At 33.3% G+C, this 57671-nt stretch carries 45 protein-coding genes (2 of these 45 running past the window's edge); 39 read left to right on the top strand and 6 right to left on the bottom strand.

What is annotated here, in order from left to right:
• The 13 genes from KHA90_RS03325 to KHA90_RS03385 form a co-directional block, all read left to right on the top strand.
• Window positions 1-512 carry the end of a TAT-variant-translocated molybdopterin oxidoreductase gene (locus tag KHA90_RS03325; RefSeq protein WP_213295308.1) on the top strand. 2554 nt of this gene lie to the left of the window's left edge, so 512 of the gene's 3066 nt are visible here — the last part of the coding sequence; its start codon lies beyond the left edge, outside the window; it ends in the stop codon at window positions 510-512.
• A gap of 34 nt (window positions 513-546) precedes the next feature.
• Window positions 547-1947, top strand: coding sequence for an NrfD/PsrC family molybdoenzyme membrane anchor subunit (nrfD, locus tag KHA90_RS03330; protein WP_089048078.1), 1401 nt, complete (start codon window positions 547-549; stop codon window positions 1945-1947).
• The gene (locus tag KHA90_RS03335; protein WP_213295311.1) at window positions 1940-2464 is read left to right on the top strand and encodes a DUF3341 domain-containing protein; all 525 of its coding nucleotides are present in this window, start codon (window positions 1940-1942) and stop codon (window positions 2462-2464) included. The genes nrfD and KHA90_RS03335 overlap by 8 nt, the downstream gene beginning before the upstream one ends.
• A gap of 8 nt (window positions 2465-2472) precedes the next feature.
• Window positions 2473-3018 (top strand): c-type cytochrome, encoded by a 546-nt coding sequence (locus tag KHA90_RS03340; protein WP_213295312.1) that lies wholly within the window; start codon window positions 2473-2475, stop codon window positions 3016-3018.
• Window positions 3019-3045: 27 nt separating this feature from the next.
• Window positions 3046-4440, top strand: a complete 1395-nt coding sequence (locus KHA90_RS03345; protein ID WP_213295315.1) for a quinol:cytochrome C oxidoreductase — start codon at window positions 3046-3048, stop codon at window positions 4438-4440.
• A 19-nt stretch (window positions 4441-4459) separates the two neighbouring features.
• Window positions 4460-5644, top strand: a complete 1185-nt coding sequence (locus tag KHA90_RS03350; RefSeq protein WP_213295319.1) for a cytochrome c oxidase subunit II — start codon at window positions 4460-4462, stop codon at window positions 5642-5644.
• 31 nt (window positions 5645-5675) lie between these two features.
• On the top strand, window positions 5676-7478 hold the full coding sequence (locus KHA90_RS03355) for a cytochrome c oxidase subunit I (RefSeq protein ID WP_055096842.1): 1803 nt from the start codon (window positions 5676-5678) through the stop codon (window positions 7476-7478).
• Window positions 7479-7676: 198 nt separating this feature from the next.
• Complete coding sequence (gene ruvB / locus KHA90_RS03360; RefSeq protein ID WP_213295322.1) at window positions 7677-8699, top strand: Holliday junction branch migration DNA helicase RuvB; 1023 nt, start codon at window positions 7677-7679, stop codon at window positions 8697-8699.
• Window positions 8700-8709: 10 nt separating this feature from the next.
• Window positions 8710-10062, top strand: a complete 1353-nt coding sequence (locus tag KHA90_RS03365; RefSeq protein WP_213295325.1) for a cytochrome P450 — start codon at window positions 8710-8712, stop codon at window positions 10060-10062.
• Window positions 10053-10979, top strand: coding sequence for a tRNA epoxyqueuosine(34) reductase QueG (queG, locus tag KHA90_RS03370; protein ID WP_213295329.1), 927 nt, complete (start codon window positions 10053-10055; stop codon window positions 10977-10979). The genes KHA90_RS03365 and queG overlap by 10 nt, the downstream gene beginning before the upstream one ends.
• 488 nt (window positions 10980-11467) lie before the next feature.
• Entirely contained in the window at window positions 11468-17725 is a 6258-nt protein-coding gene (locus tag KHA90_RS03375) for a T9SS type B sorting domain-containing protein (protein ID WP_213295332.1), read from the top strand.
• A gap of 50 nt (window positions 17726-17775) precedes the next feature.
• The gene (locus tag KHA90_RS03380; protein ID WP_213295334.1) at window positions 17776-18681 is read left to right on the top strand and encodes a PorP/SprF family type IX secretion system membrane protein; all 906 of its coding nucleotides are present in this window, start codon (window positions 17776-17778) and stop codon (window positions 18679-18681) included.
• Window positions 18682-18693: 12 nt separating this feature from the next.
• A complete protein-coding gene (locus tag KHA90_RS03385) occupies window positions 18694-20694 on the top strand; it encodes an OmpA family protein (RefSeq protein WP_213295336.1) in 2001 nt (666 codons plus the stop codon).
• An 85-nt stretch (window positions 20695-20779) separates the two neighbouring features.
• Here the strand turns inward: KHA90_RS03385 and KHA90_RS03390 are convergent, their stop codons facing one another.
• Entirely contained in the window at window positions 20780-21100 is a 321-nt protein-coding gene (locus tag KHA90_RS03390; protein WP_213295339.1) for a hypothetical protein, read from the bottom strand.
• Between the two features lie 816 nt (window positions 21101-21916).
• Between KHA90_RS03390 and KHA90_RS03395 the strand changes: the two genes are divergently transcribed.
• From KHA90_RS03395 to KHA90_RS03475, 17 genes are all read left to right on the top strand, one after another.
• Window positions 21917-22342, top strand: coding sequence for a CBS domain-containing protein (locus KHA90_RS03395; RefSeq protein WP_213295341.1), 426 nt, complete (start codon window positions 21917-21919; stop codon window positions 22340-22342).
• Between the two features lie 160 nt (window positions 22343-22502).
• The gene (locus tag KHA90_RS03400; protein WP_213295344.1) at window positions 22503-24794 is read left to right on the top strand and encodes an NADP-dependent malic enzyme; all 2292 of its coding nucleotides are present in this window, start codon (window positions 22503-22505) and stop codon (window positions 24792-24794) included.
• 77 nt (window positions 24795-24871) lie between these two features.
• The gene (gene ruvA, locus KHA90_RS03405; protein WP_213295353.1) at window positions 24872-25453 is read left to right on the top strand and encodes a Holliday junction branch migration protein RuvA; all 582 of its coding nucleotides are present in this window, start codon (window positions 24872-24874) and stop codon (window positions 25451-25453) included.
• Window positions 25454-25478: 25 nt separating this feature from the next.
• A complete protein-coding gene (gene sov / locus KHA90_RS03410; protein WP_213295357.1) occupies window positions 25479-32693 on the top strand; it encodes a T9SS outer membrane translocon Sov/SprA in 7215 nt (2404 codons plus the stop codon).
• An 87-nt stretch (window positions 32694-32780) separates the two neighbouring features.
• On the top strand, window positions 32781-33161 hold the full coding sequence (gene gcvH / locus KHA90_RS03415) for a glycine cleavage system protein GcvH (RefSeq protein ID WP_213295361.1): 381 nt from the start codon (window positions 32781-32783) through the stop codon (window positions 33159-33161).
• Window positions 33154-33537, top strand: a complete 384-nt coding sequence (locus tag KHA90_RS03420; RefSeq protein WP_213295365.1) for a VanZ family protein — start codon at window positions 33154-33156, stop codon at window positions 33535-33537. Before gcvH ends, KHA90_RS03420 begins: the two co-directional genes overlap by 8 nt.
• A gap of 109 nt (window positions 33538-33646) precedes the next feature.
• Entirely contained in the window at window positions 33647-34390 is a 744-nt protein-coding gene (gene deoC / locus KHA90_RS03425; protein WP_213295369.1) for a deoxyribose-phosphate aldolase, read from the top strand.
• An 18-nt stretch (window positions 34391-34408) separates the two neighbouring features.
• Window positions 34409-36532 (top strand): energy transducer TonB, encoded by a 2124-nt coding sequence (locus tag KHA90_RS03430; protein WP_213295649.1) that lies wholly within the window; start codon window positions 34409-34411, stop codon window positions 36530-36532.
• Between the two features lie 159 nt (window positions 36533-36691).
• Window positions 36692-37594 (top strand): heme o synthase, encoded by a 903-nt coding sequence (gene cyoE, locus KHA90_RS03435; RefSeq protein WP_213295372.1) that lies wholly within the window; start codon window positions 36692-36694, stop codon window positions 37592-37594.
• Window positions 37595-37596: 2 nt separating this feature from the next.
• The gene (locus KHA90_RS03440; RefSeq protein WP_213295375.1) at window positions 37597-38196 is read left to right on the top strand and encodes a cytochrome c oxidase subunit 3; all 600 of its coding nucleotides are present in this window, start codon (window positions 37597-37599) and stop codon (window positions 38194-38196) included.
• 42 nt (window positions 38197-38238) lie between these two features.
• On the top strand, window positions 38239-39222 hold the full coding sequence (locus KHA90_RS03445) for a cytochrome c oxidase subunit 3 (RefSeq protein ID WP_213295379.1): 984 nt from the start codon (window positions 38239-38241) through the stop codon (window positions 39220-39222).
• Between the two features lie 18 nt (window positions 39223-39240).
• Window positions 39241-39591: a cytochrome C oxidase subunit IV family protein gene (locus KHA90_RS03450; RefSeq protein ID WP_154340739.1), complete on the top strand. Its 351-nt coding sequence runs from the start codon at window positions 39241-39243 to the stop codon at window positions 39589-39591.
• Between the two features lie 78 nt (window positions 39592-39669).
• On the top strand, window positions 39670-40311 hold the full coding sequence (locus tag KHA90_RS03455) for a hypothetical protein (RefSeq protein WP_213295382.1): 642 nt from the start codon (window positions 39670-39672) through the stop codon (window positions 40309-40311).
• A 10-nt stretch (window positions 40312-40321) separates the two neighbouring features.
• Window positions 40322-41011, top strand: a complete 690-nt coding sequence (locus KHA90_RS03460; protein ID WP_213295386.1) for an SCO family protein — start codon at window positions 40322-40324, stop codon at window positions 41009-41011.
• A 1-nt stretch (window position 41012) separates the two neighbouring features.
• Complete coding sequence (locus KHA90_RS03465; protein ID WP_213295389.1) at window positions 41013-41594, top strand: DUF420 domain-containing protein; 582 nt, start codon at window positions 41013-41015, stop codon at window positions 41592-41594.
• A gap of 55 nt (window positions 41595-41649) precedes the next feature.
• On the top strand, window positions 41650-41910 hold the full coding sequence (locus KHA90_RS03470) for a hypothetical protein (RefSeq protein WP_244860236.1): 261 nt from the start codon (window positions 41650-41652) through the stop codon (window positions 41908-41910).
• Between the two features lie 168 nt (window positions 41911-42078).
• Window positions 42079-43776 carry a tetratricopeptide repeat protein gene (locus KHA90_RS03475; RefSeq protein ID WP_213295395.1) on the top strand — a complete coding sequence of 566 codons (1698 nt, stop codon included), beginning with the start codon at window positions 42079-42081 and terminating at the stop codon, window positions 43774-43776.
• An 83-nt stretch (window positions 43777-43859) separates the two neighbouring features.
• Here the strand turns inward: KHA90_RS03475 and KHA90_RS03480 are convergent, their stop codons facing one another.
• Window positions 43860-45266: a DUF4403 family protein gene (locus KHA90_RS03480; protein WP_213295399.1), complete on the bottom strand. Its 1407-nt coding sequence runs from the start codon at window positions 45264-45266 to the stop codon at window positions 43860-43862.
• Between the two features lie 176 nt (window positions 45267-45442).
• Between KHA90_RS03480 and KHA90_RS03485 the strand changes: the two genes are divergently transcribed.
• From KHA90_RS03485 to tsaB, 7 genes are all read left to right on the top strand, one after another.
• Window positions 45443-46144 (top strand): ABC transporter ATP-binding protein, encoded by a 702-nt coding sequence (locus tag KHA90_RS03485; RefSeq protein WP_213295402.1) that lies wholly within the window; start codon window positions 45443-45445, stop codon window positions 46142-46144.
• Window positions 46137-47381: an ABC transporter permease gene (locus KHA90_RS03490; protein ID WP_213295405.1), complete on the top strand. Its 1245-nt coding sequence runs from the start codon at window positions 46137-46139 to the stop codon at window positions 47379-47381. The genes KHA90_RS03485 and KHA90_RS03490 overlap by 8 nt, the downstream gene beginning before the upstream one ends.
• A gap of 2 nt (window positions 47382-47383) precedes the next feature.
• Entirely contained in the window at window positions 47384-48649 is a 1266-nt protein-coding gene (locus KHA90_RS03495; RefSeq protein ID WP_213295408.1) for an ABC transporter permease, read from the top strand.
• 39 nt (window positions 48650-48688) lie between these two features.
• Window positions 48689-49804 carry an efflux RND transporter periplasmic adaptor subunit gene (locus KHA90_RS03500; protein ID WP_213295410.1) on the top strand — a complete coding sequence of 372 codons (1116 nt, stop codon included), beginning with the start codon at window positions 48689-48691 and terminating at the stop codon, window positions 49802-49804.
• 81 nt (window positions 49805-49885) lie between these two features.
• Window positions 49886-51349, top strand: a complete 1464-nt coding sequence (locus KHA90_RS03505) for a TolC family protein (RefSeq protein WP_213295413.1) — start codon at window positions 49886-49888, stop codon at window positions 51347-51349.
• 6 nt (window positions 51350-51355) lie between these two features.
• Entirely contained in the window at window positions 51356-52648 is a 1293-nt protein-coding gene (locus tag KHA90_RS03510) for an efflux RND transporter periplasmic adaptor subunit (RefSeq protein ID WP_213295415.1), read from the top strand.
• Between the two features lie 26 nt (window positions 52649-52674).
• Complete coding sequence (gene tsaB, locus KHA90_RS03515) at window positions 52675-53349, top strand: tRNA (adenosine(37)-N6)-threonylcarbamoyltransferase complex dimerization subunit type 1 TsaB (RefSeq protein ID WP_213295417.1); 675 nt, start codon at window positions 52675-52677, stop codon at window positions 53347-53349.
• A 6-nt stretch (window positions 53350-53355) separates the two neighbouring features.
• Here tsaB and KHA90_RS03520 read toward each other — a convergent pair whose 3' ends face one another.
• From KHA90_RS03520 to KHA90_RS03530, 3 genes are all read right to left on the bottom strand, one after another.
• Window positions 53356-54168, bottom strand: coding sequence for a mechanosensitive ion channel family protein (locus KHA90_RS03520; RefSeq protein ID WP_213295437.1), 813 nt, complete (start codon window positions 54166-54168; stop codon window positions 53356-53358).
• 90 nt (window positions 54169-54258) lie between these two features.
• Window positions 54259-54696, bottom strand: coding sequence for a YtxH domain-containing protein (locus KHA90_RS03525; protein ID WP_244860237.1), 438 nt, complete (start codon window positions 54694-54696; stop codon window positions 54259-54261).
• Window positions 54697-54812: 116 nt separating this feature from the next.
• The gene (locus KHA90_RS03530; RefSeq protein ID WP_213295439.1) at window positions 54813-55712 is read right to left on the bottom strand and encodes a NifU family protein; all 900 of its coding nucleotides are present in this window, start codon (window positions 55710-55712) and stop codon (window positions 54813-54815) included.
• 143 nt (window positions 55713-55855) lie between these two features.
• Between KHA90_RS03530 and KHA90_RS03535 the strand changes: the two genes are divergently transcribed.
• Window positions 55856-56845, top strand: coding sequence for a PorP/SprF family type IX secretion system membrane protein (locus KHA90_RS03535; RefSeq protein WP_213295440.1), 990 nt, complete (start codon window positions 55856-55858; stop codon window positions 56843-56845).
• 10 nt (window positions 56846-56855) lie between these two features.
• Window positions 56856-57371 carry a gamma carbonic anhydrase family protein gene (locus KHA90_RS03540; protein WP_213295443.1) on the top strand — a complete coding sequence of 172 codons (516 nt, stop codon included), beginning with the start codon at window positions 56856-56858 and terminating at the stop codon, window positions 57369-57371.
• A 92-nt stretch (window positions 57372-57463) separates the two neighbouring features.
• Here KHA90_RS03540 and KHA90_RS03545 read toward each other — a convergent pair whose 3' ends face one another.
• Window positions 57464-57671, bottom strand: the 3' end of a protein-coding gene (locus KHA90_RS03545; protein WP_213295444.1) for a LytR/AlgR family response regulator transcription factor. It continues 509 nt past the right edge of the window; only the last 208 of its 717 coding nucleotides appear in the window; the start codon falls outside the window, past its right edge; it ends in the stop codon at window positions 57464-57466.

The raw sequence follows: 57671 nt of genomic DNA on the forward strand, positions 1-57671 counted from the left end.
AACACTGTAATCACGCACCATGTGAAACAGTTTGTCCAGTTGCTGCAACTTCTCACGGACGTGAAGGTCAAAATCATATGGCATACAACAGATGTGTTGGTACTCGTTATTGTGCAAACAACTGTCCTTATAAAGTACGTCGTTTCAACTGGTTCTTGTACAACAAAAACAGTGAATTTGATTACCACATGAATGATGATCTAGGGCGTATGGTATTAAATCCAGACGTAAACGTTCGTTCTCGTGGAGTTATGGAAAAATGTTCTATGTGTATTCAAATGACACAGGCGACTAAGCTAAAAGCTAAAAATGAAGGTCGTCCGGTTGCTGATGGTGAATTCCAAACAGCATGTTCAAATGCTTGTTCTTCTGGGGCAATGATATTTGGTGATGTTAATGATGCTGAAAGCAAAGTTGCTAAATTAGCTGCTGATGATAGATCATACCACTTATTGGAGCATGTTGGAACAAAACCTAATGTGGTTTACCATGTTAAAGTTAGAAATACTTAGAATAAATTATTAATTAAGAAACATATAAAGGATTATGTCGTCTCACTACGAAGCACCCATTAGAAAACCTTTAGTTATAGGTGATAAATCTTATCACGATGTAACTGTAGATGTAGCTGCACCTGTTGAAGGTCCGGCAAACAAACATTGGTGGATTGTATTTTCAATCGCATTAATAGCCTTCCTTTGGGGGTTAGGTTGTATAATTTACACCGTATCTACCGGTATTGGAACATGGGGATTAAATAAAACAGTTGGTTGGGCCTGGGATATCACGAACTTCGTTTGGTGGGTTGGTATTGGTCACGCCGGAACATTAATTTCTGCGGTATTATTACTTTTCCGTCAACGTTGGAGAATGGCTATTAACCGTTCTGCAGAAGCAATGACTATCTTCTCGGTAGTTCAGGCAGGTTTATTCCCAATTATTCACATGGGTCGTCCATGGCTAGCGTACTGGGTTTTACCTATTCCAAATCAATTTGGATCATTATGGGTAAACTTTAACTCACCGTTACTTTGGGATGTATTCGCAATTTCTACGTATCTTTCAGTATCATTAGTTTTCTGGTGGACTGGTTTATTGCCTGATTTTGCAATGTTACGTGACAGAGCAATAACACCTTTTAATAAACGAGTATATTCTATCCTGAGTTTTGGATGGAGTGGTAGGGCTAAAGATTGGCAGCGTTTTGAAGAAGTATCATTAGTATTAGCTGGTTTGGCTACTCCTCTTGTACTTTCTGTACACACGATTGTATCGATGGACTTTGCTACTTCTGTGATTCCTGGATGGCATACAACAATTTTCCCTCCGTACTTCGTTGCTGGAGCTGTATTCTCTGGATTTGCAATGGTAAACACCTTGTTGATCGTTATGAGAAAAGTTTCTAACCTTGAAGCTTATATTACATTACAACATATCGAGTTAATGAACATTGTAATCATGATTACTGGTTCTATCGTTGGGGTAGCGTATATTACTGAGTTGTTTGTAGCTTGGTATTCAGGAGTAGAATATGAGCAATATGCTTTCTTGAACAGAGCTACCGGACCTTACTGGTGGGCATATTGGTCAATGATGACTTGTAACGTTTTCTCACCTCAATTTATGTGGTTCAAGAAATTAAGAACAAGTATCATGTTTTCATTTATTATTTCGATTGTTGTAAACATCGGAATGTGGTTTGAAAGATTCGTAATTATTGTTACTTCTTTACATAGAGATTACCTTCCATCTTCTTGGACAATGTTTTCACCAACATTTGTTGATATTGGAATTTTCATCGGAACTATTGGTTTCTTTTTTGTATTGTTTTTATTATACTCTAGAACATTCCCTGTAATTGCTCAGGCGGAGGTAAAAACAATTTTGAAAGGAACAGGAGATAATTACATTAGAGAAAGAGCAAATAAAGATTCACATCATGAGTAATAAAGTTATATACGCCATTTATAATGACGATGATATTTTGATGGATGCAGTAAAGAAAACCAGAGCTGCTCATCATCATATTGAAGAAGTTTTTACTCCATTCCCAGTTCACGGGTTGGATAAAGCTATGGGTCTAGCACCTACAAGATTAGCAATATGTGCATTTTTATACGGATGTGTTGGTATTTCTTTTGCTACATTCATGATGAGTTATATCATGATTCACGATTGGCCACAGGATATTGGAGGTAAACCAAGTTTTAGCTTCATTCAGAATATGCCCTCGTTTGTACCGATTATGTTTGAAATGACAGTATTTTTTGCTGCCCACTTAATGGTTATTACTTTTTATATGAGAAGTAGATTATGGCCATTCAAACAAGCTGAGAATCCTGATGTAAGAACAACAGACGACCATTTTTTAATGGAAGTTGCTGTAAATGATAATGAAGCAGAACTAGTTTCTTTTTTTGAAGGTACAGGAGCTGTTGAAGTTAAAGTAATTGAAAAGAATTAATTGTAGCTATGAAAAGGATATATAAAATAACACTTTTAGTTGGTATAACTATTTTAGTTTCTTCTTGCCACAATAATTCGGCACCAAACTATCAGTATTTCCCTAATATGTATGAATCTGTAGGTTATGAAACCTATTCAGAAGCAAAAGTATTTAAAGGTGGAAAAGAAGGACAGCTTCCTGCAGAAGGGAGTATCAACAGAGGTTTTGAACCTTATGAATATGAAAATTCAACTGCTGGTTATGAATTGGCTAAAGCTAATTTAAAATCGCCTTTGGATTCTATCGAAAGAAATTCCGGAAAAGGAAAAGAACTTTTCGAAATTTACTGTATTAGTTGTCATGGTGCATCTGGAAACGGTAAAGGTAAATTGGTTGAAAGAGAAAAATTTCTTGGGGTGCCTAGCTATAAAGACAGAGAAATCACTGAAGGAAGTATCTTTCATGTTGAAACTTATGGTTTAAATGCAATGGGTTCACATGCAAATCAATTAAGTGCCCACGAACGTTGGTTAGTTGCTGACTATGTTCTAAAACTAAAAAGCCAATTATAATTGTTGAACAAACTGATCGTAATAGATATGTATACATTTTCAAGTAAATTAAAAACTTTTTCTATCATCCTAATGGCTTTTGGAGTATTAGGAATTGGATATGGTTTTTTAACTGCTCCTAAAGATATTCAAGAAGTTGAAAAAATTCTTGCTGCAGATGCACATGGTTCTCATGGTGCTGCACATGAAGCAACAGCGGAGACTTCACATCAGGAAGCCGGACATCACGAAGCTGCTGAAGCTTCACATGAATCGCACAAAGGTGGCGAACATGAAAAAGTTAGTGCTGCTGATGAGCATAAAGAACATTTAACGCATGTATTGCACCAATTGCAAAATAAGCCTTGGTCTGCTTTATATGTTGCTTGTATTTTCTTCTTACTACTTTCTATGGGGGTTTTAGCATTTTATGCTATTCAGCAAGTTGCTCAGGCAGGTTGGTCTCCAGTTTTATTTAGAGTTATGCAGGGAATAACAGCTTACCTACCTACTGGTTCTGTAATTTTCTTTATCATTTTAATTCTTTGCGGATTGCACTTTAATCACATATTTGTGTGGTTAGGAGAAGGTGTTACGGATCCTAATAGTGCAAATTATGATAAAATTATTGCTGGAAAAGCAGGATACTTAAATTTTCCTTTCTGGATAATTAGAGCGGCTATCTTTTTAATAGGATGGAATTTGTACCGTTACTATTCAAGAAAAAACTGTTTAGCTCAGGATGATGCTAATGATGATCTTTACTACAAAAAGAACTTTAAGTTATCTGCTGGATTCTTAGTATTCTTTATCGTTTCTGAGTCTATCATGTCTTGGGATTGGATTATGTCATTTGATCCACACTGGTTTAGTACTTTGTTTGGATGGTATGTTTTTGCTTCTTTCTTTGTAAGCGGAATAACTTCAATTGCATTAGTTACTATATATTTAAAATCTAAAGGATATTTAGAATATGTAAACACAAGTCATATTCATGATTTAGCTAAATTTATGTTCGGTATCAGTATTTTTTGGACATACTTATGGTTCTCTCAATTTATGTTGATCTGGTATGCTAATATTCCTGAAGAGGTTACTTACTTTATAACAAGAATACAATTATATAATTTACCATTCTTTGGTGCTGTAGTTATGAACTTTGTATTTCCATTGTTAATATTAGTTAATACTGATTTTAAACGTCTTAGCTGGGTTATTGTAATGGCTGGTACTGTTATTTTATTAGGTCACTATGTTGATTTCTTTAATATGATTATGCCAGGAACAGTTGGAGATAAATGGTTTATCGGAGTTTCTGAAATTGCATCTATACTTTTCTTCTTAGGTTTATTTATTTTTGTAGTGTTTACTGCATTGACTAAAGCTCCTTTGTTAGCAAAAAGAAATCCTTTCATTGAAGAAAGTAAACATTTTCATTATTAATATTTAAAGAAGTAAACAGATGACAAGTTTGTTGGTTATTATAGTTTTAGTTTTATTAGCAGTTGCATTATGGCAATTGACCAAGATATTTGATCTTACTCAAGTGGGATCTTCTTCGGACGATTCTCAGGTTGCATCAGATAATGATAATAATGTTCAAGGATATGTTATGTTTGGCTTTTTAGCTTTCATCTACATATTTACGATTTACGGTTTACTAAAATGGGGTAATTTAGCACTTCATACTCCTGCTTCAGAGCATGGTCTTTTGGTAGATAATTTAATGAATATTACTTGGGTTTTAATTTTTGTAGTTCAGTTTATTACACAAGGTTTATTATACTGGTTTTCTTTTAAAAATAGAGGACATAAGGATAAAAAAGCTTTATTCTTTGCTGATAGTAACAAATTAGAAGCACTTTGGAGTATTATCCCATCTGTAGTATTGGCTTGTTTAATCCTTTACGGATTGTATGCATGGAACAACATTATGTTCGTTGATAAAGACGAAGATGTAATTGAAATCGAATTATATGCACAACAATTCAAGTGGACTGCAAGATATGCTGGACAAGATAATGTTCTAGGAAAAGCTAACGTACGTTTGATCGAAGGTATTAATACTTTAGGTGTTGATATGTCTGATAAAAACTCGGCTGATGATATTGTAGTTTCTGAATTACATATTCCAAAAGGTAAAAAAATACATTTCAAAATGCGTTCTCAGGACGTATTGCACTCAGCTTATATGCCTCACTTTAGAGCGCAAATGAACTGTGTTCCCGGAATGGTTACTGAGTTTGCTTTTATACCAACTTATACAACTTCTGAATACAGAGAGTTACCTTTTATGGTAGAAAAAGTTGCAAACATCAACAAGCTTAGAGCTGAAAAAAGTGTTGATTTAGTTGCTAAAGGTGGTACAGCTTTAGATCCTTATACATTTGATTATTTATTATTATGTAATAAAATTTGTGGAGCTTCTCACTATAACATGCAAATGAAAGTAGTTGTTGATACACCTGAAGATTATAAAAAATGGTTAAGCGAGAAAACTACTTTAGCGCAGGATATTAAAGCGGCAGCTGCTGCTAAAGAACCAGCTGAAGGAGCAAAAGCAACTACAGATAGTACAGCTAAAGATACTGTTAAAGCGGTAATTGATACTGTTAAAGCAGCTATAGCTAAAGTTGCTATGAAATAATATTTATTAAGAAAATTTAAAGTACACATATATGTCAGCAGAAGCGCACGATCACGATCACGGACACGATCACGAGCACGAACATCATCATAAAGACACGTTCATTACTAAATATATCTTTAGTATTGATCACAAAATGATTGCTAAGCAATACTTGATTACCGGTATTATCATGGGTATTATTGGTATTGCAATGTCCTTGCTTTTTAGAATGCAATTAGCATGGCCAGAAGAGTCTTTTAAAATCTTTAATGTTTTATTAGGAGATAAATTTGCACCAGATGGTGTAATGGCAAATGATATTTATTTAGCTTTAGTAACAATTCATGGTACCATTATGGTATTCTTTGTACTAACGGCTGGTTTAAGTGGTACTTTTAGTAACTTACTTATTCCGCTTCAAATTGGAGCAAGAGATATGGCTTCCGGATTTATGAACATGATTTCATACTGGTTGTTCTTTTTATCTGCTGTAATAATGTTATCTTCTTTATTTGTTGAAGCTGGACCGGCTTCTGCAGGTTGGACAATATATCCTCCATTAAGTGCTTTACCACAGGCAATTCCAGGTTCTGGAACAGGTATGACTTTATGGTTAGTTTCTATGGCTATCTTTATTGCATCTTCTTTAATGGGATCTTTAAATTACATCGTAACGGTTATCAACTTAAGAACTAAAGGAATGTCTATGACAAGACTTCCGCTTACAATCTGGACATTTTTCGTAACAGCTATTATTGGTGTTATTTCATTCCCTGTATTGTTATCTGCTGCATTATTATTGATTTTTGACAGAAGTTTTGGTACTTCGTTCTTCTTATCTGATATTTATATAGCTGGAGAGGTTTTACATTACCAAGGTGGATCTCCGGTATTGTTCGAACACTTATTTTGGTTCTTAGGACACCCTGAAGTTTATATCGTAATTTTACCAGCGATGGGTCTTGTTTCTGAAATTATGGCTACGAACTCTCGTAAACCAATCTTCGGATACAGAGCGATGATTATGTCAGTTCTTGCAATTGCATTTTTATCTACTATTGTTTGGGGTCACCATATGTTTATTTCAGGTATGAATCCTTTCTTAGGATCTGTATTTACCTTTACAACATTATTGATTGCAATTCCATCTGCTGTAAAAGCGTTCAACTGGATTACAACTTTATGGAAAGGTAACTTACAATTTAACCCTGCAATGTTATTCTCTATCGGAATGGTTTCTACTTTCATTACTGGAGGTTTAACAGGAATCATTTTAGGAGATAGTACTTTAGATATTAACGTTCACGATACTTACTTCGTTATTGCTCACTTTCACTTAGTAATGGGTATCTCTGCACTTTACGGAATGTTTGCTGGTATCTACCACTGGTTCCCTAAAATGTACGGAAGAATGTTAAACAAAAACTTAGGTTATATTCACTTTTGGGTAACGGCAGTTTGTGCTTATGGAGTTTTCTTCCCAATGCACTTTATTGGATTAGCTGGTTTGCCAAGACGTTATTATACAAATACAAACTTCCCATTATTTGATGATTTACAAAACGTGAATGTTTTAATTACAACATTTGCTCTTGTAGGAGGTGCGTTCCAATTAGTATTCTTATACAACTTCTTTAGTAGTATTTTCTACGGTAAGAAAGCAGTTCAGAATCCATGGAAATCTACGACATTAGAGTGGACTACTCCTGTAGAACATATTCACGGTAACTGGCCAGGTGAAATTCCTCATGTTTACCGTTGGCCATATGACTACAGTAACCCAAATCACGATGTAGATTTTGTACCGCAAAATGTACCAATGAAAGAAGGTGAAGAAGTTTTACACCACTAAAAATAAAACAAAAAGACTATCTGAGAAGATGGTCTTTTTGTTTTATTTCAGTTAAATATAAATTCCAATATTTTAAATTCCAAATTTCAATACGAGGTTAAACTTGATTGGGATTTGGAATTTAAAATATTGGAATTTCCTTTTTTTATTTGGAATTTATCTATTTTACAAACTGATTACTTTGTCTATCTTTGTAAAATGAATGAGAACCTAGATCCCACTACAAATGGGTACAACCCTGAAGAATTTGATCTTGAAAAAAAATTACGTCCGCTGTCATTTGATGACTTTGCCGGACAAGATCAAGTTTTAGAAAATTTAAAAATTTTTGTTGCTGCCGCTAATCAGCGTGGTGAAGCTCTTGATCATACACTTTTTCATGGTCCTCCCGGATTAGGAAAAACTACTTTGGCAAATATTCTGGCGAATGAACTTGAAGTTGGAATTAAAATTACTTCCGGACCTGTTTTAGACAAACCAGGAGATTTAGCTGGTTTGTTGACTAATCTTGACGAAAGAGATGTTTTATTTATCGATGAAATTCACCGTTTGAGTCCAATTGTTGAAGAGTATTTATATTCGGCAATGGAAGATTTTAAAATTGATATTATGATCGAGTCTGGTCCAAATGCCAGAACAGTCCAAATCAATTTAAATCCATTTACTTTAATAGGTGCGACAACTCGTTCAGGATTATTGACTGCACCAATGCGTGCCCGTTTTGGAATTTCATCACGATTACAATATTATACCACTGAACTTTTGACCAGTATTGTAGAAAGAAGTTCTTCTATTCTTAAAATGCCAATTTCATTAGATGCCGCAATAGAAATCGCAGGAAGAAGTCGTGGTACGCCTCGTATTGCAAATGCATTGTTACGAAGAGTACGTGATTTTGCACAAATAAAAGGGAATGGAACTATTGATCTTGAAATTGCACGGTATGCATTAAAAGCACTTCACGTCGATGCACACGGACTTGATGAAATGGATAATAAAATATTGTTAACCATTATCAATAAGTTCAAAGGTGGACCAGTTGGACTTTCAACTTTGGCTACAGCTGTTTCTGAAAGTAGTGAAACTATTGAGGAAGTATATGAACCATTCTTAATTCAGGAAGGGTTTATTATGCGCACGCCACGTGGAAGAGAAGTTACAGATAAAGCGTATAAACACTTAGGTAAAATAAATACGAACATTCAAGGAGGATTATTTTAATGCTGTTATAATGTCTGAAAATAGAAAGTATAATTATCCAGTCAGGCTTTCAATATTAAGATTCCTTCTTGATGCTGAAGGAGTGCGTAGAAATCCGATTCCATTTCACAAGAGATATTTTGATCAATTTGGTGATTCCTTTTCTCTTAAAATTGGTTCTTCTAAGCATATAATTTTATCAAGGGATAATGAAGTTGCCCAATATATTTTACAAAAGAATCAAAAGAATTATCATAAATCTAAATTTCAGTCAGTATATCTTTCAAAATATTTAGGTAAAGGTCTTTTAACTGTTGATGGCGATTTTTGGCTCAAACAAAGAAGACTTATTCAGCCTGCGTTTCATAAGCAAAAGATGAACCAATTGGTCGAGAACATGAATGCAACTATTACTTCTGAATTAGGGAGTTTAGTGGAAGAAAAACCAATTGATCTTTTTCCTGTAATGAGTCAGTTAGCATTTAATGTTGTCGCTAAATCATTATTTCAGCTTTCAATTTCGGATGAAAAATTAAATCGTATAAAATATATTATTGAAGAAGTTCAGAATTTCTTAATCAAAGAAATTAGACTTCCTCATAAAAGTTGGTGGTTTTCCTTAAGCGGTCAAGTGAAAAAGCATCTTGAATTGGCTGAGGAGAATAATCAAATTATTCAGGAAATAATTGAGGACAGAATGACTTCGAAAGAAGAAATTAATGATCTGCTGAATATGCTTTTGGAAACTCGTTATGAAGATACTGGAGAAGGCATGTCAGTGCGTCAATTAGTTGATGAAATTAAAGTACTTTTTATTGCCGGACATGAAACTACCGCAAATGCATTGACTTTTACTTTACATCTTTTGGGAAGAAATCCTGAGGTGCAGCAGAAAGTTTTTGATGAGATTGTAGAAATTCAAACTCAAACGAATGATATAGTAGAGCAACTTCAAAAGATGACTTATACCAATGCAGTTTTAAATGAATCGATGCGTTTATATCCACCAGCCTGGATTACCGATAGACAAAACGTGACAGATGATACACTTGCTGGTTTTCATATAAAAAAAGAAACTTTAATTGGTGTTTCTTTTTATGAGTTACATCGAAATCCTAAATATTGGGAAAATCCGGAGGAATTTAATCCGGAACGTTTTCTTGGTGAGCAGAAAAAGCAATCCATGCAATATTTTTATCCGTTTGGTGCGGGTCCCAGAATGTGCATTGGATCAGGATTTGCTATTTATGAAATGTGTTTAACAATTTCTCAAATAGTAAAAAAATATGAGATTAAATCTACTGCTGAAACTATTCAGTTTAATCCTTTAATTACCTTAAAACCCGTTGGAGTAGAAGTATTATTTTCTAAAAGATGGCAATAAATTCTAAGGAGACATATTCGACCTTTATAAAATCAGAAGCAAAACGACTTGGTTTTCTTTCTTGCGGAATATCTAAAGCGGGTTTTCTGGAAGAAGAAGCGCCACGACTTGAAAAATGGTTGAATAACAATCATCATGGGCAAATGGCCTATATGGAAAATTATTTTGATAAACGATTAGATCCTACTTTGTTGGTAGATGATGCCAAAAGCGTGGTTTCGCTATTACTCAATTATTATCCGGAGGAAACTCAAACTCAGGAAAGTTTTAAGATCTCGAAATATGCTTATGGTCAGGATTATCATTTTGTAATAAAAGAGAAATTAAAAGAATTTTTACATTCAATACAGGAAAATATCGGAGATGTTTCTGGTCGGGCTTTTGTTGATTCTGCGCCTGTTCTGGATAGAGCTTGGGCTGCTAAAAGTGGATTAGGGTGGATTGGTAAAAGTGGAAATCTATTAACTCAAAAGGTAGGTTCTTTTTATTTTATTGCAGAGCTTATCCTTGATTTAGAACTAGAATACGATCATGCAACTACAGATCATTGTGGTTCTTGTACAGCTTGTATTGATGCTTGTCCTACACAAGCAATTGTTGCTCCCCATGTAGTTGACGGAAGCAAATGCATCTCTTATTACACCATTGAACTAAAAGAGAACATTCCTTATGAAATGAAAGGAAAATTTGATGAGTGGATGTTTGGTTGTGATACTTGCCAGGATGTTTGTCCCTGGAACCGGTTCTCGAAACCTCATTCAGAACCACTATTTAATCCTAATCCGGAATTACTTTCTTTTTCCAAAAAAGACTGGATTGAAATTACAGAAGAAACTTTCCGTGCAGTTTTTAAAAACTCTCCAATTAAAAGAACCAAGTTTGATGGTTTACGACGAAATGTGAAATTTTTAGAATAAAAACTTACACTTCTTTTTATTCTTCAGGGAGTATACATATTATTTTGGATTATTTTAATATTTGTAGGATTTTACTTTTTTGTTTTAAAATTTGATAAATAATGACAATTCTTTAATAAATTAAGAATTTTCTGTGGTTTGGTTATCAAATAGTTATTTTTTTTGTTGTCTTAAGTTAATTTTATTTTCTAAAACGTGTAATTCAACGTTTATCCGTGTAGTTTGACGACTAAAGTAGCTAGTACAGAGGTGTTTGTATATTTTCGCGACTCCAAAACTACTAATCTAACCGAGAGACAATTTTTGTGTCTTGAACCTAATGCTATTTATGGTCCAAACGCTACATTATTTTTTTAAAGATCTAAAAAAGTTTTTTATAAAACTTTTAAAATCCATTTCTCTTATTTTATCGTATCTCCTCTACATGTTGAATGCTAATTTGGGCTATTCAGCCTTTGGTATTTCTATATTTAAAATCATCGTTATTTATGTGTAACTCTATCTTTGGTCAATCTAAATTATTTAGACTAAATTTTCTTGTTTTATTGTTAGTACTGGTTAGCTATAATGCATCAGCGCAGTTTTACACAAAACATTACATTGCACCGGCACCCTGGCAATATTTTAGCAAAGCAAATGAAATTGTTATTGCAACAAATTCGGCTACTACAGTAAATATCACTCTAAAAAAGAGTGACGGTACTCTTGAAGCAAATTTGACAGCCATAAAAGGAGCGCCAGCAATTTATAGATTTAAGTTGCTTTCTAAAAATCTATCTATGAATCCATTAAATACAGTTATCAATGCTGCTGGTTTAATTGTAGAAAGTACTGCACCTACATCAATTAATATGCGAAATATTGCTTCTGATGACTATGTAAACGGAGAAAATGTAGATGCTAATATGAAAGGAAATGCGGCATTAACAAGTTTTGGTGATGCAGGAATTGGAGTTCGATTTAGAGTAGGATATTACAGAGATGGTTCTTTAGGAAATTTTGGTAGTTTAGGTGATCAACGTCCTATTTATAGTATCATGGCAATAACAAATGGGACGTCGGTGACTATAGACGGTGTTGTTAAAGCAACTTTAGATGCCGGTCAAAGTTATTTGTTTAAAGCTCCAATAGGGACTTTGGTACAATCATCAAATTCAAGTGTGATGAATACCTCTGCTGCAATTGATACACCTGGAGGATGTGGAGACGGAGCATTTAATCAGATTCCACCCGAATCAGTTTTAGGTTCAGAATATTTTATTGAAAGAGGAAAAGGAAATGATACAGCGGAGCAAACTACGGTTGTTGCTACAAAAGACAATACTACAGTTACAGTTGATAGCTATTCGGTTACAGGAGCATTAGTAGGAACAAAAACAACAATATTAGCAACGGCAGGTAAATTCTTTACTTTTGTTAATGGGGTTACAGCCGCTAACTTTTCAGCTTCAAGAGTTTCCGCAGATAAAAATGTAGTGGTGTATTCCGGGACAGCACAATCTTGTGAAGTCGATATTTCAACCATTGCACCAGTATCAGAATGTGGAGGATCAAATTTTATTGAAACTGCTAAATTTAGGAATTATGGAACAGGATCTTTACCCTATTTTGGCTATGTTCTTTTGAAAGATGCAACGGCTGTTGTAAATGTAAATGGAACTAATATTGAAACAGTAACAGGTATTAATGCACGTCACCAATTAGGATCAACAGGCTGGTATATAATTAACTTTGAAGATACACAAATAGGAAGTCCAAATGTTCTTTCGATATCAAGTACAGCTAAATTAACAGTTTCGATTGTACAGCAAGGAGGAGGATTTTCTATGGCAGGGTTTTTCTCAAATTTTGCTGCTCAGCCAGAAGATCCAACTATGGCATATGTTTCAGGAGGAGGATGTACGAACAATACAGCGACTCTTACAACCCCTTCAGGTTTTACACCATATCAATGGTATTTTAATGGTACACCGATAACAAATGCAAACTCAAATTCATATATAGCTACAAAAACAGGATCCTACTCGGTTGCGTCAACTTTGGCTTGTGGCGTTCAAACCCAATCCAAACCCGTTAGCGTAACATTATGTACTGATTTAGGAATTACAAAAACAGTTGACAATGCGACTCCTTGCGTAGGTTCTAATGTGGAATTTACTGTGAAGCTAAGTAATTTAGGAGTTAATAATTCTACCGGAGTTTCTGTAAATGATTTACTTCCTACAGGATACACATTTATAAGTTCAACACAAACAGTTGGAAGTTACAATTCAGCAACAGGAGTTTGGAGTATTGGTGATGTAAGCGGAGGAATTACTGAAACATTAAAAGTTATTGCTAAAGTAAATGCTACAGGAGTTTACACTAACACAGCAGCATTACCCGCTACGACCACAGATAGTGATATGACTAATAATTCGGCAAGTGTTTCTACTACGCCAAATCCATTACCGACATTAGTTATTACTAATCCGGCTGCAGTTTGTTCTCCATCAAAAGTTGATATTACTGCTCCGGCAATTACAGCAGGAAGTTCATCAGGTTTAACTTTTACTTATTGGACAAACTCAACGGCGACAACATCATATGCAACTCCAACAGCAGCTACAACAGGTACATATTATATTAAGGGAACAACTGCTTTAGGATGTTCAGATATAAAACCAGTAGTTGTAACGGTAAATGCAACTCCGACCGCACCAACGGCTTCAGCTCAAAGTTTCTGTTCAGCAGATGCTAAAAAGGTCAATGAATTAGTTGCTACAGGAAGTGCTCTAAAATGGTACAATACGAATACAGGCGGAACAGCTTATTTAGGTACAGAATTATTATCAACAGGAACTTATTATGTAAGCCAAACTTCTGCAAGTAATTGTGAGAGTAGCAGAACATCAGTATTGGTAACCGTAAATCCAACTCCGGCAACACCAACAATAGTTTCAACAGCGCCAACATGTTTATCAGCTGGAATTTCGAAAGTATCAAATTACAATTCAAACTTATCTTACATTTTTACTCCAACGGGTCCAAGTGTCGCTTCATCTGGTATTATTTCTGGAATGGCGGTTGGAACAGATTATACTGTCACTGCTAAAAGCATAAGTAATTGTAGTTCTACATCAACATCAGTTTTTAAAAATAATGCGATGTTGATTACGCCAAATGTACCAACGATTGCATCAACTGCTCCAACATGTTCATCTGACGGAATTTCCACAGTATCAAATTACGATTCAGGTTTAACGTATACTTTTAATCCAACAGGACCAAGTATAGCTTCAACAGGGATTATCTCAGGAATGACAATCGGAACGGATTATACGCTTACGGCAGGAAATACAACTTGTACTTCTGTGGCAACATCAGTTTTTACAAATAATATGATGTTGGTAACGCCAGCAATACCAAATGTAGTTTCAACTGCTCCAACATGTTCATCTGATGCAATCTCCACAATATCAAATTACGATTCAGGTTTAACGTATACATTTAATCCAACAGGACCAACAATTGCTTCAACAGGAGTAATTTCGGGAATGATTATCGGAATGGATTATACGATTACGGCTGGAAATGCAACTTGTACTTCTGTGGCAACATCAGCATTTAAAAATAATGCGATGTTGATAACGCCTGCAATTCCAACAATTGTATCGACGGCTTCGACATGTTCATCTGATGGAATCTCCACAATATCAAATTATGATTCAAGTTTAACATATACTTTTAATCCAACAGGACCAACAATAACTTCGACAGGGATTATCTCAGGAATGACAATCGGAACGGATTATACGATTACGGCAGGAAATGCAACTTGTACCTCTGTGGCAACATCAGTTTTTAAAAATAATGCGATGTTGATTACGCCAAATGTTCCAACAATTGTATCGACGGCTTCGACATGTTCATCTGATGGAATCTCCACAATATCAAATTATGATTCAGGTTTAACGTATACTTTTAATCCAACAGGACCAAGTATAGCTTCGACAGGGATTATTTCAGGAATGACAATCGGAGTGGATTATACGATTACGGCTGGAAATGCAACTTGTACTTCTGTGGCAACATCAGTTTTTAAAAATAATGCGATGTTGATTACGCCAAATTTTCCTACGATTGCATCAACTGCTCCGACATGTTCATCTGACGGAATCTCCACAATATCAAATTATGATTCAAGTTTAACTTATATTTTCAATCCAACAGGACCAACAATTACTTCAACAGGGGTTATCTCGGGAATGATCATCGGAACAGATTATACGCTTACGGCTGGAAATACGAATTGTACTTCTGTGTCAACATCGGCTTTTAGAAATAAGGAAATGTTGGTAACGCCCGCAGTTCCTTTATTAAGCGCGATAACTCAGCTGATATGTGGTACAACAATGGGAAGTTTTACAATAACAAATTTTAATGCTACATATAATTACTTGATAACACCTTCGACAGGTGTTACTCAAAACGGAAATATAATTACTGCTCCAGCAGGAACTTACAATATTGTAGCACGGGCTAATGGTTGTGAATCTTTAAATTCAAGTGTTGTTATTGGTTCTAAAATTTGTGCCATTGCTGACGCTACTTATGGAACACAAATAACATCAACAACAGCGATAACGGTAGGAAACGTTACAACAAATGATACTTTAAATGGATTTCCGGTTACATCAACGAATACTAATGTACTGCCAATTACAACAGGTCCACTTAGTATTGATGCAAATGGCGAATTGACTTTGGCTCCAAATACTGCATCAGGAACTTATACTATTGATTATACGATATGTGAAGATGGAGTAAATCCAGCGAATTGTGCAACAACAACAGCAACAGTTGTAGTTGGGAATACTTTAATTGCAAATGTTGATAATAGTTTTAGAGCGCAAACATCATCAGCAACAATAATTACAGTTGGAAATGTTACCACAAACGATACTTTAAACGGGATTCCTGTTACATCTGCCAATACCAATGTAACGCCAATTAAAACTGGTCCGCTAAATATTGATGCAAATGGCGAATTAACTTTGGATACCAATACACCAGCAGGAACTTACACAATTACTTACCAAATTTGTGAAGAAGGAGCAAACCCGGCAAATTGTGCTTCTAACACTGCTACGGTTTTGGTTGAAAAAGGAGTAATTATTGCATTAACCGAAAATACGCAGCCAATAAATGGCAGTATTGGTGGAACTACATTTTCATTAACGGATAATGATAGATTGAACGGAATTCCCGTAGTAATCACAAATAATCCAGGCGGAGTAATCTTAACTGCGATAAATGTTCCAACAGGATTAATCTTAAATGCTGACGGTACAGTCACAGTAAAAGCAGGAACTTCAATAGGAAACTATGAAATTGAATATAGTATTTGTGAATATATAAACCCTACAAATAATTGTGCTTCTGTAAAAAGTTATGTTCCGGTGACAGGAGCAATTTTACAGGCAAATAATGATAATGCAGGAACTGTTGATAGTAATAAAGGGCAAAATTCGGCAACAAATATATTCAATAATGATACTTTAAACGGACTAGTAGTTAATCCTGCAGATTTGATTTTAACAACTGTTATTTCAAATCCTAATTTAATTTTAAATTCAAATGGAACAATTACAGTAAAACAAGGAACGCCATCTGGAAATTATGAATTAAGATATCAAATATGCGAAGCTTTAAACGCATCTAATTGTAGTGAAGCGGTTGTGAAAATTTCCGTAGTGAATGTTGTAGGTGTTACTCCGCCAATAGTACCAATTGTACCGCTAACACAAATTGTTGTAGTTAATGAAACTGCCAGTGTTGACGGAATAAATGGTTCACTTGAATTTATCAACATTTTAGACAATGATTTACTAAAAGGTTTACCCATTAATTCTGCTGATGTTGTAATTACAAATACACCAAATCCTTATTTTGAATTCAATTTAGATGGAACTGTAAATGTAAAACCCAATACGCCCGGAGGAAATTATACATTGCCATACCAAGTTTGTGAAAAAGCAAATTCATCTAATTGCGGCAACGGAATTTTAACGGTTTTTGTTGAAGTTCCTTCTATTGCGATTATTAAAACAGCAATATTTAATGACGAAAATAATAGTGGATTCGCAAATGCAGGTGAAACTATTACTTATAAATTTAAAGTAACAAATACAGGAAACGTTCCATTAACTAGTATTGTGATTTCAGATCCTTTGCCTGGAATTATAATTTCAGGACAAGCAATTGATTTAGAGGTAAACAAATCTGATGACAATAATTTTACAGCGACTTATAAAATCACACAAAGCGACATCAATAAAGGAAGCGTAAGCAATCAGGCAACTGTAAAAGGAACCAGCAAAAAAGGAATTACTGTCGAAGACAAATCAGATGGGGAGGATAATTCTGGTGACAAGCCAACTATAATGCCTTTGAATGGTTGTGTAATAAAAGTCTTTAATGCATTTTCTCCAAACGGAGACGAAAAAAATAAGAGATTTTATATTCAGGGATTAGAATGTTATACTGAAAACACAGTAGAAATTTACAATCGTTGGGGAGTTTTAGTTTACGATACAGATAATTATAATAATGAAGATCGTTCTTTTGTAGGTTTCTCAGCAGGGCGAACCACAATAAAACAAGCTGATGGATTGCCCGTAGGAACTTATTTTTATATTCTGAAATACAAAGACACAGCTTCAAATCCGCATGAACTTTCAGGTTATTTATATATCAACAAATAAAATTATAAATGGTTTAGCTGTTTGCTAATCCGCTTTTTAAAGCTTTTTAAATGAAAAAGATAATATTAATCTCTCTGTTTTTTTCGGTTATATGTTCCGCGCAGCAAGATTCTCAGTTTACACAATATATGTACAATACAATTACTATTAATCCGGCATATGCGGGTTCTCGTGGCGTATTAAGTGTTTTTGGATTATATCGTACGCAATGGGTAGGACTTGATGGCGCGCCGGAAACTAGCACATTCTCGGTAAATACACCTTTAAGTAATAGTAATCTGGGATTAGGAGTTTCATTAGTCAACGATAAAATTGGTCCAACTAATGAGAATACTTTATCGGCTGATTTATCCTATACAGTTCCAACTTCTGATACTTTTAAGCTTTCGTTTGGGATAAAAGCTACAGCGAATCTTTTTAATTTAGATGTAAACAAACTAAGTTTTGAAGATCAGGGAGATCCGCAATTTCAGGATTTAAACAATAAAATTACACCTAATATTGGAGCAGGGGTTTATTGGCATTCAAGTAAAGCTTACTTAGGATTGTCAGTTCCTAATTTTATAGAAACCAATAGATATAATGACAATGATACGGCAATTTTTAAAGATAAAATAAACTATTATTTCATGGCGGGTTATGTTTTTGATCTTGATTACTATATCAAATTTAAGCCGGCATTATTGACTAAAATGGTCGAGGGCGCTCCTTTACAAGTTGATGTTTCGGGTAATTTTATGTTTAACGACAAATTTGTTTTAGGGCTTGCCTATAGATGGAGCGCATCAGTAAGTGCAATGGCAGGATTTCAGGTAACAGATGGTTTGTATATAGGATACGGTTATGATTATGAAACGACTAATTTAAGAAGATATAATTCCGGATCACATGAAATTTTCCTGCGTTTTGAGTTTCTTAATAATTACAACAGAATTACATCACCAAGATTCTTCTAAAAAGTTCAAACCATGGTAATAAAAAATCTAAAATATACCGTTTTATTTTTACTGTTTTGTTTAAATACAAGTGCACAAACACATACTATAGACGATGCAAATAACAAGTATGAAAACTTTGCGTATGTTGATGCCATAAAAGCTTATGAAGTTATAGCAAACAAAGGTTATAAAGACGAAAAAATGTTTCAGCGTCTTGGCAATTCCTATTATTTTAATGGTGAATTGCTTAATGCTTTAAAATGGTATGACGAATTATTCGCAATGAATGAGCAGCAGGAACCGGAATATTTATACAGATATTCCCAATGTTTAAAATCTGCTGGAAATTACACTAAATCAGATGTGATTTTAGAAAAATTCAACCGAAAATTAAAGACAGATAAAAGAGGCGTTTTATTTGAAAACAATAAAAATTACCTGGAAGAAATAAAATTTAATTCCGGAAGATATGAAATTGCAGATGCAGGAATCAATTCAAACTATTCAGATTACGGAAGTACTATTTTAGGCAATAGACTAGTTTTTACTTCTGCCAGAGATACCGGAACAGTAGTTAAGAAAAACTTTAAATGGACAAATGAATCCTTTACCAATTTATATACAGCCGAATTAATGTCTGATGGAAGCGTTGGCATTCCACAGCGTTTTCAGAAAAAAATTAATACAAAATTCAATGAGTCAACACCTATTTTTACAAAAGACGGAAGAACAATGTATTTTACCCGAAACAATTTTTTATACGGGAAAAGAGGCAGAAATGAAAAAAAAATTACTTTACTAAAACTATACAGAGCAAGTTTAATTGAAGGGGAATGGTCAAATATTGAAGAACTTCCGTTTAATAGTAATCAATACAGTACAGCACATCCTGCATTAAGTTCAGATGATAAAACGATGTATTTCGCATCAGATATGCCGGGAACATTAGGGCAATCTGACTTGTTTAAAGTGAGGATAAACGATGACGGAACCTTCGGAAAACCAGAAAATTTAGGCAGCACTATTAATACCGAAGGAAGAGAAACTTTTCCTTTTATATCCGGTGATAATGAACTTTATTTTGCCAGTGATGGAAGACCCGGATTAGGAGGACTTGATGTTTTTGTTTCAAAAATAAATAAAGACAATTCCTATGATGAAATTCAAAATCTTGGAGAACCTATAAATAGTAAACAAGATGATTTTGCCTTTATAATAAATAGCAAAAACAGAAACGGTTTCTTTTCTTCAAATAGAGAAAATGGTCATGGATTCGATGATATTTACCGATTTACCGAAACTAGAAAACTAATTTGCGAACAGGAATTAACAGGCACAGTTACAGACGCAGATACAAATGAAATCCTTTCGAATGTAACGTTGATTTTATTTGATGAAACCAGACAAAATTCAGTACAAGTTGTTTCAGACAAAAAAGGAAATTATGTTTTTCCAAATGTAAAATGTGGTAAAAAATATGCAATAAAAACATCACGAAACGATTATGAAATAAAGGAAATTCCGGTAACGATAAAAAAAGGATCCGGAAAAATGACTTTGCTTATCTCGCTAGAAAAGAAAGTCATACCGTTATTAGCCAAGACCATAATGATCAAAACAGTTTCTGTTAAATCCGTAATAATGAAACCTATTACAGTGGGAACAGATTTGGCAAAAACACTTCATATCCCAATGAACTTTTTTGATTTAGGCAAAGCTACAATTAGAAAATCATCAGAACCTCAATTACAGAAAATTGTTGATGTACTAAAACAATATCCCACATTAAATCTCGATATTCGATCACATACAGATAGCAGACAATCAGCCTCAAATAATATGATTTTATCCGAGAAAAGGGCGCAATCCACTAAAAACTGGTTAATCAACAAAGGAATTGATGCCAGTCGATTAGCTGCAAAAGGATTTGGGGAAACCCAATTAGTAAATAAATGTGCTGATGGTGTAAAATGTACTGAAACACAACATCAACAAAACAGACGAAGCGAGTTTATTATTACATATTTGTAATTTTATGATTGGATTGTAATTGTATATCACCACGATTACGCATGTGGATTGTGGTCGTGTTTACACAAAGCGACACATCGACGATTTAATTATCCCCAATAACCATTTGGTTAATTTCACCTAATAATTCAAATTCATTTAAAGGAAACATCTCAAGAACCATTTCTAAAATGAGCGACACATTTATGGGATTTTTGTTTGTGCTTGATTTTATATGTCCGTCATTATCGAGCGTCATCACGCACATTTTTAACATATTGGTAATCACACAACCAAGTTCATAATAACTAATATTAATTTGTGCAGTATAAACTTCTGAATTGTCATTATTCGATTTTGAATGATTGAAATACGGAGCAATTAATTTTTTAAGATTCTCTAATTTTTGAGTTTCGTTTGTTTCCATTATAGTATGTTTTTTAAGTCATACAATCTCCGACTTATAGTTATTAATTTCGACATACGTTAATATGTTATTTAAGTTTTTTTGTATAAAATATAATGTTTTAAATCGACTGAAAGAGATGTTTTGTTGATAATCGATAAATTTGTGTTTAGTTCCTATGCGACAAATTCCAATGGCGAATTTCTTTTTCTACCAACATTAAATTTCTCCAAAATGCTCCGCTAGGAGTTAAATATTGGTAGATCTTTTTGATTTTGAATAAATCCATTTTAAGTCCCAGCGGGACGACATATTTATAGAAAAATTAAAAATTTGCGTAATTGAACCCCATCGGGGTGACATATTTAGTTGATTATATGTCGCTCCACTGGAGCTTTATTTTGTTATCGTAAATGATGGCTATAAATATGTCGCTCCGCTGGAGCTTTACTTTAATGTCGTAAATGATTTGCTATAAATATCTTGCTTCTTTGGAGCATTGCAATTCTAATGGGTAAATTGTATTTCTACCAATATTTAATTTCTCCAAAATACTCCGCTAGGAGTTAAATATTGGTAGAAACCAAATTACCCCAAAATAAAATATCCCGTAGGGAATACACCCACACAACAATTCACGCAATCTACAAAATTAAAAAAACCTGCATTTTATTCAAAAAAGTCATAAAATTCATTCATTTTATTGAGGTAATATTTCGGAAACCCAAAATTAAGCGTATTATGTTTAAAATGAATGTATTGTGTTTTAAAAAATCGATTTCGCTGTTGTGTGATATATATTTTTTTCTAACTTTATAAATCTAAATTTTTTCAGATATGACTGTAAATCAAATACTAAACGCAAAGGGAAAAAATGTTTATTCGGTACTTTCAACCACAACGGTTTATGAAGCCTTAAAAGTAATGGGAGAGAAAAACATAGGAGCTATTCTTGTTATTGATGATAATGATTTAAAAGGAATATTATCTGAAAGGGATTATGCCCGAAAAATTGTTTTAAAAGATAAATCTTCAAAAGAAACATTTGTTCATGAAATTATGGAAAGTAATGTTTTTTCGGTAAACCTTTCAAACAATATCGAGGATTGCATGGAACTAATGAGTACAAAAAGAATCCGACATTTACCAGTTTTAGAAGATGGAACTGTTGTTGGAATAATTTCTATAAGTGATGTTGTAAAAGCAATTATAGAAATTCAAAAAGACACAATAAATCACTTAAATTCCTATATTTCTCAGTAAAGGAAATTTAAAAAATATGCTTTATAAAATAGTCCAAATAATAGCGGGCTATTTTTTTTGGTTTTCAAAAAATGTTATTTTAAGAAAAGAAAGCTGTAAAAATACGCCATTTTAAACCAAGACTTATATCTTTGTAAGCTAGAATAAAAGCTAAAAATAAATGAACAAAGAGAGTAAAAGAAGAGAAGCGTTACTGTACCATTCAGAACCAACTCCAGGAAAAATTCAGGTAGTTCCAACAAAAAAATACGCAACCCAAAGAGATCTGTCTTTGGCTTATTCGCCAGGTGTTGCAGAGCCATGTTTAGAAATTGCAGCAAACGTTGATGACGTTTACAAATATACAGCAAAAGGAAATTTAGTTGCCGTTATCTCAAACGGTACAGCTGTTTTAGGACTTGGGGATATTGGCCCTGAAGCTTCTAAGCCAGTAATGGAAGGGAAAGGTTTATTGTTTAAAATATTCTCGGATATTGATGTTTTTGATATTGAAATAGGAACAAAAGATATTGAAGAATTTATTCAGACAGTAAAAAATATTGCTCCAACTTTTGGAGGAATTAATCTTGAAGATATTAAAGCGCCGGAATCTTTTGAAATCGAAAGAAGACTGGTTGAAGAATTAGATATTCCGGTAATGCACGATGATCAGCATGGAACGGCTATTATTTCTTCGGCAGCTTTAATCAATGCATTAGAATTAGCAGGAAAAAAAGCCGAAGATGTAAAAATGGTAGTTTCCGGTGCAGGTTCTGCAGCGATTGCCTGTACAGATTTGTACGTTTTATTAGGTGTTAAAGTTGAAAATATTTTAATGTTCAATAGTAAAGGACTTTTAACAAAAGACAATCCTGCATTATCAGAGTTACAATTAAAATATGCTATTGACGGTGCTAAAATTGATTTGGCAGAAGCTGTAAATGGTGCAGATGTTTTCATCGGATTATCATCAGGCGGAATTTTATCTGCTGAAATGTTATTAACAATGAATGAGAATCCGATTGTGTTTGCAATGGCAAATCCAAATCCGGAAATCGATTATAATCTAGCTACAGAAACTCGTAAAGATGTTATTATGGCTACAGGGCGTTCTGATTTTCCTAATCAGGTGAATAACGTTTTAGGTTTTCCATATATTTTTAGAGGAGCGCTAGACGTTCGTGCTACAAAAATTAACGAAGCAATGAAAATGGCTGCTGTAAAAGCATTAGCTATTTTGGCAAAAGAACCAGTTCCTGAGCAAGTTAACGTAGCTTACGGCGCAACAAAATTAGGTTTTGGTCAGGAATATATCATTCCTAAACCATTTGACCCACGTTTGATCACTATCGTAGCGCCTGCAGTTGCAAGAGCAGCAATGGAATCCGGAGTAGCAAAAAATCCTATTACAGACTGGGCAGCTTATGAAGATGCACTTCGTGAACGTATGGGGAACGATAATAAAATGGTACGTTTGATTACAAACCGTGCTAAAATGGATCCTAAAAGAATTGTTTTTGCTGAAGCAGATCAATTAAATGTATTAAAAGCAGCGCAAATTGTTCATGAAGACGGTATTGGTGTTCCAATTTTATTAGGTGATAAAGATGTAATCTTAGAACTTAAAGCTGAATTAGGTTTTGATGCTGATCTTCAAATCATTGATCCTAAAACGACAGAAGAAGACGGAAGAAGAAAAAGGTTTGCAACTTCATATTGGACAACCAGAGAACGAAGAGGAGTTTCATTACTCGATGCTCAAAAATTCATGCGCGAAAGAAACTATTTTGCAGCAATGATGGTGAACGAAGGCGAAGCAGATGCTTTGGTAACAGGTCATACCAGAAGTTATCCAAGTGTTGTAAAACCAATGTTACAACTAATTGATAAAGCAGCAGGAGCATCACTTGTAGCAACAGCAAACATGATGATGACGTCTCGCGGACCAATGTTCTTGTCTGATACGGCAATCAATATTAATCCAACTGCCGAAGATTTAGTTAATATTGCATTGATGACCGCTAAAACAGCAAAAATGTTTGGAGTTGAGCCAGTTATAGCAATGGTTTCATTCTCAAACTTTGGTTCGTCTACAAGTCCGGGAGCAGGAAAAGTGAGAGAAGCAGTAGCTTATTTGCATAAAAATCATCCTGAACTAATTGTTGATGGAGAAATTCAGGCAGATTTTGCTTTGAACCAGGAAATGCTTGCAGAGAAATTTCCTTTCTCTAAATTAGCAGGTAAAAAAGTAAACACATTGATTTTCCCTAACTTAGAGTCAGCTAATATTACTTATAAGCTGTTAAAAGAGTTGTATCAGGTAAATTCAATAGGTCCAATTATGATGGGAATGGGTAAACCTGTTCACATTTTTCAATTAGGAGCAAGTGTTGAGGAGATGGTTAATATGGCAGCAATTGCAGTTATTGACGCTCAGGAGAAAGAAAATAAAAAAAATAAATTAGCTAAATAGTACAAATAATAAGGATCGAATAATATTGTCGTATTTTTATTGCATTTTTGTTATATTTGACCCTAATAAATTATACTATGATAGCACATTTACAGGGGAAGTTGGTGGAGAAAAATCCTACAGAGGTCGTGATTGACTGTGGAGGAGTTGGGTATCAGGTAAATATATCCTTACATACCTTTTCATTAATTCCTAATGTGGAAAATATAAAACTGTATACGCATCTTCTAATTAAAGAGGATGCGCATACTTTATTTGGTTTTGCTGAAAAATCAGAGCGCGAAATATTCAGAATGTTATTATCTGTTTCCGGAATTGGAGCAAACATTGCAAGAACGATGTTATCTTCAATCGAGCCAAGACAAATAATTAATGCAATCGCATCCGGAGACGTGGGTGTAATACAGTCAATAAAAGGAATTGGAAACAAAACAGCACAGCGAGTTATCCTTGATTTAAAGGAAAAAGTGTTAAAGTTGTACGATTTAGACGAAGTTTCGGTAGTCCAAAACAATACAAACCGAGATGAAGCGTTATCTGCTTTGGAAGTTTTAGGTTTTGTCCGAAAAACTTCAGAAAAAGTAGTGGAGAAAATCGTAAAAGAAGACCCGGAAGCTACTGTAGAAACAATCATCAAGAAAGCCCTAAAAAGCCTATAAACTCAATTTTATATAAACGAATTGTATGCGTAAAATTTGTATTTTTTTACTGTTTTTGGTTTGCAGTAATGTTTTGCATGCGCAAGTAAATCCAGCGGTTAAAGATACAACGAAAACTCAATTCTCTGTTGGGAAAGTTGAGTTAGATAATCCACCAAGTATACTTTCTGCTTACAGATATGATCCTATTACAGATCGATATATCTACACCAAATCGGTTGATGGTTTTTCAATCAATTACCCTATTATTTTAACGCCTCAAGAGTACGAGGATTTAGTTTTGAAAGAATCCAGAAGAGATTATTTCAGAAAAAAATCAGATGCAATTGATGGTAAAAAACTAGGAAGCGAAGCCGCTAAAAAAGATTTATTACCTAGATATTATATTAATTCAAGCCTTTTTGAAAGTATTTTTGGTAGTAATACAATCGATGTAAAACCCACAGGTTCAGTAGAGATGGATTTGGGTGTTCGATATACAAAACAAGATAATCCTTCTTTTTCACCAAGAAACAGATCAAGTCTTACTTTTGATTTCGATCAGCGAATCAGTATGAGTTTAATGGGTAAAGTGGGAACCAGATTAGAGGTTAATGCCAACTATGATACCCAATCTACATTTGCATTCCAGAATTTATTTAAGCTGGCATATACTCCTTCAGAAGATGATATCGTTCAAAAAGTTGAAGTCGGTAATGTTAGTATGCCATTAAACAGTACCCTTATTCGTGGTGCTCAAAGTTTGTTTGGGGTCAAGACGCAATTGCAATTTGGTAAGACAACCGTAACCGGAGTTTTCTCAGAACAGAAGTCACAAACAAAGAGTATAGTTGCAGAAGGTGGAGGAACAGTTCAAAACTTTGATTTATATGCTTTGGACTATGATAATGACCGACACTTTTTTTTATCTCAATATTTTAGAAACAAATACGATGCTTCGCTAAAAAATTATCCATTTATTGATAGCCGTGTTCAAATTACAAGATTAGAAGTTTGGGTAACCAATAAGCAAAATCGTGTAAGTACAAGTAATAACAATTTACGTAATATTATTGCGCTTCAGGATTTAGGTGAGGGTCAAATTACAGGTGTTCCTGACAATCAGGTTGTCGTTATAAGCTCTACAGCAGGATTTTTTAATAATGGTATTGATACACCTACAGATAACAACAATAACAAATACGATCCGTCAACAATAGGTCAGGCAGGTTCTTATTTAAATTCGAATATTAGAGAAATTGTAACAGCAAAATCTGGATTCAATAATGCAAACACCAGCGAAGGAACAGATTACTCTGTACTTGAAAACGCCAGAAAATTAACTACCAACGAATATACTTTTAATGCACAGTTAGGATACTTTTCATTGCAGCAGCGTTTGGCAAATGATGAGGTTCTGGCAGTAGCGTTTGAATATACTGTTGGAGGTAAAGTGTATCAGGTAGGAGAATTTGGTAGCGATGGAGTTGACGCAACTGTAGTTACAGGAAACAATAATGCAAATCAGGCTATTATTACACAAAGTTTAGTATTGAAAATGCTGAAAAGCAATTTGACAAATGTTCAAAATCCAGTTTGGAATCTGATGATGAAAAACGTTTATCAAATTCCTCAGGCATATCAAATCAAACAAGATGATTTTAGATTAAATATACTTTATACAGATCCTTCGCCAATAAATTATATATCACCTGTTCAGGGAACTACTTTTCCTGCAAATGCAACTGCGGATAATAAAGTAGATCAAACGCCACTATTGAATGTATTTAACCTTGACCGATTAAATTATAACAATGATCCGCAAACTGGCGGAGATGGTTTCTTTGATTATATTCCGGGAGTTACTGTAGATGTTCAAAACGGGCGAATTATTTTTACCACTAAAGAACCTTTTGGGGAACTTTTATTTAGAAAATTACAAAATACAGGATCAGGCGAAAACTATGATGATCCAAATTCATACAATGCGAATCAACAAAAATATGTGTTTAGAAATATGTATCGCAACACACAATCCGGAGCGTTGCAGGACAGTGATAAAAACAAATTTTTATTAAGAGGAAAATATAAATCATCCGGAAGTAACGGTATTCCAATTGGTGCTTTCAACGTTCCGCAAGGTTCTGTTGTTGTTATGGCAGCCGGAAGAAAGTTAGTTGAAGGAATTGATTATAGTGTCGATTATCAATTAGGTCGAGTTCAGATTTTAGATCCTTCACTTCAGGCTTCAAATACACCAATTGAAGTTTCGTTAGAAAACAATTCAATTTTCGGACAACAAACCCGAAGATTTATGGGATTCAATGTTGAACATAAAATTTCAGACAATTTTGTAATTGGTGGAACTTTCTTAAAAATGACAGAGAAACCATTTACTCAAAAATCGAGTTACGGTCAGGAATCTGTAAACAATACTATTTTTGGATTTAATGGAAATTACTCAACCGAAGTTCCGTTTTTTACAAGATTAGTAAATAAATTACCAAATATTGATACAGATGTTCCTTCGAATCTTTCAGTACGTGGAGAAGTTGCATTCTTAAGACCTGATGCGCCAAAAGCAAGTGATTTTGAAGGAGAAGCAACTATTTATGTTGATGATTTTGAAGGTTCGCAATCTACAATCGATATGCGATCAGCTTATGCCTGGAGTTTAGCTTCTACACCATTTGTAAATTCAATAAATGACAATAGTTTTAATGCCAATTCAAATACATTAGAATATGGTTTTAAACGTGCAAAATTAGCATGGTACACAATTGATCCTGTTTTTTATTCCTCAAAACCATCCGGAATTTCAAATGATGATTTGTCATTAAACACAACAAGACGTATTTATAGTAAAGAACTTTATCCAAATACAGATATTGCTCAAGGACAAATTCAGGTTATTAATACATTAGATTTAAGCTATTATCCATCAGACAGAGGACCATATAATAACAATCCTAATTTTAGTACAATTCCCGCAAACACTAATTACGGTGGAATTATGCGTGCTTTAAATTCAACAAATTTTGAGCAGGGAAATGTGGAGTATATTCAGTTTTGGGTTATGGACCCCTATGTTGGAAATGCAGAAGCGCCAACTAGTAATACGGGAAAAATATATTTTAACTTAGGTGAAATTTCTGAAGACGTACTAAAAGACGGAAGAAAACAATATGAAAACGGATTAGGACCAGGTCAGATTATGGTAAATCCGCAACCACTTTGGGGAGATGTTCCGGCATCGCAATCGTTAATTTATGCCTTTGATACAAATGCAGAAAATCGTGCGAATCAGGATGTAGGTTTAGATGGTTTGCCAAACTCAAGAGAAGGTTCTGTTTATACTAATTATGCAGGAGAAGCAGATCCTGCTGCAGATGACTACAAGTATTATTTAAATACTGAAGGAGGAGTTCTGGAACGCTATAAAAATTATAATGGAGTTGAAGGAAACTCTGCTGTCAGTATTGATGATCCTAATCGCGGATCAACAACTTTGCCGGATGTTGAGGACATCAATCGTGACAATACAATGAACACAATTAATGCTTATTATGAATATAGTATTGATGTAAAACCTGGAATGCAGGTGGGACAAAATTTTATTACAGATATTCGTGAGGTAACTAATGTCGATTTGCCAAACGGATCAACTACAACAGCAAGATGGATTCAGTTTAAAATTCCGGTTTCTCAGCCACAAAATACAATTGGTAACATTACAGATTTTAGATCTATCCGATTCATGCGTATGTTTATGACTGGTTTTAGTAATCAGATGACAGTTCGTTTTGGAGCATTAGATTTAGTAAGAGGAGAATGGAGAAGATATACGGGAACACTTGATGCAAATGATCAGACTCCGGATGATGATGGAACTGAGTTTGACGTTGCAGCAGTTAATATTCAGGAAAACGGAACAAAATGTCCAGTGAATTATGTAGTGCCTCCCGGAGTTCAAAGAGAGCAATTGTACAATAACAATACAATCATTAATCAAAACGAACAAGCATTAGCATTGCGAGTTGGCGGAGCTGGTTTACAATATCAGGATTCAAGAGCCGTATTTAAAAACGTAAGTGTTGATATGCGTCAGTATAAAAAACTTAAAATGTTTTTACACGCTGAATCTTTGCCTAATGAAAGCACATTGTTAGATGACGAAATGATAGGTTTTATTCGTTTTGGAAATGACTTTACACAAAACTTTTATCAAGTTGAAATTCCGTTAAAAGTAACCCGAACAGGAGGAACTTGTACTCTAAGTTCAGAAGAGGTTTGGCTGGAAGATAATAATATTGATCTGGCGCTTGAGTTATTGACAAGAATGAAAATTAAAGCCATGCCGCTTGATATTAATTCTAATAAAAGAGATGTCAATGGAGTTTATTACCCCGATGATGATATAGGCATCGAAGGAAGTCCCGAATTACGAGATGGTGACAGTAAATTAAGATTAGGGATAAAAGGAAATCCTAACTTTGGTTTAGTTCGAAATTTAATGGTTGGTTTAAAAAGCAGGGCAGATCATAAAGACATAAAAGGAGAAGTTTGGTTCAATGAGCTTCGTCTGGCAGACATGGAGAATAAAGGCGGTATGGCGGCAATATTAAATATTGATACCAATATGGCTGATTTTGCTACCATTTCGGCAACCGGTAAAAAGAGTACAATAGGTTTTGGCTCTTTAGAACAAGGAGCAAACGAAAGAGATCGTGAAGATATTCAGCAATACAACATTGTAACAAATCTTAATTTAGGTAAATTATTACCTCCAAAATGGGGAATCAATCTGCCTTTCAATTATGCTATTGGAGAAGAAATTATTACACCTGAATATGATCCTTTTAATCAGGATATAAAATTGGATCAGTTAATAAGAGAAACTACAGATCCGGCAGAAAAACAAAATATCAGAACCCGTGCTATTGATTATACAAAGCGAAGAAGCATTAATTTTATTGGAGTAAGAAAAGATAGGGCGCCAGAGCAAAAGCCACACATTTATGATGTTGAGAATTTAACATTATCTCAATCTTATAATGAAGTAGAGCGTCATGATTATGAAGTTGCAGATTATGTAGATGAGCAATCCAATACAGCAGTAAATTATGCGTACACTTTTCAGCCAAAAGAAGTTGTTCCTTTCAAGCAAAACAAATTCATGAAAAAAAGTGAATATTGGAAACTGTTAAGTGATTTCAATTTTAATTACTTACCGTCTAATATCTCTTTTAATACAAATATTATACGACAAAGTAATCGTCAGCAATATAGAGAAGTAGAGGTTCAGGGAATTGGACTTGATCCTTTGTACAGACGTAATTTTGCCTTTAACTATCAATATGGTTTTGGTTATAATTTGACAAAATCGTTGAAATTAAATTATACAGCAGCATCAAATAATATTGTTAGAAACTTCCTGAATGATGATAATACGCCAAAACAGGATTTTAATATCTGGGATGATTATTTAGACATAGGAACACCAAATCAACACGTACAGCAATTAGTGTTGAATTATGATATTCCGATAAATAAAATACCGGTTTTTAGTTTTGTAAAAGCTTCATATTCTTATACAGCAGATTATAACTGGCAGCGTTCGTCAACTGCATTTTCTGAATATATTGATCCGGATGGAAACCAATTTGATTTAGGGAATACAATTCAGAACGCGAATTCTAATACATTGACAACGACTTTTACTATGAACACGTTGTACAAATATTTAGGATTAACGCCAGGATCAAAAACGGCGGCAAAACCTAAACCAACGGCGCCACCAAAACCAGGAGAAAAAATTGTTAATACAGCAAAACCGATAACAAGCAGTAGTCCGTTTTATGATGGCATGATAGGTATTTTAACCAGTGTAAAAAACATTCAGGTTAATTATACTAAAAACAGCGGAACAGTATTGCCGGGATATACACCAAGTGTAGGTTTCTTAGGATCGTCAAGACCAAGTTTAGGATTCGTTTTTGGAAGTCAGGATGATGTTCGTTATGAAGCAGCAAAAAGAGGCTGGTTAACCGATTATCAGGACTTCAACCAGAATTTTACTCAGGTAACAAATAAGCTTTTGAAAATTACAGCAAATATTGATTTATTACCTGATTTAAAAGTCGACTTGTCTATGGATCGTGCTTATTCTGAAAATTCTTCAGAGCAGTATAGTGTTGTAGATGGACAATATACGCCTTTGTCACCGTACACTTATGGAATGTTCTCGATCTCAACCGTATTGATAAAAACAGCTTTCTCTACAAGTAGTGAAACTGAATCGGCTGCATTTGATGATTTTAGAACTAACCGTTTAGTAATTGCAGATCGTCTGGCAGCAGATCGTTATGGTGCAGGAGCGGCAATTCCGAGGTATGGAGATGCAAACAATCCAATTCCGGCAGAAACAGACCCTAGTTATAAAATATATATTGCCAATCAGGGGTATCCAATAGGATTTACAAAAAGTAATCAGGCAGTTTTATTGCCGGCATTTTTAGCCGCTTATTCAGGAAGTGATGCTTCAGGAAGTTCAACAGATATTTTTAAAAGCTTTCCTATTCCTAACTGGAGTATAAAATACAACGGATTGATGCGTTATAAATATTTCAAAGATAAATTCAAGCGTTTTTCATTACAGCACAATTACAGAGCATCGTATACTATAAATCAGTTTAGATCTAATTTTGATTATTTAGAAACACCAAATGGGCAAGATGTCAACACCAATTTCTATAACAAAACAATCATGTCAAATGTCAATTTGGTAGAACAGTTTAGTCCGCTAATGCGAGTAGATTTTGAGTTGAAAAGTTCATTAAGAATTCTTACCGAAATCAAAAAAGACAGAGCGTTATCAATGAGTTTTGATAATAATTTATTGACCGAAGTAAAAGGTATGGAATATATAGTGGGAATGGGATATCGTTTTAAAGATGTTATTTTCTCATCACGATTAGCAGATAGTCCAACGGGAATTATAAAAAGTGATATCAATATTAAAGCCGATTTTTCTCTTAGAAAAAATGAAACGTTAGTACGTTATCTAGATTACGATAATAATCAATTAGCGGCAGGGCAAGATATATGGTCATTAAAATTAACTGCTGATTATTCGTTTAGTAAAAACCTTACGGCAATATTCTATTACGATCATTCGTTCTCAAAAGCGGTAATTTCGACCTCTTTTCCTTTAACGAACATCAGATCAGGATTTACGCTTCGCTATAATTTCGGAAATTAATTTTCTTGGATTCTAAACAAGATTTCATTAGAAGATTATTACATTTGTGGCTTAATTATTAAATTATCAATTTTCAAACATAGTATTATGAGCATACCAGCAAATTTAAAGTACACAAAAGATCACGAATGGGTTAGCATCGAAGGAGATGTTGCAACTGTAGGAATTACTCATTTTGCACAAAAAGAGTTAGGGGATATCGTGTATGTTGAAGTAGAAACTTTAGATCAGACACTTGATAAAGATGAGGTTTTTGGAACGGTTGAAGCTGTTAAAACAGTATCTGATTTGTTTTTGCCTTTAACAGGAGAAATAATTGCTTTTAATGAAAGTTTGGAAAGCGCACCGGAAACAGTTAATTCTGATCCTTACGGAGCTGGATGGATGATTAAAATAAAAATTTCAGATGCATCAGAAATAGATTCATTGTTATCTGACGAAGCTTACAAAGAACTTATCGGTGCCTAAACAATTCCTGCTGCTTTGGGCAATGATATGCTCGGGTATTATTACTTATTTTTGTTTGACGGATTCAAGTAACATTCCCGCTGTAAATTTTCCAAGTATAGATAAAATTGTACATTTTTGTTTTCATTTCGGATTTACAATTTCATGGATTTTGTTCTTCAAAAAAGAACTAAAGGGGAAAGCGCCTGATGATTATAAAGCCTATTTGATTTCGTTTATATTTTCTGTTTTTTTTGGAATTACAATCGAAATTTTACAAAGTGTTTTTACAACCACAAGGGCTGCTGATGTGACGGATGTTTTAGCAAATGCACTTGGAGCTACTATTGGAGTTTTTACGGCAATAGTTTTTAAAAAGCAAATCGATAAAATATAAAAATATAAAGACCCACTTCGGTGGGTTTTTTATTGCCAAAAAATCAAGCTTTAAAAAGTGTATTTTTTTCTGAATATAAAATGTATTTTTGTCGCAATTCTATACAATCATGAATGTTAAGCAATATTTAGATTCCACTTACTTGAAAACTGCCTCGCAAGCCAAACTTTCGGAAGCAGAAAATAATATTGTGGTAAAAAGCGCCATTGAAGAAGCTATTCTGGAAAGCTTCAAGCTAATTATGATTCGGCCGGAACATGTTTCTTTAGCTAAAGAAATGATTGTAAAAGCTAATTCAGCTTTGCTTATTGGTACTGTTATCGATTTTCCCGAAGGTAAGGCAAGTTTAGAAACAAAGATTAAAGAAGCCAATAAAGCAATTGAAGACGGAGCAGATGATCTGGATTTTGTTTGTAATTATGAAGCTTTTAAAAATGGAGATCTTGCTTTAGTAAAACAGGAAATTTTCATAGGAACACAAATTGGTCTTGCAAACAATAAAACAGTAAAATGGATTATTGAAGTTGCGGCTTTAAGTGATAAGGAAATTATTCAGCTTTCGGCATTGATCAAAAATGTTGTAATCTCAAATTTTAAGGAAGAAGAATATACTTCTGTTTTTGTAAAATCATCAACCGGTTTTTATGAAACCCAAAACGATATGCCAAACGGAGCAACTGTTCCTACTATTATAATGATGTTAGAAAACGCATCGCCTTTGTCAGTAAAAGCTGCCGGAGGAGTTAGATCATATGAAGATGCTGTAGAAATGATTCGTTTAGGCGTTAAGCGCATCGGAACTTCAGTTGCAAAAGCAATTGCAAACGGAGAAAATACCACAAATCAATATTAAATGAAAACCAAAATTTACATGAATAAGATTTTTCTATCTTTTATTCTGACACTTTCCGCCGTATTTGCTTTTTCGCAAGAAAATAATAAGTCATCGATTAAACCTGCTTTTACATCAGAGCAATTTCCTGTTTTTCCAAATTGTGAAAATTTGCAAGCTAAAAAACTCGAAGATTGTTTTTATAAAGAAGTGCAGGATTTCGTGTTTGGTAATTTTGAGATTCCGCAAAATTTAAAACAGACAAATTATAAAGGCGAAGTAAAAGTGCTTTTTGAAGTCGATGCAAACGGAGAGTTTAAAGTTATTTATGTAAATGCTGTAAACGATGAATTGGCTGAAGAAGCAAAACGTGTTTTCGGAAAATTTCCTAAAATAAAACCATCTACTTATAATGGTAAACCAACGTATTCAAAATATACTATTTCAATAGGTGTACCTTTAAAAAGTGCTGATCAAATTGCATCCGAAAATTTGGCTGCAGCCGAAATTTTAAAACCGGCTCAAAAACCAATGACAGAATTAGATAGTATTATTTATAAAAAATACAACAATCCTGAATTCGAAAGTCATTTAAACATTCCTTTTTCCCATAGTTATTATGCACAGTTTGATGGCGCAATGAATCAGGTAGGAAGTAATAATCATACAGCTTCAAAGCCATATACTTATGCTGAGGTTTCAAAATATTATAATTTAAATGCCGTAAATCAATCGCTGAAAAAAGATGTTTCGACCTGGTTGGGAAGAAAGTTTTGGAATGAAAATCTGGTTCAGATTCAGGGAGAAGATTATTGGCTGGCATTAAATCCTATTCTTGATTTACAAATGGGGAAAGCTTCAGATCTGGACGCTTCATACACTTATGTAAATACGCGTGCTTTGAATTTTAGAGGAGGTTTAGGAAAACAAATCAATTTTACAACTACGGTTTTTGAAAGTCAGGGAAGATTTGCAGGTTATTATAATGATTATGCCGAAACATTAAAACCTTCAGGTGGTAATCCGGCGATTATTCCGGGTATGGGAATTGCAAAAAGATTTAAAACAGATGCATACGATTTTCCTTTGGCGGAAGCTAATATTACTTATGCGCCAAGTAAGATTTTTGACTTTCAGTTAGGTTATGGAAGAAATTTTATTGGAGATGGATATCGTTCTTTGCTTGAAAGTGATGGCGCAAGTCCTTATCCTTATTTTAAAATTAATACGACTTTCTGGAAAATAAAATATACAAACACTTATATGTGGCTTAAGGATGTTCGTCCTGATGTTACTTTAGAGAAAACGTATGCTACAAAATTCATGGCAAACCATTATTTAAGTTGGAATGTTTCGAACAAATTGAATTTAGGATTTTTTGAATCAGTAGTTTGGACAGATACCAATAATAGAGGTTTTGATATTAATTTCGTCAATCCTATTATTTTTTATCGTTCCGTTGAGTTTTCATCTTCTTCCCGAAGCGGAAATGCACTTTTAGGAATGTCGTCTAAATACAAATGGAGCAACAATGTAAATTTATATGCTCAGTTTTTACTCGATGAGTTTTCTATAAGTGATATGGGAGCCGGTGAGAATAGCTGGAAAAATAAATTTGGATATCAACTTGGAGCAAAATATTTTAATGCTTTTAAAATTAAAGATTTATTGTTGCAGGTAGAGTACAATCATGTGCGTCCGTATGTGTATTCACATAGTGCCATTATTACCAATTACGGACATAATAATCAAAGTCTTGGCCATCAATGGGGTGGAAATTTTGAAGAATTGGTTGCGATTGGACGTTATCATAAAGGCCGTTATTATGCTGATGCCAAATTTACAATTGGTAAACGAGGTTTAGATTTTGATACTCCTGAAGATAGTTACAATTACGGAGGAAATATTTATAAAAGCTACGACGTAGATCGTCCGTATGATACAGGTGTAAAAGTGGGACAGGGAAATAAAACCAATATTTTTATTGCCGATATTCAGGGAGGTTACTTGATCAACCCAATGACAAATTTGAAATTTTTCGGAAGTTTTCTTTACAGAAATTTTGACCCAACACAAGAAACGGCGACAACTTTTAAGCAAAGTACAACCTGGTTCACTATCGGATTGCGTTCCGATATTTTTAATTGGTATTTTGATTACTAGGATTTTTAATAAGATTTTTCGAAATAATAGTGTTAAAGATGGGCAAGTCCTTATTTTATAAAGGTTTTATTGAAAAAAATCTAATTTTATAGGTCAGTATTCTACAATCTAATTTGTACATTTGCACCACTCAAAAAAAACATACAAATAATTACCGTATTGAACGCTACTAAAAATACATTTTCAATAAAATCAATATTTACCGATTTCAAAGAGATTACAAAAGCTGGTTTAGCAATCAGTGTACTGTTTTCTTCCATTGCCGGTTATTTATTGGGTGTTAATGCTGATCATCCTTTTAAGTGGAGTGTTTTAGTTGTTTTGATGATTGGAGGATATTGTATGGTTGGAGCTTCAAATGCTTTTAATCAGGTAATAGAAAAAGATATCGATTCATTAATGGACCGAACTAAAAATCGTCCGGTTCCTTCGGGGCGAATGTCTCAAAAAATGGCTTTGTTTGTAGCAATTTTGCTTACAATTATTGGTATTACTTTGTTGTATACAATCAATGCAAAATCAGCAATGTTTGCGGCAGTCTCAATATTTTTGTACACAAGCGTATATACACCTTTAAAAACAGTAACTTCGTTATCGGTCTTTGTTGGTGCTTTTCCGGGTGCAATTCCCTTTATGTTAGGTTGGGTTGCGGCAACAGGAGAATTTGGTATCGAGGCAGGAACACTTTTTTTAATTCAGTTTTTCTGGCAGTTCCCTCATTTTTGGTCCATTGGATGGTTCTTATATGAAGATTATGCAAAGGCTGGAATTTTTATGCTTCCAACAGGGAAAAAAGACAGGAAAACGGCTTTGCAGATTATTTTATATACAATTTGGCTTATTATCGCATCATTGTTGCCATCTTTAGGATTTACGGGGCAATTGTTTATTACCCCAATTGCAGCAATAATAGTGTTTTTTATTGGTTTATGGATGTTGTTTTATGCGGTACGTTTGTACCAGTTAAGAACAGCAAAAGCAGCGAGAACATTAATGTTGGTAAGTGTTTCGTATATTTCGTTGCTGCAAATAGTGTTTATAGTAGATAAATTTTTAAGATAGTTATGGAAATGACATTAACAAAAACAGACTCAATTAGTGAGGAGCAAGTAAGAAAATCAAAATCGGCAAAACTGATTTTGTTGTTCGCAATGGTAAGTATGACCATGATGTTTGCGGGACTTACAAGTGCGTTTGTGGTAAGTAAATCAAGAGCAGATTGGTTGAAGAATTTCGAATTACCAACTGCATTTTATTACAGTACAATAGTGATTATTGGTTGCAGCGTAACTTTTTATATGGCGAAAAAAGCCATTCAAAAAGACAATAGAAGTGCAACTACGGCATTACTTTTAGGAACATTAGCTTTAGGGATTTTATTTGTAGTTTTACAATTTGTAGGTTTTGGACAAATAGTAGAAAGTGGTTATTATTTTACAGGAGAAGGTAGTTCAATTACTACAACTTTTTTGTATGTTGTTACCGTTACACACTTATTACACTTAGCTGGAGGTTTGATTTCACTTTTAATTATAATTTATAATCATTTTAAACAAAAATACAATTCGACTCAAACTCTTGGTATAGAACTAGGTGCGATGTATTGGCACTTTTTGGATTTATTATGGGTATATTTATTTTTATTTTTATATTTCTTTAAATAAGAAAAAAACGTAAATTTGGGAACTTTTTAACGAATATCTTTTATGGAAGCGACAGTTACTACTGCAAACAACGACGAAAAAACTTGGGGAGGCGGCGATATCCAGCCATTAGGCGCAAGTTATGGTAAAATGATGATGTGGTTTTTTATCGTATCAGATGCTTTAACCTTCTCTGGATTCCTGGCGGCTTATGGTTTTTCCAGATTCAAATTTATTGAAACATGGCCTTTGGCAGATGAAGTGTTTACTCACTTCCCATTTATGCATGGTGTTTCGGCTCCAATGTATTATGTAGCCTTAATGACTTTTATTTTGATTTTCTCATCTGTAACAATGGTTTTGGCTGTTGATGCAGGTCACCAGTTGAAAAAAACAAAAGTTGCAATTTATATGTTCTTAACAATTATTGGAGGTTTTATTTTCGTTGGTTCTCAAGCCTGGGAATGGAAAAACTTCATTAAAGGTGAATATGGGGCAGTTGAAACAGTAGGCGGAAGCTTATTACAGTTTGTCGATAAAGATGGTAAAAGAGTTGCTCTTGAAGAGTTTGCTGTAAAATTACCGGAACAAAGAGAAGCCCTTACAAGAGCTGACGGTAAATGGTTTATGGAAAGTGCTGAATCAACACCAACGTATTCAGTTGCTGAAATTCAGGCTGGTTTTAAAGCGCATCCTGAACTTTTAATAAGAACAGAGCATCTTACAGCAGAAAAGAAAAAAACAATTTTGTCAAGAGCAGAATCTGAATCTCGTTTAACTACTGCAAAATATGTAGTAGAAGGTGCGAACCTTGTGAGAAACGAATACGGAAGTAAATTATTTGCTGATTTCTTTTTCTTTATTACAGGTTTCCACGGATTCCACGTATTTTCTGGAGTTATCATTAACATCATTATTTTCTTTAATGTGTTATTAGGAACTTACGAAAAAAGAAGAAGTTACGAAATGGTAGAGAAAGTTGGTTTATACTGGCACTTTGTCGATTTAGTTTGGGTATTTGTATTTACAGTTTTCTACTTAGTTTAATTTTAGATTTTAATTATTATGTCACACGAACACGTATCAAATACAAAAAGAATCTGGTTTGTTTTTGCATTATTATCAGCAGTAACTACAGTAGAAGTTATACTTGGTATTATTAAACCGGGAGTATTAGAGTTTAATCATTTTTTAGGTTTGAATTTGTTAAACTGGATATTTTATATCCTGACAATATTCAAAGCGTATTATATAGTATGGGCATTTATGCACATGGAAGGTGAAAAAAGCAGCCTTAGATGGTCAGTTGTTTCGCCGGTTATTTTCCTGGTTTTATATTTATTGTTTATTCTGTTGACAGAAGGACATTATATTTATGGGGTTTTTAAAGATTCTACTATTAAATGGAATTTTTAACATGATATTAATTCGAAAAGAGGCTCCGTTTAACGGAGCTTTTTTTATTTTTGTACCTCAATAACTTCCGTTAATACAATGAAAAAAAATATAGTTCTCTTTGTACTTTTTGTTTTGCCAATTGTAGCCTATTTGTTTTTTGCTTCAGGTGTAAATAGTTTTACTAAACTTCCCACAATCACTCCTAAAATTGCCGACTTTGGTAACTGGAAATCCCTTAAAGGAGAAAAAGTAACCTTGAATGATAAAATAACAATTCTTGGTTTTTCAGGAACTGAGATTTTAAAAAACAGAGGAAATTTTTTTAATTTAAATGAAAAAATTTATCAGCGTTACAATGGATTCAAAGATTTGCAATTCGTAGTAATTTGTCCGTTAGGAACTGAAAAAGACGCTGAGAAAATCGAAGAATCTTTAGGCGCTTTTACAGATGTTTCAGGATGGCATTTTGTGTTTGCTTCTCCGGAAGAAATTAAAGTGTTTTATGATCAATTGCACTTAAAAGGAAAATTAGATCAGGATCTAGGAACTCCAAATGTTTATATCGTAGATAAAGAACGTAATTTAAGAGGAAGAAAAGATAAAGAGGAATACAAAGAAGGCTATAATACTTTTCATCCTTCTGAGTTGAGTAACGAAATGCTGGATGATTTTAAAATCATTTTATATGAATATCGTGCAGCTCTAAAAAAGAACCACAACGCAACAAAAGAACTTTAATCTTTATATCATGTTTAAAAATAAATCATATATCGGAATTTCGTTTATTATCTTAATCTTCGGAATTTATGCTGTGCCTAAAATTGTGGACAGAATTTCAAATGGAGAAGTTGTAAAAGGAAACCGCTTAGATAATGTAGGTTTAAAAACTTCAAAAGCAGATGCGAAACTTATAACTATTGGTCCGGCTCCTAAATTTGAATTAACAAATCAGGATAATATTAAAGTTTCAAATGAAACATATAAAGGGAAAGTATATGTTTTAGAATTTTTCTTTACAACATGTCCTTCAATTTGTCCTAAGATGAATTTAAGTATGTTAGAGATCGAGAAAACTTTTTTTGGTAATCCAAATTTCGGAATTGTTTCCATTACTATCGATCCTAAACATGATACACCACAAGTTTTAAAAGATCATGCTAAATTATTAGGAGTAAAATCATCTAACTGGAATTTTCTAACAGGTGATAAAGCGACAATTATGGATTTGTCAAACAAAGGCTTCAATTTATATGCTGGAGAAAATGAAAAAGTAAGCGGTGGTTTTGAACATTCCGGTTTATTTGCTTTAATTGATAAAGACGGAAATATTCGTTGCAGAAAAGATGAATTTGGAAATCCAAATATCTATTATGACGGATTAGATAAAAAAGGTGTTAGGGACATTCAGGAAGATATTAAAATATTATTAGCAGAATAAAATGGAAGATCATTCATTAGAAAAAAAGTATAATAAGCTTATTATAGCAGTTTCAATTATAATACCAGTTGCAGTAGGTATTTTATTTGTAATTAAATTAAAAGATTTCGGAATCAATGTTGAGCCTCTTTCATTTTTACCTCCCATATATGCTACAACTAATGGTTTAACAGCAATTGCATTGGTTTTAGGAGTTATTGCTATTAAAAACGGAAAACAGAAACTTCATGAACGTCTAATGACTTCGGCTATTGCTTTGTCTTTAGCTTTTCTAGTAATGTATGTCGCTTATCATATGACAGCTGATTCTACTAAATTCGGGGATTTAAATCATGATGGAATTGTAGACGCTATCGAAAAAGCTAAAATTGGAGCTTTGAGATATTTGTATGTTTTTATTTTGCTTACACATATAATTTTATCAGTTGTGATTATTCCGTTTGTATTGGTTACGTATGTTAGGGCTCTTGCGCAACGTTTTGATAAACATAGAAAAATAGCCAGAATAACATTTCCGCTTTGGTTGTATGTTGCGGTTACAGGTGTAATAGTTTATTTAATGATTTCTCCTTATTATGCTTAAATTAGAAAATAGAATAAAGAATAGCGAAAATAGAATGGAAAGTAAAGAGTATAGAATGAAGAATATAGATATGAATGTGAGTAAAACTTTTCCAACAAAGTTTATCTATATTCTTGTCTCTATTTTCTTTTCTCTTGCAGCAAACGCTCAATGTGCAATGTGTCGAGCTGCGCTTGCGGGAGATTCGAATGTAAAAAAAGCAGAAGCGGTAAATAACGGAATCGTTTATTTAATGGTAATTCCTTATTTACTTGTAGCAATAATTGGCGTTCTGATTTACAGAATGTACCAATCTAAAAGGAAAAAAGCAGAATAATTTTATTCTGCTTTTTTTTACCTTAAAGTTGCGATTTGTATTTAGCAAGATTATATTTGTTAAAAAATAACAACTCTTTTAATCATGCAAAATTGCAATACTTCTAATAAAACATTTTTTGTCTTAAACTGTTTTCTTGTTCTAATTTTTTTTCTGGGTTCATTCAAGATGAATGCACAATTATCTGTCAAAAAAGAAAAAGAATTAACCGAATATCTTCAAAGTGGTTTCAATTATTTAAAAACAAATCAGACTAAAGAAGCTGTTCAACAGTACAAGAAAGCATTAAAGATTGATCCTTCAAACTATAATGCTTATTATAATCTTGGACTTATTTATGCTAAAACAAAACAATTTGATGAAGCGCTTGCTATCGCTGATGAGGCTCTGCTAAAATGCAGTGAAGATAGTGGTAGTTTATATATATTGAAGGCAAATTGTTTATCTGATATGGGAAGATATGAGGAGGCTCTTCCATTATTTCTCAAAGATTTACAATCAGCTTCCGGAGATAGTTCAAAGGTCAATTATAATCTCGGTTACACTTATGCTAAGTTGAAAGATTATCAGAATGCTTTAATCTATTTAAAAAGATTTATTGAAGTAGAATCGATAAAAGGGAGTAATTGTAATGATGCCTATTTTTACGTCGGTACATGTTATATGGAATTAAATGACTATTCAGTAGCTGTTGACTATTTTGATTTAGCATTAATCGACAGTAAATTTTATAGTTATTATTATAATAAAGCTGAAGCATTAAGTAAATTAAAAAGAAATGATGAAGCTATTGCGGTAATTAGTGAAGGAATTATAAATAACCCTAATAAAGAAGTACTATATCATAAACGATATCAAATTTATAGAGAGCTTAAGCAAAAGGATAAGTCTTTTGAAGATCTAAAGAAGGCGTATTCAATAAATCCAAATGAAGGTGATGTATTGTTCGATATGGGAAGTTATTATTCTGAGGATAATAGAATGGATGATGCAATAAAATGTTATCATAAATGTATTTCATTGAATAATAATTTAACCGGTGCCTATAATAATTTGGCCAATATTTACAAAGAAAACAAATTAAAATCAGATAGTGCGGAGTTTTATTATAAGAAAGCTATTGAAATCCTTCCTTCTGAAGCGTCTTTTTATTATAATTTTGCTAGTTATTATAAAAATATAGGTAAATATGATGAGGCAATAAAATTATATAAAAAAACCGTAGAGCTAAACCCAAATTTAAGTAGTGCTTACAAAAATATGGGAATTGTATACTCTTTAATGAAAGAAACGGATGAAGCAATTAAGAGCGTTCATGAAGCTCTAAAGATTGATTCTGATGACGGGAATAATGCGTTGTTAGCTTCTCTGTATTTTGATAAATTGGATTATGAAAATACTATTGTTTATGCAACTAAAGCATTAAGGATTGATAAAAAGAGGATATCTACTAATGAAGTCTTAAATATGCGCGCGGTTAGCAGGCAGATTTTGGGAGATTACAAAAATGCTTTATATGATTATTTGGAGATTTTTTCATCTTATAATCCTGCTGAAAAGAAAGAAGCTGCTTCTATTTTGTCAAATATTGGATATTGTTATCTAGAAGATAATCAATTACAAAATTCCTTGAAATACTTTAGTGAATCGGTTAATTCTTCGTCTGAAATCGATCAGTTAATAGGATTGTTTACGGTACAATATTTATTAAATAACAAAGAGGCATTTAAAGTAACATTAAGCAAAGCTATTGCTGTTGAGCCAAAACTTAAGCAAGGTTTTAAGGGAATTGAAATGCTTGAAAGTGATGGTTATTTTTATACTGAAAAACATAAAAAGACATTAAAAAAAATCTTAATGTTTTAATTTATCAATCTAAAAAAGAGTTTGAATAATTGTTTAGCTATTTTATAAAATGATACAATAGCTAAACAATTATTTTTTTGTTTTTATTTCAAACCATCAACCGAAACATTCACAGTTCCGTTTATTTTTATAAAAGCGATAATAGCCTGATTGGTCAACTGAATTTTATCAAACTGAATATCTTCCATTTTGCCATTTACAAAAACGCCTGGCATTGGCGAATAGTTTTTTAGGTAAGTTGCCATGCTTTTTTTGCCTTCTTCTAAATTAGGCTGAATAGAATAACGACAGCTTTCTTCCATTTTTCTTAAAATATAACCTTGCCCCAGCCAGCTTGCTGTGCGCATTACTTTGCTTTTAGTATCTAAAACGTAATCAAGTTTCTCAAAATAAATCTCTTTTGTTTTATTATTATATTGTGGGAATCCATCTAAATAAAGAGTTCCGTTTATAGATCCTAAAACATCAAGAGCAATAACCATTTTGCCATCTTTATGCCAGATTGAAACATTTTTGACAGTTATTTTTTTGCTTCCGGATCCAAATTCCTGACCTGCAAAATTCCTTGTCATAATTTTTGAAGCATCAATATAAGTTGAAATTGCTGCAATATTTGCCGAAATTTGGTTTGGAATTTTTGCCACAGGTTTCAATACGATTTTAGTCGCATTGAATTTAGATTCCGGTTTTTTACCCACAATCGTTTCCATATTACATTTCATTCCCATGTCTAATAAAAACAAATCATTTTTAAGTTTTGCATTCGTTGAATACACTTCAACAGGAACAATTCTTAACCAGCTTTCATACGTATCACTCATCTGAAATGGTGTACAGATTTTTTCTAGTGCAGATAAAACATTCGGTTTAAAATCCATAGATTTTTCGATTGCTTCGTCTATTTTCTTTTCAATTTTAGATTTAAAAATAGAAATCGCCGGATTTACCAGGTATGTTATTGGCATACTTTTTCCAAATACAACCATCGTTGGGCTTTCGTTCCAGTCTAAAGATTTGAATTCGGTTTTAGTATTTAATTTCCAGTTCGTCAAAGCTACTTCACTTGATAAAGTGATCACACCATTTAGATTAAATTCTCTCGTGTCATAAAGTTCAACGCCCAGTTTTTTAGTACCAATTCGGTATTTGATCGTCGCTTTAAGCGGTAAAATTGTTTTTATTTTTTTGTCAGGGTTTGCAGGATCGTTCTGAATTTTTATTGGTGCCTGTTTCCATATTTTCATTTCGATATCGTCATCTTCAATATTATTATCTTCATAGATTAAACCATTCAATAATAAATTGGTTTGATTTTGAATATCACTCAGTTTTACCGTTATGGGTAAGTTGATAAAAGATGGATTTGCATCATAAACTAAGGGACTTGCATCGTCTGGTTCTGGTTTTAATGTTTCTAATTTGTGAGAAGTAGAACAGCTTGTAGCCACTGTAAGTACTGTAAATAAAGAGATAATGGAAAGAAACTTCATCGTTATGATTTTTTTAAGTGATGCAAAATTAAGAAAACAATTATATTATCTTAAAAAAGTGTAACAATTGATACTGAATTGAGTCTTATTGTAATAAGAAAACGGAACTATTAACGTTTTCTTATCATATTTTACTTAATAAAAATGTTATTATTGTTTTAAAATTTAACAATATCATGATCGAAATCAAAGATTTACACAAGTCCTATAAAATGGGAAGTTCTCAGTTGCATGTGTTAAAAGGAATTAATTTTAATATTGAAGAAGGCGAATTAGTTGCGATTATGGGATCATCAGGATCTGGAAAATCGACGCTTTTAAATATTTTAGGAATTCTTGACGAAGCTGATTCTGGTAGTTATATTTTAGACAAAACCCCAATTAAAAATCTTAACGAAACAATTGCGTCAAGATATCGAAATAAATTCTTGGGATTTGTTTTTCAATCCTTCAATTTAATAAATTATAAAACGGCACTCGATAATGTTGCAATGCCTTTGTATTATCAAGGTATTAAGCGAAAAGAACGTTATGATATTGCAATGAAATACTTAGAAAAAGTAGGTTTGGGTTCCCATTCGCATCATTTACCAAATGAACTTTCAGGAGGTCAAAAACAACGTGTTGCAATTGCCCGCGCATTAGCATCAAACCCAAAAGTGTTATTGGCCGATGAACCTACAGGAGCATTGGATACTAAAACATCCTATGAAGTTATGGAACTTATTCAGGGAATTAATGATGAAGGAAAAACAATTTTAATCGTTACTCACGAACCTGATATTGCTGCAATGTGCAAAAGAAATGTGGTCCTTAAAGATGGATTAATTATCGATGATAAAATGGTAGAACAAGTTAGAGCGTCATCTTATGTTTAATATTGAACGTTGGCAGGAAATATTTGAAGCAATTTCTAAAAATAGACTTAGAACATTTCTTACGGGAATTTCTGTAGCTTCAGGTATTTTTATTTTAGTGATATTGCTTGGGGCGGGTAAAGGACTTCAAAACGGAATTGAAAAACAGTTCGAGCGTGATGCTGCCGGAATTATTGAGGTTTGGTCAGGAACGACTACAAAAGAATATAAAGGATTAAATCCCGGAAGACAAATTCAGTTTAGAGACGCTGATTATAAACAATCAGTTCAAAAATTTGATGATAAATTAGATTTAAGAGCTTCGACTTATAGCTTTTGGGGTGGCGCATTTACTTATGGAAAAGAATCCGGAAGTTATCAATTTAGAGGAGTGGATCCTGATTATTCAGGAATTGAAAATATTACAATTGTTAACGGCAGATTCATCAATAGCAATGATTTAGCGAACAATGAAAAAGTGGCGTGTATTGGGATGAAAGTAAAAACAGATTTGTTTAAAGACAAAGATCCTCTAGGCAAAGAAATCTCAATAAATAATATCAATTTTAGAGTTGTAGGAGTTTTTACAGACCCCGGAGGAGAACGGGAAGAAGCCAGAGCCTATTTACCCAGAACTACCGTTCAAAGAGCGTATGGCGGTGGAGATAAAATAAGTAATTTGTTTTTTACTTTAAAAAAGACAAGTGATTATGACGAAGCATTAGCACAATCTGAGAAATTTACACAAGATTTAAAAGACTTATTAAAAAGTAGAAATACAGTTGCTCCGGATGATGATGGAGGAGTTGGGGTTTATAATTCTGTTAAAGATGCGAAACAATTTTATGATTTAAATTTGTACATCAGATTATTTTTTTGGTGGGTTGGGATCTGTACAATTATTGCCGGAGTTGTGGGAGTAAGTAATATCATGCTTATTATAGTTAAAGAACGAACTAAAGAAATTGGTATTAGAAAAGCTTTAGGAGCGTCGCCGTTTTCTATAGTTTCAATGATACTTCACGAATCGATTTTTATTACTACAATTGCAGGTTTTGTTGGGTTATTGGCAAGTTTGCTATTGTTAGAATTCGTAGGTCCAATGGTACAAAGTGAATATTTTCAAAATCCTGAAGTAGATTTTAGTGTAGCATTAACAACTCTTGTTTTGCTTGTATTTGCCGGTGCAATGGCAGGATTTTTTCCCGCATACAGAGCAGCCAAAATTAAACCTATTGTAGCACTTAGAGACGAATAATTATGTTTAAAAAAGATAATTGGGACGAAATTTTACAGGCTTTAACTGCCAACGTTTTCAGAACGATCCTGACTGCATTTGGGGTATTTTGGGGGATTTTTATTTTGGTAATATTACTTGCGGCAGGAAAAGGTTTAGAAAATGGCGTTAAGAAAGATTTTGACGGGATTGCCACAAATACAATGTTTATGTGGAGTCAGACAACCTCAAAAGCCTATAAAGGATTGCCAAAAACTCGCCAGTACAATTTTAGAAATAGTGATGTAGCGGCATTAAAAGCAGCTTTGCCTGATTTGTTATATGTTTCACCACGAAATCAATTAGGAGATTTTAACGGAACAAATAATGTAGTTCGAGGTACAAAAACTTCGTCATTTACTATTTATGGAGATTATCCTGAACTGATTAAACAGCAGCCAATGGATATTATAAAAGGACGTTTTATAAACCAACAGGATATAAATGAGAGACGAAAAATTGCTGTAATTGGAAAAGGGGTTATCAGCGAATTATACGGAAAAGAAGAGGAAGCGATTGGAACTTACGTAAAAATCAACGGAATTAATTTTATGGTTGTTGGAGTTTACAACTCTAAACAAACCGGCGGAAATGCAGAACAGGAACAAAAGAATATATTTATTCCGTTTACGACTTTCCAGCAATCTTTTAATTATGGGGATAAAGTAGGGTGGATGGCGCTTACTGCAAAAGATGAAATTTCTATTACAGATTTAAAACCAAAAATTTTAGAATTAATTAAAGCACTTCATTCTATAAATCCAAAGGACGATCGTGCCGTGGGTAATTTTGACTTATATGAACAATTTAATAAAGTGCAAAGTTTGTTCAGTATTTTACAAATCATTGCTTATTTTGTAGGAACTTTGGTCTTGATTTCCGGAGTAATCGGAATTTCAAATATCATGCTTATTGTAGTCAAAGAACGTACTAAGGAAATTGGAATCCGCAGAGCTTTAGGAGCGACGCCGGCAGCTATTCGCAGTCAGATTTTATTAGAAGCCATGTTTTTGACTATCATTTCAGGAATGTTAGGTATTGCCGTTGCAACCGGAGTTATAGCGCTCTTGAACATGTTTTTAGATTCAATGCCGCCGGAAAAAAATATAATGTTTTCTAATCCAAGTGTAGATTTAGGAGTTGTAGTTGTTGCATTATTAATATTAGTAGGATCAGGTTTGCTGGCAGGATTTATTCCGGCACAGACCGCAATTAATGTGAAGCCAGTAGATGCTTTACGAACAGAATAAAATTATCAATCAAAAATAATCGATTAAACCAAAAACAAAATGAAAAAAGGAGTAACCGTAACCATTTTAATCTTTATTGCTATAGTTTTCTTTGGCGCACTGTATTATTTGTATGCAAAAAATCAAGCATCTCCAATTGTTTTTAAAACTGAAAAAGCACAGATTAAAACAATCGTAAAAACTACCATTGCAACCGGTAATATTCAGCCTGATGAAGAGGTTCAAATCAAACCAAATATCTCAGGTATTATTGAAGAAGTGTATATCAAAGCCGGCGAAAAAATCAAAGCCGGAGATATGATTGCCAAGATTAGAGTTGTAGCAAATGTATCGAATGTAAGCACTACTCAAAATCAGGTTCAAACAGCTAAAATTGCTTTGGACAATCAGGAAAAGATTTTTAAAAGACAAAAAACATTGTTTGATAAAGATGTAATTTCTGCAAATGATTTTGATGCAGCACAATTAGCTTATACACAGGCAAAGCAAAATTATCAGGCTGCAAAACAAAGTTTAGATATCGTAAAAACGGGAACGACAACATCATTAGGGAGTTATGCAAATACCCTGATTCGTTCAACAGTAACCGGAATGGTTTTAGCCGTTCCTGTAAAAGTAGGAAATCAGGTTATTGAAAGTAATAACTTTAATGAAGGAACTACAATTGCAAGTGTTGCTGATGTGGGAAGAATGATTTTTATTGGAAAAATTGACGAATCGGAAGTAGGAAAAATCAAAGAAAAAATGCCTATCGAGATTACAGTTGGCGCAATCGAAAACAAAAAATTTGAAGCTGTTTTGACGGATATTGCACCAAAAGGAGTGGTTGAAAATGGAGCAATTCAGTTTGAAATTAAAGCTTCGTTAGAAAATAGAGATGCCACTTTTATCAGAGCCGGATTAAGTGCAAATGCGTCAATCATTTTAGAGAAAGCAGAAAAAACTTTGGCAATAAAAGAATCATTAGTTCAATTTGACAAAAAAACTCAAAAGCCTTATGTTGAAATTGAAACTACTTTACAAAAATTTGAAAGAAGAGATTTAGTCCTTGGAGTTAGCGACGGAATATACGTTCAGGTGAAAAGCGGAATTATAGCTACTGATAAAATTAAGATCTGGAATCAGGGTTTAATAAGTGAAGGGGAGAAAAAATAATTTGAAAGTATAAAAGAGTTTTTGGTTTTAAAAAATGTTAAATTTGCGTAGCATCTTTTGCTATGCTTTCATTCAAAATATATGAAAATAAATAAATATAATAGTCTTGTTTTTGCCATTTTATTTGGGTTTGGTTTATCAGCTCAGACACCATCGCAAACACAATCAAAACAATGGACATTAGAAGAATGTGTTCGTTATGCATTAGACAATAACATTACAATAAAACTATCAGAGTTAGATGTTAAAAATGCTGCAATTGATAAAAAAGGTGCATTAGGTAACTTCTTGCCTTCTGTTAATGCAAATGCTTCACACTCCTGGAACGTTGGTTTGAACCAAAATATTACAACAGGTTTACTTGAAAATCAAACAACTCAATATTCATCTGTAGGTGCTTCTGTTGGAGTTGATATTTACAAAGGTTTGCAAAACCAAAATACACTTCGCAGAACTAAACTTTCGATTGTTGCATCACAATATCAATTGTTGAAAATGCAGGAAGATATTTCATTAAATGTTGCGAATGCATTTTTGGAAATCCTTTTTAATAAAGAAAATTTAAAGGTAAAAAAAGAGCAATTGTCTATTGATCAAAAGCGTTTGGCACGTTCTGAAGAAATGGTAAATGCAGGAACAATTCCGCGTGGTGATTTGTATGATTTAAAAGCAACTGCCGCAACAGATCAACAAGCTATTATTGTTGCTGAAAATACTTTGCTGATATCAAAATTAAGTTTGGCACAACTTTTACAATTAAAGGAATTTGCAGATTTTGATGTTATAGACGATACAAATGCGAAGGATGAAAATAATATTCTGGCACAGACTCCGGTTGATATTTATAATAAAGCTAAAGAAATTAGAACAGAATTAAAGCTAGCTCAAACTAATCTTGAAATAGCTGAAAAGAATGTTGTGATTGCAAGAGGGGCTTATCAACCAACTTTAAGTGCGTTTTATAATTTTAATACCAGAGCAAGTTATTCAGATATTGTTACAGGAACTACCTTAAATACTGCAAATCCAGCATCTCAGATAGGATATGTTCAGGGAACAAATCAGGCAGTTTTACGTGATAATTATTCATCTGTTTTAGGAAGTGCAGCCCCAATTTTTGATCAATTTAATGATAACAAAGGTCAATCTTTTGGATTTCAGCTTTCTGTGCCTATTTTTAATGGTTTTTCTGTTAGAAATAATGTAGAAAGAAGTAAAGTAACTTTAGAGAAATCTAAAATAGATTTAGAACAAAAAAGTTTAGATTTGCAACGTAACGTTTATACTGCTTTTACAGACGCTAAAGGCGCTTTAAATGCATATGAATCCTCGACAATAACATTAGAGGCAAGACAGCAAGCGTATAATTATGCTAAAGAAAAGTACGATGTAGGATTGATGAATTCATTTGATTTTACACAGGCACAAACATTGTTGACAAATGCACAGTCAGACGTTATCAGAACAAAATATGATTACATTTTTAAAATAAAAATACTTGAATTCTACTTTGGAATTCCAATTGTCCCAATTATCACAAAATAATTTATTATGTCAAAAAAAACAATTTATTTCTTACTTGGCGGTGCAGTAATTCTAATCGTGGCTTTAATAGGTCTTTCAAAAGCGGGAGTAATAGGAAATAAGGATGAAGGAAAAGAAGTAGAAGTTTCAAAAGTAATTGCTTCAACAATAATAGAAACAGTTTCTGCAACAGGTAAAATTCAGCCGGAAATTGAGGTAAAACTTTCCTCAATGGTTTCAGGTGAAATTATCGCTTTAAATGTTAAAGAAGGTCAGGTTGTAAAAAAAGGAGATTTATTAGTAAAAATAAATCCGGATTTATATACTTCAGGATTAGACAGATCTGTAGCAAATTTATCAGGCACAAAGGCAAGTTTAACACAGTCTGAAGCCAATTTTAAAGAAGCAAAAGCAAGTTATGAGCGTAATAGAACGCTATATGACAAAGGAGTAATATCAAAATCAGATTGGGATAAGTCGATTGCGACTTTTGAGGTGGCAAAAGCAACCAAACAAAGTTCTTATTATAATGTTCAGAGCGCCTCTGCATCTGTAACTGAGGCAAAAGATAATTTAGGACGTACATTGATTTATGCACCGGCTGCGGGAACAATTTCAGTATTGAATGTTGAATTGGGAGAGCGAGTTTTAGGAACGCAGCAAATGGCAGGGACAGAGCTTTTAAGAGTAGCGAACCTGAACAATATGGAAGTTGAAGTTGATGTAAACGAAAATGATATTGTAAAAGTAAAAATTGGAGACGAGGCAAATGTTGAAGTTGATGCTTATTTAAAAAAGAAGTTTAAAGGTACTGTAACCAGTATTTCGAACTCGGCAAGCACAACATTAACATCAGACCAGGTAACTAATTTTAAAGTTAAGGTTCGTATTTTAAAAGAATCATACCAGGATTTGTTAGAAGGTCAGCCAAGTACTTATTCCCCTTTTAGACCAGGAATGACTGCGACAGTGGATATTATGACCAGAACTAAAAATAATGTTTTGGCAGTGCCAATTAGTTCTGTTGTTGTAAAAGCGGATACAACTGCTGTAAAAGATGTTAAAGTAGATGAACCAACAGATGATAAAAAAGTAACACCAAAAGCAGATAAAAAATTCGAATGTGTTTTTGTAAAAGTAGGTGATAAAGCTAAAATCAGAATTATTAAAACAGGTATTCAGGACGATACTAATATTGAAGTAATGTCAGGATTAAAACCTGGTGATGTAGTGATTACCGGACCTTATACAACAGTATCTAAAGATCTGAATTCCGGTGATAAAGTAAAACTGAAAAAAGCAGATTTACCTAAAAAATAATTTTTTAATAATTTAAATTAAATACTTTGCCATTTATTTTTAATATCGAAACGGCTACAAAAAATTGTTCAGTCTCTATTGCTAAAAACGGAGAAACAATTGTATGTAAAGAAATTGCTGAAGAAGGGTATTCACATGCCGAAAAACTGCATGTTTTTATTGAAGAAGCAATTGCCGAAGCAGGAATTTCAGTTCAGGATTTATCTGCAATTGCAGTAAGTCAGGGACCAGGATCTTACACGGGTTTACGAATAGGAGTTTCGGCTGCAAAAGGATTGTGTTATGCCTTAAATATTCCTTTGATTGCAATTGATACATTACAGACTTTAGCGTCGCAGGCAAACGTTTCTGACGGGAAAATTATTCCAATGATTGATGCAAGAAGAATGGAAGTGTACAGCGAAGTTTTTAATGCCAATTTAGACATTGAAAGAGGTATTGAAGCAGAAGTTATTACCGAAGAATCTTTTTTAGAATATACTGAAACCATTTATTTTGTTGGTGATTGTGCTGAGAAATGCAAACCCGTTTTGACAAAGGAAAACTTTATTTTTTTAGAAGAAATCAAATATCCATCTGCATCGGCAATGAGCAAAATTAGTTATGATAAATACCAAAAAAGCGACACTGTAGATGTCGCTTATTTTGAACCGTATTATTTAAAAGATTTTATGATGGCACCTCCATCAAAAAAACAATAAACTATTTTATTTCTGAATGGTGTAAGGCTGAATTGAAATTCCTGCTTCGTCCAGCGCTAATTTGCAATTCTCCAGCGTTTCAGAAAAAACAGCTCCGTAATTTGCATTTTTTGCCCACGGACGAACTGCGAAATCAATAGAACTTGCTGATAAATTTTTTACAAAAACTTCCGGAGCAGGAGTTTTAAGGACTTTTGGATTTTTAACTAAAACATCTAAGAGGATCTCTTTCGCTTTCTTGATATCTGAATCATAAGAAATTGAAAAAGTCAAATCGGCTTTTCTTTCTCCCTGCATCGAATAATTGATAATAGTTCCATTTGACAAAGCGCCGTTTGGTACAAAAACGGTTTGATTGTTTCCGGTAAGCATTTTAGTCACAAAAATTTGAATTTCTAATACTGTTGCAATTACACCTTGCGCCTCGATAGTATCGCCAACTTTAAAAGGTTTAAAAACGATAATCAACATTCCGCCCGCAAAATTTGATAAAGAGCCTTGCAATGATAAACCTACCGCAAGTCCCATTGCTCCTAAAATGGCGACAAATGACGAAGTTTCGATTCCTAATTTTGAAATAAAAGTCACAAAAAGTAAAATTCTTAGCGCCCAAATTAAAATATCCGAAAGGAATTTTGTCAATGTAGGATCTAAATTTCTTTGAACCATTACTTTTGTAATAATTCTGTTTATCAATCTGATGGCGTAAATTCCAACAAATAAAATAATAAAAGCAGAAACTAATTTTGGGGCATAATCAACTAATACGTCAATAAATCTAGTGACGTAATTACTAAGCTGGTCTGGATTCATGTTCATTTTTTTAAATAAAAAAAACCTTCTCAAAAGAGAAGGCATATTAGCGGTGCAAATATAGCTATATTTTGTTTTTATTTGAAAAAATGTACGTTATTCCTTAGGCGGAATCGTATCAATAATTTCGTCAGTTGCGGTTTCGGTTTTCTCACCATTCACAACTATATCCTCAGGAACAATAGTTGTAGTTGCACTTGAAGTTTCAGTTGTTTTTTCTTTTACAGAATCAATTACATCGCTTAATGAATCCGAAGCTTTCTCTACATATTCACTAACGATATCTTTTGCTTTATGGGCATATTCTACCGCACTTTCAAGTATAGGTTCTGAAGCTTCTTTTACTTTTTCGATAGTTTCCTCAGCAAAAGCTTCTGCTTTATCAATGTAAGGAGCAGCAGCTTCTTTAGCTTGTTCAAACTTAACTTCGGCTTCAGTAGCCAAATTTGTTGTAGAATCTTTGGCTGAGCCAAATAAATTCTTGAAAAATGAAGATAATCCCATGGTTATAAAATTGATTAGTTTAGAATACAATATTAAACTATTTTTAGGCTATTAAGGGATAATAATTTATTGAAAATTAAGTAGATACGAATTCAATAAAAAAGCGCCTCATTTGAGACGCTTTCTATTTTTATTTGAATAAATTATTATGCATTTATTGCTTCTACTTTTATTGCTTCATCATTCAACATGCTTTTAAGCATATTTTCGATTCCGCTTTTTAAAGTAAATGTAGATGACGGACAACCGCTGCAAGCTCCTTGCAAAATTACTTTTACCGTTTTGTCATTTTCATTATAGGAGTCAAAAGCAATATTTCCACCATCGGCCGCAACTGCTGGTTTTACGTATTCTTCTAAAATGTTGATAATTTGTTGTGAAGTAACATCTAATTTATCAAAAGCTTCATCTTTTGTTACGTCATTTTTAGTAGCAACTTCAATTAAAGTTTCATCTAAAACAGTTCCTCCGTTTTCGATATATTGTTTGATAAATGATCTTACTTCTAAAGTAATTTCATCCCATTCGTTAATATCATATTTAGTTACCGAAATATAATTTTCATCAATAAATACCTCTTTAACATAAGGAAATTTGAACAATTCTTTTGCTAATGGAGAAGAAGCAGTCTGGTCAATATTTTTATATTCAACAGCATTTTTAGTCAACATTCTGCTAACAACAAATTTTAAAGCAGCAGGATTTGGAGTTGTTTCTCCATAAACCGTAATTGGTTGCTTTTTAGGTTGGTTTTCGTCGATTTTTATAATAACGCCACCTTTTTCTACATAGGATTCAATTTGCTCAGCCACAGCATCTTTTACATCATCCCATTCTACAATACTATATCTTTCTATAGCAATAAAATTGCCTGAAATATATACTGTTTTTACAAACGGAAGATAAAATAATTGTTGTGCTAAAGGCGATGCTTCCGCTTCATCAATATTTTTAAATTCAAAATTTTGATTTTTGGTAATGAAATCTTCAAACTCGAACTTTAGGATAGTTGGATTTTGAGTTTCCTTTATAGTGATTTTTGTCATGATTTGTAATTTTGCACAAATTTAGTAAAGTTATTTTCTACTAATACCTATATTTGATTTTTTAATAAAATAATTAAGACTCTTTTCAAATTAATCGTATTAAAATTGAATAGTCTAAAATTTATTTAAACATAATTGCCTTTATGGAATTTAGAATCAGGGTTTTATTTCTTTTTTTGATTACAACATTTTACTCTTATTCACAAGAAGGAATTCCTGTTTACTCTGATTATTTATCAGATAATTACTATTTAATTCATCCTTCGATGGCGGGCGCGGCGAATTGTGCCAAAATAAGATTGACCGCCAGAAAACAATGGTTTGGTCAGGAAGATGCACCGGCGCTTCAAACCTTGACTTTTAACGGAAAAATTGGTGAACGCTCCGGAGCCGGAATCATTATTTTTAATGACAAAAACGGTTACCATTCACAAAAAGGAGTAAAACTTACTTATGCGCATCATATTATGTTTTCCAGAGATGAACTTGATTTAAATCAGCTTTCGTTTGGTATTAGCGGAGGAGTGATTCAAAGTCAGTTAGATGAAACTCAATTTGGCGGGTCTTTTGATCCAATTGTTTTTGGTCAGATTCAAAAAGATTCTTATTTTAATATGGATATTGGAGCGTCCTATAATTATCTTGATTTTTATGCTCATGCAACAGTTCAGGGCGCACTTGAAACCAGACGGGAATTGTACACCGATTATGAAAGTGATAATGTTAGAAAATTTTTATTAAGTGCAGGATATGTTTTTGGTAAAAGAAATAATATAACCTGGGAACCTTCCGTTTTATTTCAATTGTTTGATAAGACAAAACAGAAATCAATTGATTTAAACATGAAAGCCTACAAGAGTATGGATTTTGGAAGTTTATGGGCTGCTTTATCTTATAGAAGAAGTTTTGACGGTGCTCAATATAGTACAACAAGTGGAGTGGCGGCACAAAAACTGCAATATATTACGCCTATAATAGGTTTGAATTATAATAATTTTATGTTTGCTTATACCTACTCACAGGTTACGGGCGATGTAAAATTTGACACAGGAGGATACCATCAAATTACTTTAGGTATCAATTTATTTTGTAAAAAGGAACGTTACGATTGTAATTGTCCCGCTATTAATTAAATTTTTTATTATGCTGATTAAATCTGTAAACGGAAAAACGCCTTCTATTCCAGAGGATTGTTATGTTGCCGAAAATGCGACTATTGTAGGTGATGTTACTTTTGGAGATTCTTGCAGTGTTTGGTTCAATGCTGTAATTCGTGGTGATGTAAACTTTATTACAATCGGGAATAAAGTAAATATTCAGGACGGCGCAATTATTCATTGCACATATCAAAAACATCCAACTATTATAGGAAACAATGTTTCAATAGGACACAATGCAATTGTACACGGATGCAAAATTCATGATAATGTGTTGATAGGAATGGGCGCTATTGTAATGGACAATTGTGTGATAGAAAGCAATTCGATCATTGCCGCCGGAGCTGTTGTAACACAAAATACCGTTGTGCCTTCGGGAACTATTTATGCTGGTGTTCCGGCAAAAAAAGTAAAAGACATTGACCAATCTGATTTTGCAGGTGAAATTGAGCGTATCTCAAACAATTATGTAATGTATTCCGGTTGGTTCAAAGAGGAATAAAATTATAAAATTCCAAATACTAAAAATTCCAAATTCCAATTGTATCACACTCTATTGGAATTTGGAATTTTTCGTTTTTGGAATTTAAAGTATTATAAGTTGATTCTTTCGAAAAAGGAATTTTTATAACTTTCGCTTATCGGAATTCGTTTGTCGCTGATCAAAACTTTATTTTTTTGAATTGATTTTACGTGTTTTATATTAATGATATAAGATCTGTGAATTCTGGAAAATCCTTTGCTTGAAAGTAAATTTTCGAGTTTTATCAAACTGATTAAAGTCAGCGTAAATTTATTATCT

The organism is Flavobacterium psychroterrae, assembly GCF_018380615.1.
Taxonomy (GTDB): domain Bacteria; phylum Bacteroidota; class Bacteroidia; order Flavobacteriales; family Flavobacteriaceae; genus Flavobacterium; species Flavobacterium psychroterrae.

What these genes read in the sequence shown, in the direction of transcription:
- nrfD (WP_089048078.1), top strand. Translation starts at nt 547, where the DNA reads ATGTCGTCTCACTACGAAGCACCCATTAGAAAACCTTTAGTTATAGGT.
- KHA90_RS03335 (WP_213295311.1), top strand. Translation starts at nt 1,940, where the DNA reads ATGAGTAATAAAGTTATATACGCCATTTATAATGACGATGATATTTTG.
- KHA90_RS03340 (WP_213295312.1), top strand. Translation starts at nt 2,473, where the DNA reads ATGAAAAGGATATATAAAATAACACTTTTAGTTGGTATAACTATTTTA.
- KHA90_RS03345 (WP_213295315.1), top strand. Translation starts at nt 3,046, where the DNA reads ATGTATACATTTTCAAGTAAATTAAAAACTTTTTCTATCATCCTAATG.
- KHA90_RS03350 (WP_213295319.1), top strand. Translation starts at nt 4,460, where the DNA reads ATGACAAGTTTGTTGGTTATTATAGTTTTAGTTTTATTAGCAGTTGCA.
- KHA90_RS03355 (WP_055096842.1), top strand. Translation starts at nt 5,676, where the DNA reads ATGTCAGCAGAAGCGCACGATCACGATCACGGACACGATCACGAGCAC.
- ruvB (WP_213295322.1), top strand. Translation starts at nt 7,677, where the DNA reads ATGAATGAGAACCTAGATCCCACTACAAATGGGTACAACCCTGAAGAA.
- KHA90_RS03365 (WP_213295325.1), top strand. Translation starts at nt 8,710, where the DNA reads ATGTCTGAAAATAGAAAGTATAATTATCCAGTCAGGCTTTCAATATTA.
- queG (WP_213295329.1), top strand. Translation starts at nt 10,053, where the DNA reads ATGGCAATAAATTCTAAGGAGACATATTCGACCTTTATAAAATCAGAA.
- KHA90_RS03375 (WP_213295332.1), top strand. Translation starts at nt 11,468, where the DNA reads ATGTGTAACTCTATCTTTGGTCAATCTAAATTATTTAGACTAAATTTT.
- KHA90_RS03380 (WP_213295334.1), top strand. Translation starts at nt 17,776, where the DNA reads ATGAAAAAGATAATATTAATCTCTCTGTTTTTTTCGGTTATATGTTCC.
- KHA90_RS03385 (WP_213295336.1), top strand. Translation starts at nt 18,694, where the DNA reads ATGGTAATAAAAAATCTAAAATATACCGTTTTATTTTTACTGTTTTGT.
- KHA90_RS03390 (WP_213295339.1), bottom strand. Translation starts at nt 21,100, where the DNA reads ATGGAAACAAACGAAACTCAAAAATTAGAGAATCTTAAAAAATTAATT.
- KHA90_RS03395 (WP_213295341.1), top strand. Translation starts at nt 21,917, where the DNA reads ATGACTGTAAATCAAATACTAAACGCAAAGGGAAAAAATGTTTATTCG.
- KHA90_RS03400 (WP_213295344.1), top strand. Translation starts at nt 22,503, where the DNA reads ATGAACAAAGAGAGTAAAAGAAGAGAAGCGTTACTGTACCATTCAGAA.
- ruvA (WP_213295353.1), top strand. Translation starts at nt 24,872, where the DNA reads ATGATAGCACATTTACAGGGGAAGTTGGTGGAGAAAAATCCTACAGAG.
- sov (WP_213295357.1), top strand. Translation starts at nt 25,479, where the DNA reads ATGCGTAAAATTTGTATTTTTTTACTGTTTTTGGTTTGCAGTAATGTT.
- gcvH (WP_213295361.1), top strand. Translation starts at nt 32,781, where the DNA reads ATGAGCATACCAGCAAATTTAAAGTACACAAAAGATCACGAATGGGTT.
- deoC (WP_213295369.1), top strand. Translation starts at nt 33,647, where the DNA reads ATGAATGTTAAGCAATATTTAGATTCCACTTACTTGAAAACTGCCTCG.
- KHA90_RS03430 (WP_213295649.1), top strand. Translation starts at nt 34,409, where the DNA reads ATGAATAAGATTTTTCTATCTTTTATTCTGACACTTTCCGCCGTATTT.
- KHA90_RS03440 (WP_213295375.1), top strand. Translation starts at nt 37,597, where the DNA reads ATGGAAATGACATTAACAAAAACAGACTCAATTAGTGAGGAGCAAGTA.
- KHA90_RS03445 (WP_213295379.1), top strand. Translation starts at nt 38,239, where the DNA reads ATGGAAGCGACAGTTACTACTGCAAACAACGACGAAAAAACTTGGGGA.
- KHA90_RS03450 (WP_154340739.1), top strand. Translation starts at nt 39,241, where the DNA reads ATGTCACACGAACACGTATCAAATACAAAAAGAATCTGGTTTGTTTTT.
- KHA90_RS03455 (WP_213295382.1), top strand. Translation starts at nt 39,670, where the DNA reads ATGAAAAAAAATATAGTTCTCTTTGTACTTTTTGTTTTGCCAATTGTA.
- KHA90_RS03460 (WP_213295386.1), top strand. Translation starts at nt 40,322, where the DNA reads ATGTTTAAAAATAAATCATATATCGGAATTTCGTTTATTATCTTAATC.
- KHA90_RS03465 (WP_213295389.1), top strand. Translation starts at nt 41,013, where the DNA reads ATGGAAGATCATTCATTAGAAAAAAAGTATAATAAGCTTATTATAGCA.
- KHA90_RS03470 (WP_244860236.1), top strand. Translation starts at nt 41,650, where the DNA reads ATGAAGAATATAGATATGAATGTGAGTAAAACTTTTCCAACAAAGTTT.
- KHA90_RS03475 (WP_213295395.1), top strand. Translation starts at nt 42,079, where the DNA reads ATGAATGCACAATTATCTGTCAAAAAAGAAAAAGAATTAACCGAATAT.
- KHA90_RS03480 (WP_213295399.1), bottom strand. Translation starts at nt 45,266, where the DNA reads ATGAAGTTTCTTTCCATTATCTCTTTATTTACAGTACTTACAGTGGCT.
- KHA90_RS03485 (WP_213295402.1), top strand. Translation starts at nt 45,443, where the DNA reads ATGATCGAAATCAAAGATTTACACAAGTCCTATAAAATGGGAAGTTCT.
- KHA90_RS03490 (WP_213295405.1), top strand. Translation starts at nt 46,137, where the DNA reads ATGTTTAATATTGAACGTTGGCAGGAAATATTTGAAGCAATTTCTAAA.
- KHA90_RS03495 (WP_213295408.1), top strand. Translation starts at nt 47,384, where the DNA reads ATGTTTAAAAAAGATAATTGGGACGAAATTTTACAGGCTTTAACTGCC.
- KHA90_RS03500 (WP_213295410.1), top strand. Translation starts at nt 48,689, where the DNA reads ATGAAAAAAGGAGTAACCGTAACCATTTTAATCTTTATTGCTATAGTT.
- KHA90_RS03505 (WP_213295413.1), top strand. Translation starts at nt 49,886, where the DNA reads ATGAAAATAAATAAATATAATAGTCTTGTTTTTGCCATTTTATTTGGG.
- KHA90_RS03510 (WP_213295415.1), top strand. Translation starts at nt 51,356, where the DNA reads ATGTCAAAAAAAACAATTTATTTCTTACTTGGCGGTGCAGTAATTCTA.
- KHA90_RS03520 (WP_213295437.1), bottom strand. Translation starts at nt 54,168, where the DNA reads ATGAACATGAATCCAGACCAGCTTAGTAATTACGTCACTAGATTTATT.
- KHA90_RS03530 (WP_213295439.1), bottom strand. Translation starts at nt 55,712, where the DNA reads ATGACAAAAATCACTATAAAGGAAACTCAAAATCCAACTATCCTAAAG.
- KHA90_RS03535 (WP_213295440.1), top strand. Translation starts at nt 55,856, where the DNA reads ATGGAATTTAGAATCAGGGTTTTATTTCTTTTTTTGATTACAACATTT.
- KHA90_RS03540 (WP_213295443.1), top strand. Translation starts at nt 56,856, where the DNA reads ATGCTGATTAAATCTGTAAACGGAAAAACGCCTTCTATTCCAGAGGAT.